At 40.4% G+C, this 57,671-nt stretch carries 45 protein-coding genes (1 of these 45 running past the window's edge); 21 read left to right on the top strand and 24 right to left on the bottom strand.

Going from position 1 to position 57,671, the window contains the following annotated elements:
- On the bottom strand, nucleotides 1-388 hold a 388-nt coding region (locus BGP78_RS16695), incomplete at its 3' end, for an ISAs1 family transposase (RefSeq protein WP_119862440.1).
- 909 nt (nucleotides 389-1,297) lie between these two features.
- Between BGP78_RS16695 and BGP78_RS16700 the strand changes: the two genes are divergently transcribed.
- The gene (locus BGP78_RS16700) at nucleotides 1,298-2,272 is read left to right on the top strand and encodes a transposase (protein ID WP_119862441.1); all 975 of its coding nucleotides are present in this window, start codon (nucleotides 1,298-1,300) and stop codon (nucleotides 2,270-2,272) included.
- 725 nt (nucleotides 2,273-2,997) lie between these two features.
- Here BGP78_RS16700 and BGP78_RS16705 read toward each other — a convergent pair.
- The 3 genes from BGP78_RS16705 to BGP78_RS16715 form a co-directional block, all read right to left on the bottom strand.
- A complete protein-coding gene (locus BGP78_RS16705) occupies nucleotides 2,998-3,681 on the bottom strand; it encodes a hypothetical protein (protein ID WP_119862442.1) in 684 nt (227 codons plus the stop codon).
- Between the two features lie 65 nt (nucleotides 3,682-3,746).
- A complete protein-coding gene (locus BGP78_RS16710) occupies nucleotides 3,747-4,808 on the bottom strand; it encodes a hypothetical protein (protein WP_119862443.1) in 1,062 nt (353 codons plus the stop codon).
- A gap of 251 nt (nucleotides 4,809-5,059) precedes the next feature.
- A complete protein-coding gene (locus BGP78_RS16715) occupies nucleotides 5,060-5,227 on the bottom strand; it encodes a DUF2986 domain-containing protein (protein WP_119862444.1) in 168 nt (55 codons plus the stop codon).
- A 266-nt stretch (nucleotides 5,228-5,493) separates the two neighbouring features.
- Here BGP78_RS16715 and BGP78_RS16720 point away from each other — a divergent pair, with 266 nt between their 5' ends.
- From BGP78_RS16720 to BGP78_RS16730, 3 genes are all read left to right on the top strand, one after another.
- Nucleotides 5,494-7,299 (top strand): S8 family serine peptidase, encoded by a 1,806-nt coding sequence (locus tag BGP78_RS16720; RefSeq protein ID WP_119862445.1) that lies wholly within the window; start codon nucleotides 5,494-5,496, stop codon nucleotides 7,297-7,299.
- Nucleotides 7,300-7,312: 13 nt separating this feature from the next.
- Nucleotides 7,313-7,738 (top strand): hypothetical protein, encoded by a 426-nt coding sequence (locus BGP78_RS16725; RefSeq protein ID WP_119862541.1) that lies wholly within the window; start codon nucleotides 7,313-7,315, stop codon nucleotides 7,736-7,738.
- A gap of 372 nt (nucleotides 7,739-8,110) precedes the next feature.
- Nucleotides 8,111-9,742, top strand: a complete 1,632-nt coding sequence (locus tag BGP78_RS16730) for a methyl-accepting chemotaxis protein (RefSeq protein WP_182912306.1) — start codon at nucleotides 8,111-8,113, stop codon at nucleotides 9,740-9,742.
- Nucleotides 9,743-9,852: 110 nt separating this feature from the next.
- Here the strand turns inward: BGP78_RS16730 and BGP78_RS16735 are convergent, their stop codons facing one another.
- The gene (locus tag BGP78_RS16735; RefSeq protein ID WP_119862447.1) at nucleotides 9,853-10,140 is read right to left on the bottom strand and encodes a hypothetical protein; all 288 of its coding nucleotides are present in this window, start codon (nucleotides 10,138-10,140) and stop codon (nucleotides 9,853-9,855) included.
- Between the two features lie 200 nt (nucleotides 10,141-10,340).
- Entirely contained in the window at nucleotides 10,341-10,700 is a 360-nt protein-coding gene (locus BGP78_RS16740) for a DMT family transporter (protein WP_259386357.1), read from the bottom strand.
- Here BGP78_RS16740 and BGP78_RS22695 point away from each other — a divergent pair.
- The 6 genes from BGP78_RS22695 to BGP78_RS22700 all read left to right on the top strand — a co-directional run bounded on the left by BGP78_RS22695 (nucleotide 10,666) and on the right by BGP78_RS22700 (nucleotide 17,588).
- Nucleotides 10,666-10,827 (top strand): hypothetical protein, encoded by a 162-nt coding sequence (locus BGP78_RS22695; protein WP_182912314.1) that lies wholly within the window; start codon nucleotides 10,666-10,668, stop codon nucleotides 10,825-10,827. The genes BGP78_RS16740 and BGP78_RS22695 overlap by 35 nt on opposite strands.
- Nucleotides 10,828-10,974: 147 nt before the next feature.
- The gene (locus BGP78_RS16745) at nucleotides 10,975-12,831 is read left to right on the top strand and encodes a DUF885 family protein (protein ID WP_119862448.1); all 1,857 of its coding nucleotides are present in this window, start codon (nucleotides 10,975-10,977) and stop codon (nucleotides 12,829-12,831) included.
- A 60-nt stretch (nucleotides 12,832-12,891) separates the two neighbouring features.
- Entirely contained in the window at nucleotides 12,892-14,382 is a 1,491-nt protein-coding gene (locus BGP78_RS16750; protein WP_119862449.1) for a dipeptidase, read from the top strand.
- Between the two features lie 230 nt (nucleotides 14,383-14,612).
- On the top strand, nucleotides 14,613-15,560 hold the full coding sequence (locus tag BGP78_RS16755; protein WP_119862450.1) for a heme-binding protein: 948 nt from the start codon (nucleotides 14,613-14,615) through the stop codon (nucleotides 15,558-15,560).
- A 297-nt stretch (nucleotides 15,561-15,857) separates the two neighbouring features.
- Nucleotides 15,858-16,814: a YhcG family protein gene (locus BGP78_RS16760; protein ID WP_404936054.1), complete on the top strand. Its 957-nt coding sequence runs from the start codon at nucleotides 15,858-15,860 to the stop codon at nucleotides 16,812-16,814.
- 600 nt (nucleotides 16,815-17,414) lie between these two features.
- Entirely contained in the window at nucleotides 17,415-17,588 is a 174-nt protein-coding gene (locus BGP78_RS22700) for a hypothetical protein (RefSeq protein WP_182912307.1), read from the top strand.
- A gap of 274 nt (nucleotides 17,589-17,862) precedes the next feature.
- On the opposite strand, the gene BGP78_RS16765 is transcribed toward BGP78_RS22700, so the two are convergent.
- Both BGP78_RS16765 and BGP78_RS16770 read right to left on the bottom strand, forming a co-directional pair.
- Nucleotides 17,863-20,439 (bottom strand): zinc-dependent metalloprotease, encoded by a 2,577-nt coding sequence (locus tag BGP78_RS16765; protein ID WP_119862452.1) that lies wholly within the window; start codon nucleotides 20,437-20,439, stop codon nucleotides 17,863-17,865.
- A 224-nt stretch (nucleotides 20,440-20,663) separates the two neighbouring features.
- Nucleotides 20,664-22,631: an FAD-dependent L-amino acid oxidase gene (locus BGP78_RS16770; RefSeq protein WP_119862453.1), complete on the bottom strand. Its 1,968-nt coding sequence runs from the start codon at nucleotides 22,629-22,631 to the stop codon at nucleotides 20,664-20,666.
- 413 nt (nucleotides 22,632-23,044) lie between these two features.
- Between BGP78_RS16770 and BGP78_RS16775 the strand changes: the two genes are divergently transcribed.
- A complete protein-coding gene (locus BGP78_RS16775) occupies nucleotides 23,045-23,827 on the top strand; it encodes a PhzF family phenazine biosynthesis protein (protein ID WP_119862454.1) in 783 nt (260 codons plus the stop codon).
- A 73-nt stretch (nucleotides 23,828-23,900) separates the two neighbouring features.
- Here BGP78_RS16775 and BGP78_RS16780 read toward each other — a convergent pair whose 3' ends face one another.
- The 5 genes from BGP78_RS16780 to BGP78_RS16800 all read right to left on the bottom strand — a co-directional run bounded on the left by BGP78_RS16780 (nucleotide 23,901) and on the right by BGP78_RS16800 (nucleotide 31,187).
- Complete coding sequence (locus BGP78_RS16780; RefSeq protein ID WP_119862455.1) at nucleotides 23,901-26,498, bottom strand: ExeM/NucH family extracellular endonuclease; 2,598 nt, start codon at nucleotides 26,496-26,498, stop codon at nucleotides 23,901-23,903.
- Nucleotides 26,499-27,150: 652 nt separating this feature from the next.
- Nucleotides 27,151-27,921 carry a putative porin gene (locus tag BGP78_RS16785; protein WP_119862456.1) on the bottom strand — a complete coding sequence of 257 codons (771 nt, stop codon included), beginning with the start codon at nucleotides 27,919-27,921 and terminating at the stop codon, nucleotides 27,151-27,153.
- Between the two features lie 482 nt (nucleotides 27,922-28,403).
- Entirely contained in the window at nucleotides 28,404-29,591 is a 1,188-nt protein-coding gene (locus tag BGP78_RS16790; RefSeq protein ID WP_119862457.1) for an aminotransferase class V-fold PLP-dependent enzyme, read from the bottom strand.
- A gap of 23 nt (nucleotides 29,592-29,614) precedes the next feature.
- Nucleotides 29,615-30,490 (bottom strand): tryptophan 2,3-dioxygenase, encoded by an 876-nt coding sequence (gene kynA, locus BGP78_RS16795; protein ID WP_119862458.1) that lies wholly within the window; start codon nucleotides 30,488-30,490, stop codon nucleotides 29,615-29,617.
- Between the two features lie 193 nt (nucleotides 30,491-30,683).
- Entirely contained in the window at nucleotides 30,684-31,187 is a 504-nt protein-coding gene (locus tag BGP78_RS16800) for a malate synthase (RefSeq protein WP_119862459.1), read from the bottom strand.
- A 168-nt stretch (nucleotides 31,188-31,355) separates the two neighbouring features.
- Here BGP78_RS16800 and BGP78_RS16805 point away from each other — a divergent pair, with 168 nt between their 5' ends.
- From BGP78_RS16805 to BGP78_RS16815, 3 genes are read left to right on the top strand one after another with little or no spacing between them, the layout of a single operon-like run.
- Nucleotides 31,356-32,852: a DUF3612 domain-containing protein gene (locus BGP78_RS16805; RefSeq protein WP_119862460.1), complete on the top strand. Its 1,497-nt coding sequence runs from the start codon at nucleotides 31,356-31,358 to the stop codon at nucleotides 32,850-32,852.
- Between the two features lie 54 nt (nucleotides 32,853-32,906).
- Nucleotides 32,907-33,392 (top strand): N-acetyltransferase, encoded by a 486-nt coding sequence (locus tag BGP78_RS16810; protein ID WP_119862461.1) that lies wholly within the window; start codon nucleotides 32,907-32,909, stop codon nucleotides 33,390-33,392.
- A gap of 49 nt (nucleotides 33,393-33,441) precedes the next feature.
- Nucleotides 33,442-34,134 carry an SDR family oxidoreductase gene (locus BGP78_RS16815; RefSeq protein WP_119862462.1) on the top strand — a complete coding sequence of 231 codons (693 nt, stop codon included), beginning with the start codon at nucleotides 33,442-33,444 and terminating at the stop codon, nucleotides 34,132-34,134.
- Nucleotides 34,135-34,195: 61 nt separating this feature from the next.
- Here the strand turns inward: BGP78_RS16815 and BGP78_RS16820 are convergent, their stop codons facing one another.
- Both BGP78_RS16820 and BGP78_RS16825 read right to left on the bottom strand, forming a co-directional pair.
- Nucleotides 34,196-34,828: a hypothetical protein gene (locus tag BGP78_RS16820; RefSeq protein ID WP_119862463.1), complete on the bottom strand. Its 633-nt coding sequence runs from the start codon at nucleotides 34,826-34,828 to the stop codon at nucleotides 34,196-34,198.
- 14 nt (nucleotides 34,829-34,842) lie between these two features.
- Nucleotides 34,843-36,258, bottom strand: a complete 1,416-nt coding sequence (locus tag BGP78_RS16825; protein ID WP_119862464.1) for a DUF1566 domain-containing protein — start codon at nucleotides 36,256-36,258, stop codon at nucleotides 34,843-34,845.
- A 260-nt stretch (nucleotides 36,259-36,518) separates the two neighbouring features.
- On the opposite strand from BGP78_RS16825, the gene BGP78_RS16830 reads away from it, so the two are divergent.
- From BGP78_RS16830 to BGP78_RS16840, 3 genes are read left to right on the top strand one after another with little or no spacing between them, the layout of a single operon-like run.
- On the top strand, nucleotides 36,519-37,250 hold the full coding sequence (locus BGP78_RS16830; RefSeq protein ID WP_119862465.1) for a DUF4956 domain-containing protein: 732 nt from the start codon (nucleotides 36,519-36,521) through the stop codon (nucleotides 37,248-37,250).
- 2 nt (nucleotides 37,251-37,252) lie between these two features.
- Nucleotides 37,253-39,886: a CotH kinase family protein gene (locus tag BGP78_RS16835; protein WP_119862466.1), complete on the top strand. Its 2,634-nt coding sequence runs from the start codon at nucleotides 37,253-37,255 to the stop codon at nucleotides 39,884-39,886.
- Nucleotides 39,883-40,566, top strand: a complete 684-nt coding sequence (locus BGP78_RS16840) for a polyphosphate polymerase domain-containing protein (protein ID WP_119862467.1) — start codon at nucleotides 39,883-39,885, stop codon at nucleotides 40,564-40,566. Before BGP78_RS16835 ends, BGP78_RS16840 begins: the two co-directional genes overlap by 4 nt.
- 187 nt (nucleotides 40,567-40,753) lie before the next feature.
- Here BGP78_RS16840 and BGP78_RS16845 read toward each other — a convergent pair whose 3' ends face one another.
- Entirely contained in the window at nucleotides 40,754-41,800 is a 1,047-nt protein-coding gene (locus BGP78_RS16845) for a hypothetical protein (protein ID WP_119862468.1), read from the bottom strand.
- Nucleotides 41,801-42,036: 236 nt separating this feature from the next.
- Here BGP78_RS16845 and BGP78_RS16850 point away from each other — a divergent pair, with 236 nt between their 5' ends.
- Entirely contained in the window at nucleotides 42,037-45,012 is a 2,976-nt protein-coding gene (locus tag BGP78_RS16850; protein ID WP_119862469.1) for a diguanylate cyclase domain-containing protein, read from the top strand.
- Here BGP78_RS16850 and BGP78_RS16855 read toward each other — a convergent pair.
- From BGP78_RS16855 to BGP78_RS16880, 6 genes are all read right to left on the bottom strand, one after another.
- Nucleotides 44,996-46,717, bottom strand: a complete 1,722-nt coding sequence (locus BGP78_RS16855) for a bifunctional diguanylate cyclase/phosphodiesterase (protein ID WP_119862470.1) — start codon at nucleotides 46,715-46,717, stop codon at nucleotides 44,996-44,998. The two genes, BGP78_RS16850 and BGP78_RS16855, sit on opposite strands and share 17 nt — an antisense overlap.
- A gap of 7 nt (nucleotides 46,718-46,724) precedes the next feature.
- The gene (locus tag BGP78_RS16860) at nucleotides 46,725-47,141 is read right to left on the bottom strand and encodes a response regulator (RefSeq protein ID WP_119862471.1); all 417 of its coding nucleotides are present in this window, start codon (nucleotides 47,139-47,141) and stop codon (nucleotides 46,725-46,727) included.
- The gene (locus tag BGP78_RS16865) at nucleotides 47,141-48,259 is read right to left on the bottom strand and encodes an ATP-binding protein (protein WP_119862472.1); all 1,119 of its coding nucleotides are present in this window, start codon (nucleotides 48,257-48,259) and stop codon (nucleotides 47,141-47,143) included. Before BGP78_RS16865 ends, BGP78_RS16860 begins: the two co-directional genes overlap by 1 nt.
- Nucleotides 48,260-48,512: 253 nt before the next feature.
- A complete protein-coding gene (locus BGP78_RS16870; protein ID WP_119862473.1) occupies nucleotides 48,513-48,920 on the bottom strand; it encodes a hypothetical protein in 408 nt (135 codons plus the stop codon).
- Between the two features lie 111 nt (nucleotides 48,921-49,031).
- Nucleotides 49,032-50,369, bottom strand: coding sequence for an FAD-binding oxidoreductase (locus BGP78_RS16875; RefSeq protein WP_119862474.1), 1,338 nt, complete (start codon nucleotides 50,367-50,369; stop codon nucleotides 49,032-49,034).
- A gap of 10 nt (nucleotides 50,370-50,379) precedes the next feature.
- Entirely contained in the window at nucleotides 50,380-50,937 is a 558-nt protein-coding gene (locus BGP78_RS16880) for a GNAT family N-acetyltransferase (RefSeq protein ID WP_119862475.1), read from the bottom strand.
- A 286-nt stretch (nucleotides 50,938-51,223) separates the two neighbouring features.
- Between BGP78_RS16880 and BGP78_RS16885 the strand changes: the two genes are divergently transcribed.
- Nucleotides 51,224-52,669: a chitinase gene (locus BGP78_RS16885; protein WP_119862476.1), complete on the top strand. Its 1,446-nt coding sequence runs from the start codon at nucleotides 51,224-51,226 to the stop codon at nucleotides 52,667-52,669.
- A gap of 73 nt (nucleotides 52,670-52,742) precedes the next feature.
- Here BGP78_RS16885 and BGP78_RS16890 read toward each other — a convergent pair whose 3' ends face one another.
- Entirely contained in the window at nucleotides 52,743-54,122 is a 1,380-nt protein-coding gene (locus BGP78_RS16890; protein WP_182912308.1) for a VCBS repeat-containing protein, read from the bottom strand.
- Nucleotides 54,123-54,307: 185 nt separating this feature from the next.
- Here BGP78_RS16890 and BGP78_RS16895 point away from each other — a divergent pair, with 185 nt between their 5' ends.
- Together BGP78_RS16895 and BGP78_RS16900 are read left to right on the top strand one after the other, a co-directional pair.
- Nucleotides 54,308-55,516 carry an RsmB/NOP family class I SAM-dependent RNA methyltransferase gene (locus BGP78_RS16895; protein ID WP_119862478.1) on the top strand — a complete coding sequence of 403 codons (1,209 nt, stop codon included), beginning with the start codon at nucleotides 54,308-54,310 and terminating at the stop codon, nucleotides 55,514-55,516.
- Nucleotides 55,517-55,923: 407 nt separating this feature from the next.
- Complete coding sequence (locus BGP78_RS16900; RefSeq protein WP_119862479.1) at nucleotides 55,924-56,814, top strand: DMT family transporter; 891 nt, start codon at nucleotides 55,924-55,926, stop codon at nucleotides 56,812-56,814.
- 121 nt (nucleotides 56,815-56,935) lie between these two features.
- On the opposite strand, the gene BGP78_RS16905 is transcribed toward BGP78_RS16900, so the two are convergent.
- Nucleotides 56,936-57,671, bottom strand: the 3' portion of a protein-coding gene (locus BGP78_RS16905; RefSeq protein WP_119862480.1) for a NupC/NupG family nucleoside CNT transporter. It continues 488 nt past the right edge of the window; 736 of the gene's 1,224 nt are visible here — the last part of the coding sequence; the start codon falls outside the window, past its right edge — the gene reads right to left on this strand; the stop codon is at nucleotides 56,936-56,938.

Below are 57,671 nucleotides of genomic sequence, written 5' to 3' on the forward strand. Positions count from 1 at the left end.
TGACCATATGAATAGTCGACTTTCTGTCAGATGGGTCATAAGAACGCCTCAGGGTTTTTCCATCAATGGCAATCACTTGGTTGTCAGTAAGTGTTTCGGTTTCTTTCATCCATTGTACAAAACACTTATGAAGTGCGTCAGGGTTAACACGACTGACAAGACGTGCAATGGTGTCATGAACTGGAATACCGTGTTTAAAAGGGGCATACTGACGCAGCCATTCGAGCTTGCAATGGCCAAAATCTTCAATGTCTTCCCAGCCTTCACAACCAGCAATGATAGCTGCTACGGTAAGAAACAAGACGTCGTGTAAAGGGTAAATTACTTTAATTTTTTGGCGTGGGTCTTCTATTAATTCAAAGTGTTTTGTCAAAACGTTCAGGCTCATAATGGGCGTTACTCAAAAATAGAGTATACGATCATGTTTGACCCATTAAAGCAAGACAGGTTGTGTTAATTGCTTAAAATACACTCATGATCTCACCCTGTGTTTTACACCTTAAACTTATCTAACTGTACCGACTGTTATGGTTAGACAAATCATTGGGAACATAGTAATTATAAGCTAGTACATTGAATAGATATTGTAAGTTTTAAGTACACTCAAAAAATGACGCTAAGTACTCTAATATATTTATCATTTTTTAATTAACTTCCAGACTGAATTTACATGCGTTTGTGAAAATTATCATCTTAGCGTTTCATTTTAGATGGTGAGGTTTGCTTAATGCATATAACCTATCTCACTTTGTGCCCCATAGCGCCACAGAATTTAATACCTAAAATCATATTAATCTAATGTCCGCTTTGGTACTTTTAATCAAATGAGAATTTCTGACTCTATAGGTTCCTGATGAAATTTAGAACAATTCTATTATCTAAAACAGGGCTGATTTTCATCGGTTCGAATGTTACTAGATAAGCCATGTCTAAGGTCTTCTTTCGTATCTTTGTTATCGTTATGGTCGCAAAGTGCAACGTCTGCTTTCTTCTTTAAGTTAAAAATAAAGACAACTGGCCGAATAACGGTTGATGGCACTCAACGGTCTGACAACGTTTGCAATGGACGCAATAATTAACGTCTTGCTGAGAAAATAAACCTGTAACCTTCGAATGACTGCTATGGTGGCTTTTGCGACTGTCAGGCTTAATAGTGCCTGAATTTTAACTGACACCCATTCAAAATTGACGGTTTTTCCTTCATTGCCGAATTTTAACTAACACCCATTCAAAATTGACGGTTTTTCCTTCATTGCCTATCTTTTAAATTCAGCTTAAAAGATAGGCGCTTTCTCTTATGGCCACGGCACGAAAAAGACAAGTGAGTTTAACTGATACCAAATACTACCATTGTATTTCACGGTGTGTTCGCCGTGCGTATTTGTGTGGTGAGGATAAGGTAACAGGGCAATCGTATGAACACAGAAGAGGCTGGATAGAAGACAAACTGCTGGAACTTGCCAAAGTATTTTGTATTGATGTGTGTGCGTATGCGGTGATGAGTAACCATACGCATATTGTGCTTTATGTAGATGATATAAAAGCTAAAAGACTGAGTGATAAAGCGATTATTATCAGATGGCATAAGCTATTTAAAGGCACCATACTGTCTCATAAGTACCTTCAGGATGAGCGTCTAGACTCAGCCCAACGATATTTTTTAAATAAAGACATTGAACAATTTAGAGAACGTTTAGCAAGTATCAGTTGGTTTATGCGGGTACTAAATGAAAGCATTGCCCGTAAAGCGAATAAAGAAGATAACTGTACAGGCAGGTTTTGGGAAGGCCGTTTTAAATCACAAGCCTTACTCGATGAAGCGGCACTGGCAGCCTGTATGGCGTATGTTGATTTAAACCCAATCAGAGCCAAAATGGCTGACACACCCGAAACCTCAGACTACACCAGTGTAAAAACTCGCTGTGAGTATGCCAAAGAGGGCAAACAGCCTAAACACTTGGCACGTTTTGCAGGTAGCCCCCGAAAGCACATGCCGAAAGGTTTACCGTTTGAATTAAAGTCCTACTTAGAACTTGTAGAGTTGACAGGCCGATGTATGCGGGCAGATAAGCGAGGCGCTATAAGCCTAATCAACTCACCAATTCTAGACAGACTCAACATCAGCCCAGAGAACTGGCAAAAACTCACCACCCAATTTACCAAAGTCTTCCATGGTGCTGTAGGTCGCCCTAAGAAGCTAGATAACTATTGCGCGAGCCTAGAAATTAAACGGCGGGCTAATTATAAGCAGTGTGAAAAATTACTGGCTTGACTGCTATACCATCAAGATAATTTCTATATAACCAATACACCATAGCTTGGTGAATTGGCGGTGCCTTTTGGATGCGTATTAGTTCAGTTTTTCCTATCTTTGAGCTTATAGCGCATGTAGTTTATTCGATTTTACTAACTAAACGATCTTTCAGGTTGAACGTGGCCTACCTATTGGCTACAGTTTTTTGAATGGGTGTCACTGTTCATCCCCCTGTGGGTCGGCCTAAAAAGCTTGATAATTATTGCGCGAGCCTAGAAATGAAACGGCGCGCTAATTACACGCAGTGTGAAAAGTTACTGGCCTAATGTTTATACCACCAAGATAATCTCTAGATACCCAATACATCATAGCGTGGCGGCTTAGCTGGCCTTATTGCTGCATATGAGTTTAGTTTCTCCTATCTTTGAGTTTATCGCACATGTAGTTTATTCGATTTTACTAACTAAACGATCTTTCAGGTTGAACGTGGCCTACCTATTGGCTTCAATTTTTTTTAATGGGTGTCACTGTTCATGTTGTATGACAGATTAAAAATTACAATGATATAGATGATCAGCGTTTTTTAAGTAAGGCCAGACTATCGGGGTGACTTTTAGTCGCCTCGAACCGTTTTTATAGTATCTACCGGCTTACATTTTAATTTTTAAATCAATAGTTGTGCAATAAAATGTTGCTCTGACATGTGTTTGGCTTAGCTGTCATTACCAGAGATTACTAAGGTGTTAAATGGCTTTGTTCATTAGGTATAAATAACTCTCTTTATTAATATATACATGGTTTTTTTTGAAAAGCCTTTTAAGCCAATTTGACTGAGTTTTGGGGTTGAAAATGGGTTGTGTACTGTCTAAGGAGAATAGCTGTATAGAGATAAGTGGCACACCCGCGATACATTCACAGATAAACACCATATAGGCAGATTTAAAATCAGCTCTGTTACCAGCCTCGACCATTCTTAAATTTTCATTGGTAAGACTATTGAACATAGCTGGTGCGAAAGAAAGCTCTTGATGTGGAATGTACTGCCCTAATAATTGATGAAAAAGCTTTTGATGGTTTGTGTGATGTAGGTTTTTAGCATCAATGGTTAATGCTAAATCTGATGTCTTTACAAAGTACCCCGTTTTATCGATCAATGTAGATAATGCATGGTAATTAAACAGACTGTATGGCGTGTTAGTTACGGGGTGTTTTGTGGTAGATAGTGTCTTCATCATCGCAGAAAATAGGCTGATCACTTGAGAAAAGGTTTGCACTACAGGCGTTGGCAATGGCTGTGTGGGATCATGATGGGTTGAAAATAAGATATGACCGGTTGCATTAAAGTAGATGTGGCGATGATTTTGGCCTGGGTCAGGGTTTTGCGCAGGAGCACTGCCATTATGATGAAATGATCTGAACCAGTCCAAAGTTGTGTGCTCCTTACTGAGTTGGCTCGGTAATATTTATACCAAGCCTGCCCGTTATTATGTATTTATGATGTGGCAATTGTATATATCTCAGCGCTTTGTGCTACTACACTGCCTGATTTATCAAGTACTTCTATGGTTGATGGCGTTGCTTGTGTACCTGAAACTGTGAAGTTAATAGAGTCTACTCCCCAATTTGCAGAGGTAATGACACCATTACCATCAATTTCGGCGAATCTTAAGGTGCCTTTTTCAGCAGGTAAGAACTGACCTTGAATTTGATAGGTCGTTCCGGTCGATAACGCACTACCAGACTCAATGGCTGCAAATGTTTTTGCATCGATAATATCGTTAATGGTTGGGGTTTGGGTTAGTAAGCCGCTCAACCAATTAATGAGCTCTAGGTAATCAGGGTCAGAATTTATTGAGTCTAAATCTCCAGCATATGATTTGATAAAGGAGGGAGTAACAAACATGTACGTATCTTTATGTAAGGTCCATGTAGTCGAGATAGATGACTCACTAAAACATGGCCCTAGCTTAAGCTGTTGCTTGTTTTGCTCACAATCAGCATATACCACAATGGCACTAACGATTGGCATGCCAAGTAGGTACTCACAAACAAAAACGATGTTACCCACTTTACTGTTTGAGTGGCTTGAGGAACCTGAAAGGTTCAAGCCTTCTTTACCTATCGAAGAGACCATCGCAGATGCAAAACTCATTTCCCCAGCTCCAGTTGCTAAACCGAGTAGTGATTCTAAAAGTTCTTTACTAAAATCGGCACCAAAGCTTTTTGTGTCATATTTTACATCTTCCTCTGTGACGTGAACAAATAACCCAGAGCCACTGATGATATTTTGGAGTGCTTCGTAATTATACAGAGAGTATGGCTTTTTGGTTGTTGGGTTTTTAGTTGTTGTAATTGCACGAGACATACCAGCAAAGAATACAGAGACTTCTGCAAACACTTTTTGCACCGATTCAGACAAGGGGGTATTGGCATCAACAGTACTAGACATCATGATGTTCCCTGTTTCATTAAAAACGTAATACTTCTTTGCTTCGATATTATTGGGATTTTTAACAGCGGGCTTTAGAGGTACAGTGTTCGTAGTGGTTGCCATAATCTTTCCTTTGTATAGAGGTCTATTGCTAGACAATGATGTATCGCCACACAGCGTAGTTAAAACCTTCAATATAGATTAAGAATAAATCGTTAGGAATTACACTACAGCCTGTCTTTGACGATGGGTTAGCTACAACGGCTAGTTTGTACGTTAATTAAAAAGTTAATAGTGAGCTTGATGAGTGTAGCGACAATAGTAAGGAAATGTAATTACGGCACATTACAGAAGGGGGGGAGCTGCGGCTGTGATCACTCAGCCAGCTCAGTCGAAAGGTTATCTTGTGTAGTGGTGTTGTCGACTTGCTCAGCTCTGTCTGCTTTAGACACGTAACGTGGTTTATTACTTTTATGTAATTTTGCATTTGCACGTTTATCTTTCTTTTTAAGCTTTTCGTAAATCTTCTTTTTACGGTTCATTAATGACTCCTCATGTTTAGATTGCGCATTGTATTGTGAATGAGTGAATAATGGAAATTATGACGAGATAATTTTTTATCACGTTCCTTTTTTACGCTTTTATGTGTGTTTTGTGTTTTTTTTGTAATTTATTTTTTACTTTAAGTTGCTGTAAATTCGAATAATTGCAAAAATCTATATGACAGCGGTGTCTTTTGGCTGTTGCTGAATTGTGATCACGGTGTTATGTTTAGTTCCCCTTTCGGGGCATAATTCTAGGGGAAATGATGATTTATAAAAAAAATATACTTGCAGCTGCTGTGCTTTCTGCAACATGTGCAGCTAATGCAAATACAGCACCAACACAAGAACTAACAAAAAAAGATCCACTGACATTTCAACAGTGGCATTTACAAAACACCGGTCAAACTGGCTTTTCTTTATCGGCAGGCCAAGTAGGTGAAGATCTTAATTTAGATTTTTCAGACCGTATGGGCATTAAAGGCCGTGGTATCACAGTATCAGTAATTGATACGGGCGTTGAGATTTCTCATCCTGATCTAGTCAACAACGTTGTACCGGGTTCTAAAAACCTAGTTGACGGCAGTGATTTCCCTACAGATAACCATGGTCATGGTACTGCGGTTGCTGGTTTGATTGCGGCTGAAGAAGGTAATGGCCTTGGTGGACGTGGTGTTGCGCCTTACGCAAATCTAGTTGGCTTTAATTATTTAGATGAGCAATCAGTAGCCTCATGGATGGTATCTCATGGTTTGAATGAAGATTTCCGTGCCCTTGACCGCTTTACAGACCCTCGCGTATTTAACCAAAGTTATGGTAGTACGCCATCAGCACCGATTAACGGTACTTTAGCAAACAACCCGCGCTTTGCGCTAGAAGAGCAAGTAATGCAAGACATTACACTCGATAGCCATTGGGGCCGCGGTGCGGTATATGTTAAATCTGCGGGTAATTCATTTAGAAATTACAATGGATATATTCAAGGTACACGCTTTTTAGTTTTACCTTATGAGAATGATCAGTTCTTTAATAACCAAGGACTGCCATTCCATGATGCGAATATTACCTTAGACAATACAACAAATTGGAATCTTGTCGTTTCAGCGCTTAATGCTGATGGTAAGTTGTCTTCATATTCTTCAGTTGGTGCAAACGTGTTCTTATCAGCGCCAGGTGGTGAGTATGGACAAGATAGACCTGCAATGGTTACTGTTGACTTAACGGGCTGTGATAAAGGTAGTAATATTACTGGTGCACACAAAAATGCGTTACATGGTGGTGCTGAACTAGACCCTAATTGTGACTATCGTGGCACAATGAATGGTACATCATCAGCTGCACCAAATGCATCGGGCGCAATTGCAACTGTGATGTCTGCAAACCCTGCGCTTGATGCTCGTACTGTGCGTCATATTCTAGCCTCAACGGCACGTAAAACTGACCCAACACATGCTGGTGTATCAATTAACTTTGAATCAGCAACTGGCGAACAAGTTAACTACGATGCAATCCCTGCATGGCAAACAAATGCAGCAGGGTATAACTTCCATAACTTTTATGGCTTAGGTGCATTTAACATTGATGATGCTGTATATAAAGCATTGTTTACAGGCGTTTCATTACCTGAGCTGCAAACAACTCAGTGGCAGTTACAAGAAGCGAATGTTGCCATCCCAGATGCAAGCCTAGCGGGTGCACAAAGCACAACTGTGGTTGAAGAAAACTTAACGATTGAAGCGGTTCAGTTGAAATTGAACGTTGACCATGAGCGTTTACGTGATATTGCAGTAGAGCTCACTTCACCATCAGGTACTCGTAGTGTGGTATTAAGCGCACGAACTGGTTTCTTAAATGGTACAGATGGTGGTTTTACCGATACTGTTATGCTTAGTCACCACTTCTATGGTGAACAATCTCAAGGTAACTGGACAATTAAAGTAATTGATACAGATAAAGGTACAAGTAGTACTTTAATCTATAACCAAAATATTGGTTTGTTCAGAACGAATACTGCTAACAATACCGTAGATGGCGTATTGAAAGATTGGTCTTTAAGAATTTATGGTCACTAAGAGGTAGATGCATATGAAACAACTATTAGTAATTGCTGCAATGACAGCATCTTCAGTGGCATTAGCAAACACTGCCGTGTCAAATGAAGAATTGGCTCAGCATTCTGTGCAAGATGTTAGTGTTCTACTAGCAGAAGGTGGCCAATTTGGCACTGTCAATGACGGTCAAAGTGTTGAGAAAGGTCAGATCATCGTAGGTGAAAATGGCTTAAGTGCTTACAAAGCAACGGGTGAAGTGATCATTGAGCTAGCGACATTTGCAGATGCAGATAAAGTGGCTGCAGCACATGGTCTGACGCTTAAACAAGCGTATAAATCATTCTATGTTGTGACGTCTTCACAGACGAACTTGACTGAAGTGGTAAATACACTGCGTCAACAAGGTACGGTTATTTCAGCTGACCTTGGCTTAATTGACTTAGGTACTAAGGTTAATTAATTCATTGATAATTAAAGGCTTAAGATATATATCTTAAGCCTTTTAATATTTTAGTTACTTTTTAATACGACAATACTATTTCTATTTATAGCTTTCCTTTCATTTTCTCGTTATTTCTTCAATTGCCCCCAATATGCTTACCAGTATGTTAATTAGTTTTTTATATACAATAATTTTAATGCTGTGTTGGTGAGTAAATATGCAAAAACTAATCGTAAAATAAACATGAATATGTAATTTTTGCGTTTTTATGTTTTGTTAATTTTTTGACTTCTTAATCTTTTATAATATTTTTCTTTTCTTTATTCTTTTTTTATATATGATCCCGCTCCTAAAAAATTTGAATTAGTAATTTGGAGTTGTGCGTTATTTATGAATATTAGGGATATGTCTATTGCAAAGCAGGTAGTAACCAGTTTTACACTTGTATTTATTGTGGTTGCTGTACTATGTGCATTAACGTTTTCTGGTGTAAGAAGCTTGAGCCTCGATGTTGAATCTATTGTAAAAACGAGTATTCCGTCACTTGAGTTGGTAAAAGAACTTCAGCTGGATTTAACGACCGCAAGAAAAGATGAATTTCTGATTGTCACGAATGTAAATCATCCTGACTTTAAACTTTGGATTAAAAACCTCCATGAGTTGAAGCGACAGATCGCAGGTAAAATTAATAGGTACGAACAATTACACACCTCACATGCTGAACAACAGGTATTTTTAGCATTTAAGCGTGCGTGGCGCAGTCACCAAAATGAAACTCAATCGTACAATAGCTTATTAAATCACCAAAAATTTGATCAAGCGACCACGCTCATACTGGAGAGTTTCGCGACTTATAGTTTGGCGATTTCTGAGTTAAATGACTTGGCAGAATTAACCAAAGAAAATGTAGAGTTAGCAGAAAGTTCAGCACTCAATACTTTATCTCATACCACAATGACCATAATTGTATGTTCAATTATTACACTACTTTTGGTGGTGATATGTTGTATTACATTAAATAATGTTATTCGCCGGCCTTTAGCGCAAGCTGTTGATTTGGCTCAAACAATAGCAAAAGGTGATTTACGAAGTGACGGCCAAACACGTCAATTTGGTAACAATGAATTTGAACGGTTGTTGTGTGCTTTAACGCAAATGCGTGATCAGCTAAATAGCTTAGTTAATGGTATTAATGACTCTGCAATTCAATTGACCACGGCGGTGGAAGAAGTGAGCATGGTATCAAAGCATAATGCCAGTGGCATGACTGCGCAGCAATCAGAATTAACCTCAGTAGCATCAGCTATGACACAAATGCAGGCTGCAGTTGCAGAGGTGGCTAACAATACTGAAGCGGGAGCTGAGTCCGCCAATTTAGCTAATACACAAGCCCGTCAAGGCAGCATGGCTCTGGCAGATAACATTACGCATATTATGACAGTGGCGGATGCTGTGGAAATGGCAGATAAATTAGTTAATGAACTTGAAAAAGATTCGCAAAATATCAATATGGTGGTAGATGTTATTCGAGAAATTGCTGAACAAACCAACTTATTGGCGTTAAATGCCGCGATTGAAGCAGCTCGTGCGGGTGAGCAGGGCCGAGGCTTTGCCGTTGTGGCCGATGAGGTACGTTCATTGGCTAAGCGTACTCAAGAATCTACAACACAAATTATTGAAATAGTGAATGAATTACAGTCTAAATCGAAAGAGGCTGGCAGTGCGACGCGCTTGTGTCAAGATGGCATTTCAAACTGTGTGACCCACACCAATAAAGCAAGCGAATTAATTGGCGACATTGAACAAGAAATAGATCGTATAGCGGGAATGAGTGGTCAAATAGCGACTGCCTGTAATCAACAAAGGGTTGTTTCTGAAGAGCTTAATAAGAATGTTGAAAATATTAACATGGCAGGTGCCGAAATGACGGAAGGAGCAGGGCAAACTTCAATCGCCTGTAATGAAATAAGCCAATTGGCGCATGACTTAAAAGGCAGTGTAGAGCAGTTTGAATTGCGTTAAATTTGTGCCTAAATAATTATTATATTCATATAAAACAATGTGTTTAGTGAATCTCCACTGAGCACATTGTCTTTTTATTCTCGGCGCCAGTGCTTTTAATTAGAGCTTAATTAAGCATTATCAATACTTATCCCTTCAGCTTCTAATACGGTTTTTGCATTAGCACGTTCTATGATTTTTAGTAATGTAGTTTGAATCGTTTCATCTTTTTTTGCATCCATATCACTTGAAAACGTTTGAGTTTGTGGTAGTGCGCCCGCTTCACTGATAAATTCCACGACGACTTTGTTAGCAAGTGCAGTTGATTGCCCATAATATGCGAGTGAAATTTGTGGATATCCTTGAAATCCATTTTTAACTTTTTTGGCAATACGTTTTGTTGATTTATCTAAATTCATCACTTTTACTCATAAAAATAAATATATAGAATTTAGTTTATAAACTCTAAAATATACATTGTGTTTAATTATAACGTTTAATGTACGCTATGTGAGTTAATCATTACAGGGTTTTATTTTAACGACTTATTGCCCGATACCGTATAAGAGCGTTTTCAGTGCGCTTATAGGGCATCATTTTGCCTCTAAGAAGTTGTTGGTCAGCTCTGCGCTTTATAGTTTGGGCTCAGTTGTGAAGGCAGACGTGGTTTTTTTACCACTAAATAGACTGCAAGTGCGGCACAGATAAAACCACAGATACCATATATATCAAATGTTTCGTCAAAAGCGACCCATGCTTGCAATGCAGTGACTGGGGGGACTAAATAAAAGACGGATGCTACCTTTTCAGACTCGCCTTCTTTGACCATATATAAAAGTAGTAGGATTGCTGCAACCGAGAGCACCAATACTAACCAAATGAGTGTGGCAATAAATTCAGTTGTCCACTGTACTTGCATCGTTTCAAATGAGAATGCCCAAGTTATGAATAAGGCACTCGCAGCGACGTATTGCACCATGGTACCGGCGACTGACCGACAGTTTGAGCACTGTATTCGCTTTAGTCTGGCTAATTTTCATGACACGATACTGTGGCGTGACGCCATCTCTGAATTAGCCGAAATAATTGCATTACAACTTAAATGATTGGTCATTAATCGCATAGTTTTGTATATTGCATACACTAAATGGTATTGCTAATCCAGCTTCCACTCATTGACTAAAACACAATATAATGACGGTGCTAAAAACAATAAAAATCTCAGTGCATTCGTTATCTTAAGGGCCTTATTTATGATCAAAAAAAGCTTACTATCACTGACTGTTATTGCCGTTCTCGCTGGTTGTTCGAGTGAACGCAATTCGTCACTATCCAGTAGTGGTTCTGAACAAGTCATAAGCCGTGCAACTGTTGATACCGTTGTAACGCAATACACGCGTGACTTCATTGGGCATCAACCTGGGCTTGCGACATCACTTAAACTGACAGATGAGCAATATGGGCGTTATTCTGATCGGTTGCCAAATTACTCTGTTGCCGGTATGCAAGCGTTACAAATTGATATGAATAAAGCGGCAGAACAGCTTAAACAGCTGCAAAGTGAAAATTTATCGCCAAGTGATAGATTACATGTGAGTGTTAATGAAGTTATAGCGCGCTACTATGCAGGGGATGCAAAGTTTAGTGGGGGTTATATTGATACTTGGGGTGGGCATTTACCTTACATTATAAATCAATTAGCAGGCCCTTTGGTTGAGACCCCAAATATTTTAAAAGAGCAGCATGGGATCAGTAACGCATCTCAGGCAACAGACTATATAAAGCGCCTTTCAGCGTTCGCTGTGTTAACCGATCAAGTAAGAGAGAAAGCGCTGGCGGATGCAGATAAAGGCATTATTTTACCTAAGCCACTATTTGCAAATACCTTTGGTTATTTGAATAACTTTATTGCGCCCACATCTGGTCAGCATCCATTGGTTACGTCGTTAGCTGTGAAGTTAGAAGGTGCACAAGGGATTGATGAACCTGCTAAGGCTGTATTGGTTAAAAAAGCACAGCGTATTGTGGAGCAAGAGATTTACCCTGCCTTTAGCCGTGTAATTAACACGATGAAAGAATTAGAAAACAAAGCTCCCACTGAGGTTGGTATTTGGGCACAACCTAATGGAGAGGAATTTTACCAGCATGAAATAACCTATCTGGCCGATTCGACGATGACCGCTGAACAAATACATGAGATTGGTCTTCAAGAGGTATCACGTATTACTCAGCGTATGGATGAGATTTTAAAAGAGAATGGTTATCGCGAAGGCTCTGTGAGTGAGCGAATGCAAAAGTTAAATGATGAACCACGCTTTTTATTCGCGGACTCGGATGAAGGCCGAGAAAAGTTACTGACTTTTTTACGGGGGGAGATTGCAACAATTAACGAAAAGGCCCCGAATTTGTTCTCTACCCTGCCACCACAAGAAGTAGAAGTAAAACGGATTCCAAAAGAAGTTGAAGCGGGAGCACCCGGTGGCTATTACTATGGTCCCTCATTAGATGGGAGCCGCCCTGGGGTATTTGCTATAAACCTAAAAGATATGAAAGCGGTGCCAAGTTTTGGTTTAAAAACGCTGACTTACCATGAAGCAGTGCCTGGTCATCATTTCCAAATTGCCTTAAATATGTTACAAACCGATATTGGCTTAATGCGTCAAAATGCCTCGTTTAATGCATATATAGAAGGGTGGGCGCTTTACTCTGAGTTAGTTGCGTATGAGATGGGAATGTATGAAAACGACCCGTTTGGTGATTTAGGGCGATTACAAGCTGAAGCATACCGCGCTGCGCGTTTGGTGGTAGATACCGGCCTTCATTATAAGAAATGGACGCGTCAGCAGGCAATCGAATACTTTGCGCAAGCGACGGGCTCTGCGATGAGTGATGTAACCTCTGCGATTGACCGTTATATCGCATGGCCAGGCCAAGCACTTGGCTATAAGCTCGGGATGCTAAAATTGGTTGAACTACGCAATATGGCACAAAATGCGTTAGGTGAGCAGTTTGATATAAAAGCGTTTCATGACGTCATCTTACTAAAAGGTGCACGGCCATTGGCCATTGTCGAAGCTGACGTGCAGCAGTGGATAAAGACGCAAAAATAGATAATCAATACGGTCATTGTTAACGGGGGCTTAGCCCCCATTTTTATTGAAGGGAACCAAGTGAAAATACTTTCTTTATGTGCGATATCGCTGATTGCGTGCAGTGTGCAGGCAACGTTACAAGACACCAGTAAAAGGGTTGCCGATTACGCAGTAGACACCTATCAACAGGCTCAGATCCATACCTTGTCGAATATGGTGTCGTTTCCAACCGTTAATGAGTCTGGCATTAACACGCCTGATAATCCGCATTTTATTGGCTTTAAACAATTATTAAAAATGAAAGCCGCAGAGCTGGGGTTAGACTACCAAGATTTGGGCTACACGGTATTAATTGGGCTCGGTCAGCAAGGTGAAAAAGTAACCGTTGTGACACATGGCGATGTGCAACCTGCAGATCCTAAAAAGTGGCAAAAGAGCCCGTATATCTTGGATATGACATCTGAACCTGGCAAGCTGATTGCGCGGGGGACTGAAGATGACAAAGGCCCAATTGCGACGGCGTTGTATGCGATGAAGGCAATAAAAGACCAAGGTCTTGTACTCGAAAACCGCATAGAGTTAATGATCTATTTAGCTGAAGAGTCTGATTGGGCACCTCTTAAAGCGTTTATGAAAACTTATGAACAGCCAAAGTATGCCATTACGATTGATGCCAGTTACCCTGTGGTGGTTGCAGAAAAAGGTTGGAGTTTAGTTGCACCGACCTTTGATGCATCTTCTGCGCAAACCGATATGTATGTATCACAGCTCAAAGGTGGGGCATTTAAAAGCCAAATTCCCGAAGATGCCAGTGTGATTGTACACAATGCCAGCAACGAAATAATGGCACAAATAAAAGCAAAAGCGGCTGAGCTAAGTACGGCTAAGTTCGAGTTTATACCTGTGGATGGTGGAGTGAAGGTACTCAGCAAGGGCGTCTCTGCTCACTCTTCAGAGCCTGCTTCTGGGGTTAATGCCATTACGCATTTGGCTGCGTTGTTTAGCGAGTTTAAGCTTGAAAAGAACAGTGATGGGCAAGCAATTACTTTTATTAACCAGTTAATTGGCTTGGACTTACATGGTAAGCAGTTTGGTGAGATTGCTTATAAGCATGACTTTATGGGGCCGATGACAGTGTCACCAACTGTGATAGAACGTAAAGGTACAGCCATTGAACTGGCGATTAATTTACGTCGACCCGTTGGCAAAGAGGCTGTTGAATTATCAGAGCAAATTAATACGGCGCTAACTCAGTGGCAAAAGCAACATGGTGTAACGCTTGCAAATATAGAAGTGTCATTGGGTGAACCTATGCTACTAGATAACGCACCGCATGCACAAAAGTTACTCGATATATTCAAGCACTATACGCGTGATGAAGAGGCGGGGTTTGTCTCTATTGGTGGCGGCACCAATGCTAAGTTATTTGATAACGCGGTCAGCTTTGGTCCATCTATGCCCGGCAAAAAATACACCGGTCATTCTGAGCATGAATATTTAACGATTGAACAGATCGAACTGAATTTGCGTATGTACACCGCGATGATGATTGAACTGGGTAATATGTAAGCGGCCGCTTAAGTAGTCGCTACGTTTTGATGCGTTTATATCAACAATGGCGAAGCTTTATACTGTGAAGCCCGTATCAATACATGCGGGCTTTGCTATTTTATGACTCAAAGTCATTCACACTGTAATTCACTGTAATACCAAAATGACACTTTACTTGCTAAAACCATAAAATGCATAGGGGTTTAATACACTATTGGCTATGTATTTTTAAGCAGCAGGAGCTAAGTATGTCAAATTCAGCAAGTGAACAACAACCGTCTCAAAGAGTACTCAAAAAAGCAACGGGATCAGAAGAAGCGTTAGGGCCTTTTACTCACCTTCCCGGCGTATGGAAAAATACCGGACAATTTAGTGGGCATGGGTGGAATATGATAGCCCTTCCTTTTCCGACTGGTGAACTTGATTATCGACTTCTAAATAATCAATATAATGAAACGCTTACCTTTCAATTAGTTGATAAAAACGTGCCAAATAGGGGCATGAATGGCGACCAAGAAGTAGAAACAATCGATTATGTGCAGCAGATAGAGCAAATTTCTGCTGCTGACTTTCCTGATTCAGGGCTTGCTGGCGGCGCAGGGCTTGCTATTCATCATGAACCTGGATTGTGGTTATACATGAAAAATCACACCAAAGATGACCTAAATATTGCCCGCCTTTCAAGTATTCCTCATGGGGATTCATTAATGGCTTTGGGGAAAAGCGCACAGAGCCAAACTGGGTTTGAAATACCGAAAGTAAGTGGTTTACCTATTGGTGTGGATCAAAACTTAGAAGCTAACCCTTATTTAAAACCTTACCTGCATTTTCACAATAACTTATTTGAAAATGTATTTGACCCAACGCAGCCCAATGAATTACTGAATAAAGCAATTTTACCTTTTTTTCAGCAAGGTAAAATCGCCAATGTAACGCAACTAAAAGTGGACTCAACATTAGCTTCTGGGGGAGTGAATAATATCCCTTTTGTGGTTCGCCAAGCCAATGCGGAGCAAGTTGAAGCGACGTTGTGGATATATGAATTAACAGAAAAACACCCCAATGGAGAGCCTAAGATGTTATTACAATACTCGCAAATTGTGATGCTGGATTTCTTTGAACGCAAGGGGGAGCAAGGCTTAATTCAATGGCCTCATGTTAGTATTAATACGCTTGAAAAACAGCCTACAAGTTAACCTATTAAGATTGAGGTTCTTTATATTTGTGTGTTTGTAAATATAAAGAACACGTTAGCTGTGAAGTGAGTGTGCGTAATCATTTAATAAACACACGGTGTGATAAATTATACGTGGCAAAACATCAGGCACTTCTCTTAGAGCAGAGCTGGCTCAAGATGATTTAAAACGTTAGACTTAATAGGCTTAAATATTTTCACTTAAGGCCTGAAATGACCATTAATATACAATCGGATTAGTTTTGTCTCTGATATTTCACAGCTTATTGCGCATGCAAAACAGCGAGCTGCGATCGCAGTGAATAATGAGTTGACGCTGTTATATTGGCATGTTGGGCAGCGAATTAATCAAGAAGTGCTCGGTGGGCAGCGGGCAGATTATGGTAAGCAGGTGGTGTCTAAATTATCCAAGTCCCTCACTGCGGAGTATGGCCGAGGTTGGAGCCAACGCAATTTACTACAGATGGTTAAATTTTATGATGTGTTTGCTGATTTATCAATTGTGCAGACACTGTCTGCACAATTGAGTTGGAGCCATTTTGTTATCTTAAGTAGCATTGATGAACCGCTAAAGCGGGATTTTTATACCACGATGGCAGTACAAGAGAGATGGTCGACTCGTACACTGGATGAACGCATTGGTGCTGTCATGTTTGAGCGCACCGCTATAGCCAAGAAGCCTGATGCAGCAATATCTGCAGAGTTAGCAGAATTAAGATCGTCAGGAGAATTTAATCAGGCCCTGGTTTTAAAAGATCCTTATATGTTGGACTTTTTAGAATTGAATGATCGGTATTTGGAAAAAGATCTAGAAGATGCGATTTTACGCGATATAGAGCAGTTTTTGCTAGAGCTGGGCTCAGGGTTTACCTTTATCGCACGACAAAAGCGCATTCAGATAGATAATGATGATTTTTATATTGATTTATTGTTTTATAACCGAAAGTTAAAGCGGTTAGTGGCGATCGATTTGAAGCTCGAAAAATTTAAGCACAGCCATAAAAGTCAAATGGAGCTGTATTTGAGCTGGCTCAATAAATATGAAGTAGAGGAAGATGAAAACCCCCCTTTAGGGATCATTCTGTGCACCAGTAAAAAGCAAGAGCAGATCGAACTACTAGGTTTAGACAAAGGCGATATTCATGTGGCGGAGTATTTGACCAACTTGGTATCTATGGAGCAGTTGGAACAGCGTCTCCATCATTCTATAGCCAAAGCAAAACAGCGTTTAGATTTACACCATAAAGATACATAGAAAACGCCAAACTTGTTGCTCTTATAAGAGCTATCAGCTTGTTTAAGATCGGGTAAACATACTATGATGGGTTTTCTATTAAGCGGACTGGGTATTTGGGCAAGCATGGATCCCAAACACCTCGTCCCTCGGTTTTGGGATGACGGCAGGGTGGGGTTAAGCTTTAGTGTAAGCTCATGCAGTTTCGTTGTTTTTGCTTTTGTATCTAAGTGAATTTTCCAATAGGGCCCAGCTTTACACGCGGCTATACTCTAAACTGATTCGTCGTCCTGAAAAGTGAGGCACGAGCTTGTTCAGGATCCAAAAGCCTTCACTCCCCCTTTTTGAGAGAAGCGGGGGTTAAGCCAAATATGGATCCCAAACACCTCGTTCTTCGGTTTTGGGATGACGGCGGGGTGGGTTTAAGCTTTAGTGTAAGCTCATGCAGTTTCGTTGTTTTGCCTTCGTATTTAAGTGCATCTTCCAGTGTGGCTCAGTTTGGCACGTGGCTATATTCTAAACTAATTCGTCGTCCTGAAAAGTGAGGCACGAGCTTGTTCAGGATCCAGTAAATGTAACCCTGTAACTTTTATAAAGAGCGACGCGAGTGTTAGGCTAAATATGGAGTCCAAACACCTCGTTCCTCGATTTTGGGATGACGGCGGGGTGGGCTTAAGCTTAAGTGCAAGCTCATATAGTTTCGTTGTTTTGCCTTCGTATTTAAGTGCATTTTCCAGTGTGGCTCAGTTTGGCACGTGGCTATATTCTAAACTAATTCGTCGTCCTGAAAAGTGAGGCACGAGCTTGTTCAGGATCCAGAAGCCTTCACACTCCCTTTTTGAGAGAAGCGGGGATTAAGCCAAATATGGATCCCAAACACCTAGCCCCTTGATTTTAGGGTGACGGCGGGGTGGGTTTAAATTTAAGCTCATCTTAATACATATGCATACTCACAAAATCATCTTCAACCGAATTGCTGCAATAATAAAAAACGGTGCTAAATAGCACCGTTTTGGTTGTTATATCTCCTTTCACTTAGCAGCGAAAGAGTTAACCCACAATGGCAGTTTTATGCTTTACCATTTGGATCGAGTGTTTTTGAAATCAAGTAAATAAGCTGCTCTTTATGTGCCGCACTAACGGTGTCACCTTTACGACGCTTAATCATATCTTTAATTTCTTTTAAGTTATAACGTGCTAATGCTTGAATGCTTTGTACACTTGCACCACGTTTGTCGTTGCTTGCCATCTTAATTAGACGATTCACGTATTCACGTTGCAGGTTACGTCTGAAACTATTAACGTCTTTTTTCGCATCAGCTTTGAAAATAGCATTGGTTAATTCAGTAAACACTTCATCTAATTTAAACTCATTACCATATAGTTCAGTATCAACAATACGCTTTAACACAACAGGGTGCAGTACGTGGTTTAGCACTGACTTTTGTGTGCGCAATGCCATATCGTGGAACTTTGGATCTTCTGTTTTTGAGTAGTTAAAGAAGAAACGACGTTGAATTTGTAAGTGCTGAGCCAGTTCTTGGTCAACAGAGAACGCATCTGGCGCAAAAACAAAATCGCTCAGTACTTGCATTGCACGTCTTTGCTCTTGCTCTGGTACCGGTGTGAATGGTGTTTGAGCATTTTCTTGGCCTGCAAATCCGCGGTCGACGTAAACGCCACCAATATAACGTGATACGACGCCTACATTGTTGTGGTACTCACGAGTTAGGACTGCATAATCTGTGACTAAACCTTGATAAGACTGACCTTCTACAACAGAGCGTTTTAGTAAGTCTGACACTAGGATATTCACCCTATCTAAGCGGTCATTGGCATAGCCAATCGCGTCACTCGATAAATCATAAATATTTACACGAGGGTCAATTGCTTTACCTGGTGCACGCATATCATCGGCATCATTACCAAAGGCATTTCCTGGTTCAGTTGAACGCGCTAAAATTTTATTTAAGCGTTGTTGCTCAGCTTTTGCGTCGTTAAGTGACTCAGAATAACCATATTCAATAACCCAATCGTCATAAGGGCCAGTCATGGTGGTGTAATATAAGCCTTGTTTTTTGCCATTAGGTGCAAAGTTGATCGCAGGGTACTCCATTACAGAGCCCGTTAATGGCAAGTTGTCACTTGGCATAATTGATTGCACTTTGTCTTTTGAATGCAATTGACTTGAGCGCATGTTGTGGTTTAAGCCTAGCGTATGACCTACTTCATGTAATACAAGGTAATGCAAGTACTCATCAATAAAACGAGATTTGTCTGCAGCGCTCGCCCCTGAGGCATTTAATGCTGCTTGACCAAATTGTGCAGATTCAACCAGTGCAGAATGATCATGATGATGCTGAGCTGTGTTTGTACTGTGTTCACCACTAAACACATCAAGTGCATTTAAACGACGTGTAAATCCAGCAAGTTCTAACATGATATCAGAACCTAAAATTTGGCCAGTTTTAGGGTTGGCAAAGCTAGGGCCATAACCAGAAAAGCGTACTTTTGGAGAAGATGTCCAACGTAATACATTGTAACGTAAATCACCGGCGTCCCAAGTGGCATCATCAGGTTGGGTTTTAACAACAATGGCATTTTTGAAGCCCGCTTTTTCAAAAGAAGGGTTCCAAGCTAGGGTTGCTTGTTTAATAATATCACGATATTCAACAGGGGTAGTATTTTCAATCCACCACACGATAGGCTCAACGGGCTCAGACAGTGCCGCACTTGGATCTTTCTTTTCTAAATGCCAGCGGTTAATAACATCACGATATGGTGTTGGATCTTGTAGTGCCGTCATATCGTATTTAGTTTGACCAAAATAACCGACGCGAGGGTCGTCAAAACGCGGTTTAAAGTTATTTTCAGGCATAGCCACTAGGCTGTGACGTATATGCAGGTTAATGCTGCGATCATCTGTAAACGCAAAATCAGCGGTACTTGGGCGTGAAACACTTGGTCTTATTGGTGCCGCACTATCGTACACATATTCAATACTTAAATCAGTATTTTGCGGGTAGTTGTGCAGTGCTAAGTATTTTGTTTTATCTTTACTTAGTTTACCTAAAGTACGGCGCTGACCTGGTTTTTGTTTTGGATTTTTTGATGGCTTAATTTGATCAAGCGCTTCAGTTAAAAAGATGCTTTTCGCATCGATGAGGATATCACCGTTCTTTTCATCTTGTGCTTTTATCTTAACGCTGGCGATAATTGGTCGGTTGATGTTAGCGTTTTTAGCACCACTTATTGCATTACTTGGATCGAAGTAAAAATGTGGGTTCTCTGCGCGGATCTCAATGCGGTCAAAAACACGGTTGAAAGTGTAAACAGAGCTGCCACGGTAACTGCCTCTAAAACCAAAGTCACCAGAGCCATCCATAATTTGAGAGAAATGAATGAATTCGCTGTTGAGTTGCGATTCATTTAATTTAAGTAGTACCGAACCTGACCTTTCATTCTGGAATAACGTAAAAAGACCATCGTGCTGAGTGTGGTTTTTAGTGATCTCTGCGATCGTTTTTTGTTTTTTTTCTTCCGCTTTTGTCGCATTTTTATCGGCAGCGGTGACGTGCGCACTATAAAGTGTTGTGCTCATACACGCAGCAATGCTTAACGCGAGAATTTTTTTATTGAATGTCATAATTATTCCTAACAGGTACAGTGTAAGAAATATAACTTTTTATGCACGTTAGAGGTAGTGATGTAAGGTGAATTTCATAAAAATACGGTGAATATGATTGTTTGAGTGGTAATTAAGCGTTATTTAACGTGATCTGCGATACACAATCTCTAAAGTATAGAGACTATGGTTACGCTTATAGACATCAATAAAGGCGACGGGTATGTCGCCTTTGCTGCATGAGTTTACGGTTTATCGAAATAAGTTAGATTAACACCAATAACGGTATTTTCATCAAAACGTTGTTCAACAGGAGCTTGATTAGCACTGAACTGATCATCAATAAATTGGTTGATAAGTTTTGCTGAGTTTTCTTCGTAAACGGCTTTAACCGCTGTGGATGGGCAGATGTGCGTGGTATTTTCATATACTTCACTCAGTGGGTCTAATCCAAACCCTTGCTTGAGGACGAGATCAGTTGAGCGTAGTGCACCTTCAACCCAGCCTTGATAGTCAGAAAAAGCTTCGCCACAGGTGAATAAATTAGGCAAAGGTTCAACTAGATCTTCCATGACTTGCCTATCGTCAGCACCCACAGCCCATTGATGTACGCCGTAACCGAAGTTTTGACTATCTGGTGTATCAGCGTTTACGCTGCCTTCCCAAATACGAGCGCTGGTTAAAATCGGTTCTGGTACGTAATGTGTGTTGAAAATGTCTTTAAAGAATTTTGTTGCTTGTTGCACTACTGCAACCGAGGCTGGATACATGTCGCTTGGCACGCTTTCGACAGACTGTTCTTGCTTTGGATTATGATAAAGTTCTCCTTTATTTTGTAACGCACTCCAAAAATTTATATTTAAATAATCACAGTATATGGTCAACGCTGCTGGGCGTTTGTACTTTTGGCTATTAATGGTATCGAGTTGATGTTGAATTGTTTGACTTGGGTTCGTATCGCGCTCTTCATACATAAGTGCTGCTGCCAGCTCATCATTAACCGCATAGAATGGATACACCGAACCGGTCGGCAAGTCAGCAAAATTAGGACCAAACTCTACCGCTGGGTGACCTGTGATCCCTTGGCCCCACCATGCATTATCATAATATAAGTTAACTTTCAGGAGCGGTTGATTTGAAGTCGTTTGCAGCGTGTTCCAAAGCTTATCACTCTCTCTTTTTTCCATACGATTAAAAGCATTTGATTTTACAAATAAACGCTCTAAGGCTAAGCGAGGTAAACCTAAAATGACTTTATCGGCATGTACTTGGCTGCGGTGCTCTTGGCCTTGTTCATCATAGTGAATATAGTGCAAAATATATTTGCCTGATGCTTCATCATGATCGATTTCTTCAATGCTGGTTTGTAAGTGAATACGCTCAGGACCAATTTGTTTTACAAGTGCGTTTGGTAAGGTGCTAAAACCATCTTTAAAGGTTCTAAATTGCACATCCGCAGGAAAGTCTTCGAGTAACTGATATGCCACGCCTGCATTCATCTTTGATAAAAAAGTGCCGTTAAAGCCCAGTACACGGTACAGCATTGTGATGCATTCTTGGCTGTAACCCATATCCGAAAATAAATCCCATAGCGTCCACTCATTTAGACCTTTATTTTGCCACTGACAATCGAGTCTAAATGATTGCCAAAACTCAGGGCCGCGAACCTCAGGGCGGGCATCAAAATGAGGGTTGGCTTGCAAAATACGATTAAACACCACATTGATGATGTCTTTTGGGTTAACGCCTTGCTCTGAGGGGGCTAGGTTGTATAAATGTGACCAAATTGCGTAGTTATCTTGTTGTGCGTCAGTAACTGAAAAGCTTTCCCCTCGAAAATAAAGGCGATTATTGCCATCACTGTTCATAGGAAAAGGCACGATTTGATCTTGTAAGTCGAGTGAAAGAAACAGTGCCATTAGGTCATCCATCCCTTCAAATAAGAAGCGCATGCCACCTTGCTCTTCTTTGACGGTGATAACCTCGGGTTCTCCTGCACCGGTGTGTGGATTTTTGAAATGGATTAAATCTGAATCTAATCGACCTCCGGTTCTATCTGAGCGTTCAAATATCGCAAAGTCTTGTATTTTTTGTTCTTTGTCTAAACGCCATGCGCTATATAAGCCAGACATGCCGGCACCAACAATGGCTACTTTTACTGATTTAGGGATCGCTTTTGACTTTATCTCGTAACCGAATTTACAGTGGGTCATGATAGTTCCTTATGGGGTTAGTAAGCGTTAATATCCAGCTGTATTTGCACCTTATTACCAATTGAATAAGTGTCGGTAACTAAAATCTGAATATTTTTATTTACTTTGTATTTACATTTTCAGGGCTTATAAACCTTAGCTCATACACAGCAAAAAAGTTATTACAGCACGTTACATTTAAGTTTCTTTTTTTATGATTTTTTTGATGGGTATTTTTAGAAAATAATGTGTTATTAATAATTTAGAGGTGTATTTAGCGTGATCTGTACCTTTGAACAAAAGGTCACTTACTATACACAAGGGGAAAACTAAGATGTACACAAAGAATACGGACCCGTTTTGTTGGGGTTTATGGGTAGGTATACACAATGTGTATAAATAAAAACATGATTTAAGAGAAATGAGGAGTTCAAATGAAGTTACCATTATACCAAGTTGATGCATTCGCGAGTAACCCATTTGAGGGTAACCCTGCTGCAGTTATTCCGTTAAATACCTGGTTGGAAGATGACTTACTACAAAAAATTGCTGAAGAAAATAATTTGTCGGAGACCGCCTTTTTTGTTCAGCATGAAGAGAATTTTCAGCTACGTTGGTTTACACCTATGGAAGAGGTTGATTTATGTGGCCATGCAACGCTTGCAGCAGCGCATGTATTGTTTATGCATTTGGGATATGCAAAGGCTCAGGTATGCTTTTTAACGCGCAGTGGTTCGCTATACGTGCGCAGAACACCGCAAGGCTATGCAATGGACTTTCCGGCAACAGAAATCGATGTGATAGAAGCACCAGAAGCTTTATTAAATGGCTTAGGAAATTGTAAACCAAGGGAAGTTCGGGCAGGGTTTGATTATGTTGTGGTACTCGAAAATGAAGCCGCGGTAAAAACGTTAGTGCCGGATTTTAGTGCTTGGCATAGTCTTGATAAACGGGGAGTTGTGGTCACTGCAAAGGGTGACAAGGTGGATTTTGTGAGCCGCTGCTTCTTCCCTAAGTTACGCGTAAACGAAGATCCAGTAACAGGTTCGGCACATTGCGAACTTGCACCTTTTTGGGCGCGTAAATTGGATAAAACTAAGCTTACGGGAATACAGCTTTCAGCGCGTACAGGGACGGTTGAGTGCCAAGTTGTTAATGAAAGGGTTGTATTGTGTGGTCAAGTTGCAGATTATCTCACTGCAGAGATATCTCTTTAACGATATGGCTTGATATTTAACCCACGGAGCTTTTCTATAGATATACAGTTTCGTGGGTTAATAAAAGGAAAACTTACTTCGTTGCTTTGTATTTCAAAGTAACATTCTTATAGGGGAATATACCGCGTATGCCAAAATGCCATGTGCCACTCTGTGCATTATTTAAGGTACATTGCTCGTTGCTTCCCCACAGATATGGACGACAATCAAAGCTCAAAAAATAGGGCTTTTGATTGTGACGAACATACAGATCAGCCTCACCTTGCCCTTCAATACTCACTTCAAGTGTTTTGTAGCCTTCAGGTAATTCAATAGAAAAGCGTTGCCACCATAACCAGCCATTGATATCAGTAAACTCACCTTCAATGATATCTTGGGTAGGTGTTGTATTAAGCTCAATTACAATTGGGTCGTGATCTGATGAACGATAAACATGTTCGGCATATAAACTTGCTTTGTGCTTATCTGACTTGTACTCAGTATTGTAATCCAGTGCAGCTGGCTCATCGGCATTAATATGCCAATCAGAGGTTGCAATGACTTTATTCATCATCGGTGTACTGGCAAAAGCATGGTCAAGGCTACCGATACGGCCTTTATACACATATGAGTAATCATCAGTGTTGCCATTTAATTGCTGCTTAATATTGGTATACCCTTGCTCTGTGAAAGTACGAATAGGGTCTTCTTGTCCATAGGCGTTAATATCGCCCAAAATCAGAGTGTCTGGGTCTGATATGCCGGTTGGTTCTGTCGCAATCCATGACGATAGCGCTTTTACAGCATTGATGCGGGTTAGGTTCCAGCAGCCTTGGCCGTCATTTTGATCTTGATCTAAGCCTTCAGCGCTGCCACAGCTACCCTTAGAGCGTAAATGTGTGATCACTACATTAAATACTTCTTGGCTTGAGAGTGATTCAAAAGTCTGCATGACGGGTGGCCGATTACCGTAGTCAAAAGGTACCGCTTCTGTGAACGAGGCTGTGCCAATTTCTTTCACTTTATTACTGCGATAGATAAGTGCAGACATGATGGCGTCACCGCCCACTTGCGTTGTATTTAAATTTACATAAGCATATTGATTGGTGCTGTCTTGCTCATTAAGTGCAGAAGTTAAGTCGGCCAATGCGCTGAGCTCGTCAAAGCCGTCATTTTCCATTTCTAAAATACCGATAATGTCTGCATCAAGTGCAAGCATGGCATTGACTGTTTTTGCCTTTTGGCGGTCAAACTCTTCTTGGTTGTCTGCGCCTCGGGGTGTAGGGAACCCACCGCCTTGGCCATCACCATTGAAGTAATTAAGTACATTGAAGCTTGCAATACGTAAGTCACCACGCTCTGTTACCTGAGGGGTTTCAGTACGAGGGTTTTGCTGTGTGAAATTAGGTTGCTGTGTTGGGTGAACACGATACTGACTATAACCAAAGCCAATTACACCTTGAATGTTGTTGACCTTGTCACCGAGCCTTAACGTGTTATATGCGTCAAGTTCTGGGATTGGATAGGGGATCACGTCAGGGTTTTGCGTTGTAATACTGTCGTCTAGTGTGAGCTCTTTTTGTTTATTTTGTGCTTCTAACGTATTGGCAGCTTCACCCGGTAAAGCAAGTTGAGTTGATTGATATAACCGCTCACTGGCCAATTTAATTTCACCATAGCGCTTTAAGCCATAGGTGTCATTGACGACTAACTCATTGGTTACATTAACCAGCATGCTTTCATAGGCTTCGAGGCTCGGTAAAACGGGCATTGTGATATCTGTAGTTATTACGGGTGCTGTGCCACAGTTAAGGATGCCGTTGATTGATGCAAGCTGAGTTTGCCCATACTGTTCTTGCACGATACCTGATACTTTAATGATATCTCCTGCGGCCACAGAGGTATCAGCGTATGATATGAATATGCCTTCAGAGGTAAGCGGATCATTGTCGTATTGAGTAGGCTCTTCTTGTAGGAAAAAGCCTTTAAGTTGCTCATTGCCTTGTAAGCTGAGGGTAACAATACCTTGGATCTCTACGTATTCTCCCACCATTGGGCTTTCTTGATCAGCGCCTTGAACACGATTTATTAAGGTGTTGTTGTCGTTACAAACGAGTGTGGGTGGCTCAGGTGGTTGTTCACTGTTATGCAGCCCAATATTAGAGAAGTCATCTTTTGCTAATGCGCTCCACTGTTCAGAAGGAACAAAAGTATCAGTATCGTTAGTATCGCCTTCTATTATTGTATTAATACGTAATAGTGAGCTATCTTTTGTGCTTACTCCTGAGTCAGACCAACTACTGCCCGGGTCAACTCCTTTTTGTCCTAAACTGTCTATAACATTATTACCTTGGCTCAAAACAACGGCATCATCACCGTTATACCAGCTGCCGCCTGATAATAATTGTGCTTTATCTGCAAGTTCAGCGGTAGCACTTGAATGTGCAACCACGAAGGTACTTTTTGGTGCTATAGTACCCTCTAGGTCAATTGTTCTGCCAGCCGTCGTTTTACCATTAAAGTAATATGACAGGGTGTGCCCAGCTAAGTTGATTGGCTCAGCATCAGTGTTATACAGCTCAATAGCCTTGTTATTACTGCTTCCTTCTACGTACTCAGAAATAATGAGTTGTGCTTGCGTTGGCAAGCAGATCGCTGAAATCAGCGATGCCAAAACTGCTTTTTTAAACATCTTATTATAGTTCCCGTGATTGATTTATTATTTTGAATATAAAATTTTACTGATATATTCTACTTTATTTTTGTTTCTAAAATGTGTCAATTGTTTTTGTTTTGTTGTATTTGGGTTTTTTTTTAGGTTCTTTTAGGTTTTTTGATCTTTTGTTTTGGGTGCTTGAGTTTGTAGTTTGGCAAGGATTAGGAGTGGTGAAGTGTCTTCATAAGTGAGACATTACACCGTATTTATTACACATGGTCAAAATTTAGAGTTTTATGTTGAAATATTATTCGCTGAGAGATCTTGTCTGTTGATTAACAAGCTAAATAACCTCAGCTCTAGATAAGCGAATTTGCCCAATAAAGCTATTTTTCTCACTCTCGGCGTTGCTTTCATTTGTAATAGCCCGTTATTACTGCATAAAAGCGCCTTGATATTTAGCGAAATATCATCATTGGATTGTAGTTAAGTTTGTTTTCAAAACATTTTCTATTTCGAGACCCTTATCCAAACCTGAGGTTAAATAAACTTAGATGGTGAGGAGCCAATATGCGCATTGACATGCTCATTTGACTGGGTGATAGAGTAGACAGTAAGGAAATGATAGCGACGATATGGAGAGGTTGCCCGTGGTATAAACATACACCACAGGATTTCGGTCCTTTATTTAGAACTGTGCTGTAAAGCTTGCTGCAATAATATCTGAGCTGCCGTAACCTTTTGTATAGTTAGCTTTCAGGTAGTACGTATTATTAAAAAAGTACTTGGCTTGAATAGACTCATAACTCCCTGTTTTCCCAACACCCAGTGCTACATTTCGGGTGAAGTAGTAATCAGCAAATATCGATGTCGTCGAATGCTGATCGTTTTCAGAATGGCCAACATCTAAGGCAAAAAAAGTATCGTTATTTAAGTGAGTAAAGTATCGGCTTGTAATTCCCCAAGTATCAAACCCATCATCTGTCATAGCAGTGAAACCTAGATAATCACTCTCATTAATTTGGTGGTTGTATTGCGCTTTGAATGAAGTTTCGTCTGAGCCATATTTAAGTTGATGACGTGAAATAGACACTTTTAAAGCGTCATTGTACAAATAACCAAATCCGATGGCTCTGTTGTCGAGTTCCCCTAAATCTGGTGCAGAAATGGTACCAAACCAATTGCCATAAAACCCTTCAGCAGATACACCTGTCATTGAATCAGAGCCAGAATCAACATAACTTAATGCAATATTTGTATCAGTATCTAGGTAACTAAAATCATCCCAAACACCCGAGTGTTGTTGTGGGGCGAAGTAATAATGGCTCGATAATGATTGACTGTTTTGAGCATGTTCGTGGTCTGTGTAACTGACGTTATTAAACCATTGTTTGGTTTCTGATGCTGCTACGTGAGTGCATGAGATGGCTAAAAGAGATAAAGATATTAGTGTACGCATAACTTTCCTTGTATTTTTAACAAAAAAGAGGCCTGATTATATATCAGCGTCAATTTGAATTCAGCTTAAGTTCGATATAATCATGGGCAAAGTTCTTATTAAATCTGTAAGGGCTTCACCAGCTGAGCTGTTGTTCAACAACAGCTCAGTTCCCATAATATCTTGGCTTGTGCATTAACTGCCAAGTGCGATTTTAGCATGATGCTTTCTCGCATGTTATTTATCATTAATGAGGTAATGTTCAAATTATGGGGTGATACTTTTATTTCTCTTTGATGCTAGTGTGCGAAGTATTGTTACATTTGCAGATAACAATGAGTGAGGAGTTATGGATTCAAGTCAGAAATGTATTATCTCTAACGCATTTAGGTGTGTTATTTACAATGTACCAACATTTAGATGAAGTTCTCCTTATGTTATCGACGTATATCGTAAATTCAAAAACACGTTCAAGACATACGTCGCGGTTGACTGCTTTTTAGTCATGTCATACTGAGGCTGATTTTATCCATGATGGTAATTGCTTGGGTTAATTGAGCAAAGCTGACGTAGGGGGCTGGCCCCAAACGTAACTGTTGACCACGGCTATCACATTGTACTCCGTGTGTGTTGAGTTGTGTGGCCCATTGATTCGCATTTTTTGTGGTTAAGGCTAAAAACCCTGCGTTGCGCGCAATCGAGTGGGCAGAAAAGGTAAAGTGCTGGCTGAGTTTTGGCTGTGACTTAATGCCATCACTCAGAAAAGCGATTTGTTGCTGGCTTATTTCTCGTAATTTCTCGGGCGTTAGGCGTTGAGACTTGAAAAAATCAAAGACGGCAGCGGCGCGATAGTGGCTAACAGGATCATAGGTTGATCCTGAAAAAGCACTGCTACCTTTGGCATACTTTACTTCTCCTGGTGCTTGTTCAAGTACATTAAACTCGGCAAACCAGCCGGTAATGATAGGGCTACCTTGATAGTTTTCTGGAATTCTTAACATGCAATTTCCCTCACCTGCTTGGCAGTATTTGTATCCGCCCGACATGATGAATGCATGTTCTAATTGCTTGTCTTTTATATTAAAAGGGATGACATTTAATGCATGGTAGGCATCGACTAAGCAGGGGACTCCCTTCGAATATGCATGGTGTGCTACATGTCCTATATCCTCGAATATCTCGCTAGTGCCATAAAATACGGCGGAAACCATCACTGCGTCTGTGTTTGCGTCAACTGCCTCTATGAGCCGCTGTGCTAAAGTGTGGGTTGGGTGTACTGGGAGTGTTTGAATATCGATATTAAGATCTTTTAAACGATTGAGCTGACGGCGCATAGAGTGGAATTCACCATCTGTGGTGACAATACGAATAGGTTTTTTGTTAGGAGATTTAAAGCAGTCTAAATCAGATAAAAACCGCAATATAAGCTCATGGGTTGACGAGCCTAGGGTGATTTGCGCGCCGGGTTCACCAAGTAATGATTCATAAAAGGCTTTAACTCTTTCCGCTTTTTGAAATGCAAATTGCCACTTGTCGTCAATATGCTCAGCGGCGTGTTGATAGCATTCTAATATGCCTTGCTTTGCTACGTCAGGCCAAGCTTGATGTGAATGGCCTGATAGTAATAGCCGCTCATGCACTTTAAAATCTTGATAGTATGGTTGTAATTGGCGGGCAAGTTCTGTTGTCATTATTCTACTCCATTAAAGGCGTGTTATAATTGAGTACGTAGATCAAAGAGTTCAGGGAAGAAGCTAATATCAAGTGCTTTTTTTAGGAAGCTCACCCCTGAAGAACCACCTGTTCCTATTTTGTTTCCGATAATTCGCTGTACAGTATACATATGTTTAAAGCGCCATTGCTGAAAGCTGTCTTCAATATCGACCAGTTTTTCTGCCAGTTCATACAGGTGAAAATAGTGTTCTGCATTTTGATATACCGTGAGCCAAGCTTGTAAAACACTGTCATTATGCTGATAAGGTTGGCTGAAATCTCGGTGTATAACACTGTCGTCTATAGGTAGGCCATGTGATTTTAAAGCGAGTAAGGCTTCATCATATAAACTGGGTTGGTTCAGTATCGTATCTAGTTCTTGATGAACCGATGGATCATTTTCATGGACTTTGAGTAATTGGGCATTTTTATTACCCAGTAAAAACTCGATTTTTCGGTAGCCATATGATTGAAACCCAGATGAGTGACCTAGCGTATCGCGAAACTTTAAGTAATCTACAGGAGTCAATGTAGATAAAATCCCCCAGGATTGAGTGAGTTGTCCAAGAATTTGCTTTACCCGTGAAATCACTTTAAAAGCGTGGCCAAAATCGCCATTTTTAATATTGCTAATGGCCTCTGTAAGCTCATGTCCTGCGAGCTTTATCCATAACTCACTGGCTTGATGAATGACAATAAATAACATTTCGTCATGTTGGTCTGACAGAGGGTGTTGGGCTGAAAGTACTTTCTCAAGATTTAAATAGTCGCCATAGGACATATCGTCTTTAAAATCAGTATGAATACTTTCTTCTACATCCCTATGGTTACTTATGGACGCTGATTGGTTGGGCTTACTGCTATAGGGACAACTCATAACGATTCCTGTTTTATTGGTGATGTTAATTCTTATTTGGAATAATATTTTATTATTAACCATACCAAGCTATTGGGAGAACAACAAAGAGGAAGTTAAGTGTTAGCGGCTGCTTTTTTGCACATAGCCATGTTTAATGGCGCTATGATTATTTAATGACAAGGCCATGAGGTTAACATGGCCAATACGTGAATTAGTAAGTATTAAGTTGGTAGTCACTGCCATCTTTGGCGGTATATTGCTTTACACCGGATGTGTCACATAAAGCGTGTTGTACACCGCTTAAAAAGCTCATCCATAAACGTTTAAGCTGAGGTTGGGCATGGGCATTGTCTAATGCACTTAGTTGCGTTTCAATCTGAATATCATCGATATGAGCACTGTCACATTTACCTGTTTTTCCACAACGGTTAAATGCTAATTCAATATGTAGCCCGTCTGATTTCTTTAGCAAAATAGCCGTTGGATCATCTTTGTGCCCACATAATGCGACAAATTGACTTGGTTGTTGCAGGCCGCAATGGCTTCCATCAGGGAAGAAGGCCATGAGGTGGTTATAGTAAACAACGTAATGTGTGGTATTTAAGTGCGAGCCATTATCTAATGGGCATTGTTCATCTAAAAAGCGTTTTGCAAGGTCAAGCTTTTGCTCTGTGAGCGAGGGTTGGTCAAGGTCTGAACGGGTTAGTGCTGTCATGGTATTTCCTCATTCTGTTCGTTGTGATAATAAAGTCTATTTGTGAGAGTACAAAACGAGTGTAGGTGAAAAAATTATAAAATTTCACAAAAAGAATTTTACAGTGTAAATTTCACAAAAAATGCTATGGTTAATTTGTATTCACTGTGACTCAAGTAGCATGATCTGATGAAAAAAGACCAAAGTTTGATACGAAAATCCCATTTTACGGGCACTAAAATACGAAACCTTAGAAAGCGTAATCATTTGACCCTAGAAGATTTATCAGCACGATGTATTCGTGTAGACGCGCAATCAGCACCTTCAGTGTCCTATTTGTCTATGATTGAACGCGGAAAAAGAACGCCGAGCATGGATATGCTAGACAATTTGGCTGAGGTCTTTCAAAAGCCATTAGAATGGTTTTTAGATAATGAGCCCGAGCCAGACACTATCACACCATTAAAAGGGAACCATGGCGGAATAGAAGGCATGGCACTAGAACCCAACTTTCTATTTTCTAACGATATATTACAAATAGCTATTCCTGAAATGTTGTCACAAACGGGGATCAGTGGTCGTCAATTTGCCCAGCTATTGATCCGCGCATATCAAGAGCATCATCAAAATCACTTTCCTGATTTAGAACGGGCTGCTGAGGAGGTAGGGCAGAAAAACCTTTATTTGACCAGCGATGATTTGATGGGGATTGCCCATGACAAGGGATTAGTAATTAAGTGGTTTGATCAAACTGATATACCAGAGTTTGCTAGCAATAGCGCATCACCAAAAGCACTTATCACGTCTTATTTTTCAGCGCCTAATATTGTGAACTTAAATCGAGTTTTGCAACAACGTCACAGTCGTTTGAAATATGATTTAGCCGTGCATATTGGCCATGCTGTATTGCATAATTTAGAAGGGCTACAGTGTATTTTACAAATTGGCGGGCATGACACGGATGCGATCCGAGAAGCAAGTACGCCAAGTGCGCAAGATACATTGAATGCATGGCGGGATTTTGAATCAAGCTTTTTTGCTGGTGCTTTACTGTGTCCTAAGGCGCCTTTTCGGCAGCTTTTAGACCGAACTGGATACGATATAAAGGTACATGCACAGCTCGGTATATCTGCCTCTGTCGCAATGAGAAGAATGACGGTGGTGTCGTCTTATCCACATTGGCATTATTTTGATGCTTACAAACCAGGCAAGTTAAAAGCAGTATATCGAGGTAATGGGATCCCATTACCTTGGGGAAATATGCGCAGTGTTGAAGATCCTTGTCAGCATTGGGCTGTATTTCGTAAATTTTCGGATATCAGCGGGGAAAGTAGTGCTCAACTTTCCATATTAACGGTTGGCGGTGAGGCGAGGTTGTATTGCTGTGAATCTGTTCAAGTTGATGACTTGGCTGGTAATGCGCATATATTGTGTGCGGGGATTGATTTAAACCCTGCTATTTTAGCGCAAGGCGGAGATCCGCAAATAATGGTGTCGCAACTGAAGAAATTATGCATAAAGCATGGTGGCTCCAGTGTCATCCCTCGCTCGCTCAGGGCGCAGTTACTTAGTGTTGCACGCATTTTAAATATCAATTGGATTGAACGAGGTATGGACAATGAGGTGCGTGTGATCTGTACTCGGGGTAACGAATGTCCGAGATCGCCGAGTTGTTACAATATCTAGCTTGAAACAGAGTACCCATTATAGTAACTTTGTTTTTTAGTGTGAGGAGCGTGAATGAAGAGCAAAATACAAAAGTTAACCTCATCTAGCGTAGGTGTGGTTGAGATTTTTGCCGAAATTGATGAGTTGATGAATGGCTTATACCCAGCTGAACTCAATGTTTTATTACCAGCAATAGAAGTGGATAGAGATAATGTGGGATTTTATGGGATCTATCTAGAGGATAACTTAGCTGCATGTGGCGCCGTGATATTTAATCAAGACAGTGATGGGCCATATGGTGAATTGAAGCGCATCTATGTTAAGCCGAATTTCCGTGGATTAGGGCTATCAAAAGCAATATTGAGTCATTTATTAGCCGTAGTTACTGAGCGAGGGTTGAATAAAGTGATGTTAGAAACGGGTGCACAACAACATGAAGCCATTGCATTGTATCGCCACTTTGGTTTTTATGAACGCGAAAGTTACGGAACTTATCAGCCAGATCCTGAGTCTGTATTTATGCAATTATATGTCGCGGATAAATTAACCGAGATCTGATCTGCTGACAGTATCGTAAATTGTCCACATTTTTAAGGAGTATAAGCGTGTGAAGACTTTATTGATCACCGGCGCAAATCGTGGCGTTGGGCTTGCTTTAACTAAAGTATATTTAAAAGCTGGCTGGCAAGTGTTAGCAACATGTAGAGTGCCAAGTCAAGCTGACGAGTTGCAATCTCTGACATTACGTTATCGCTCATTAACGATTTTTGCGTTAGATGTAACTGATTATACTCAAGTAAACCAATTAGCGACGCAGCTTAATGGGCAGGTGGTTGATGTTTTACTTAATAATGCAGGTTTATACGGGCCAAAAGGGTATAAATTTGGAGAATGCGATGAAACTGCTTGGAGAGCTGTTTTTGAGACCAATGTGATCGCACCAATAAAGTTAGCGGAAGCGTTTATTACCCATATTGAAGCAAGTGAGCTAAAAACGATTGCGGCTATTTCTTCTCGGGTGGGAAGTCAAACAGAAAACACCAAAGGTGGAGGCTATCTCTATCGTAGCTCTAAAGCGGCGCTTAACTCATCGATTAAAAGTTTATCTAATGACTTATTGCCTCAAGGGATAAAAACGGTGTCGTTACATCCTGGGTGGGTGAAAACAACGATGGGAGGCCCTAACGCTTTGATTGATGCTCAAGAATCTGCAGAAGGCTTAAAGCAGGTGATAGATAATTTGCAAGATGCTCAAAGTGGTGGGTTCTACAGTTATAAAGGTGAGGAAATCGCGTGGTAGCGACACCTCGAATGTAAAAAAGGTGCCGAAAAAAGGATTTTACATCGCTAAAGTGGTGTGGTTAAAACTTAACCAGCGTTACTTGCAGGTCAATTGAGTTGTCAAAACCCATCTCATTAAAGTAATGGCTATATGCAATTTGTAAGCTAAAACGTGCACTGAATTTGTACTTTATGAATGGTTTAACATACGCTGAGTTTTCAAATTGATACAGCTCCTGTTCTTGGCATTGTTCACAGCGGAATATTGTACGGGTTAGATCGTTGTATCTATATCCTCCCAATATGCCAATTTGCAGCTGGTTTTGATAAAGAAAAGGATAGAATATTCCACCTTCAGCATAAATGGCTTTACCAAAAATGCTTGATTCTTTGCTCGAAAGCTCACCAGTAAATTCGTTACGAACTGACTCAGAGAAGGGGAGTTTGTCTTCTATATAAATAAAATCTATGCCCACAGCAAAAGACATATACGAGTTGTATTGACCGCTGTAAAAAGCCCCAAGACTTGCACCAAAGTCCTCTAGAAATAAATTCTGCGCCGGCTTATTAGTTTGATTATTCACGTTAAGGTAACTGGTTTTTACACCTATATGGTATTTATAAAAATCTAGGTCGTTGGCGCGTACTTTCGTGTATGTAAGTAACATACTGATTAAAGCAAGGTTAAGTAATACTTTTATTGTGCATCTCATAAATGATCAGTCCTTTACTGAAAGTGACAATCTCGTACTAAATGTACTGCGTGCTTTTCGGTTCTTGTACCGTAAAAAATAATGCTGTTTTGGTATTGATAGTGATACGATTTATCTGTTTCTTTACTATGTGGCGTTGCGCTCCAAACTTGTGTCATAGGCACATTTGGAAACGCAAATGGATTCAAAGCAGGCTCTTCACATTGGTTTTCGATGGTACGTTGTAACTCTTTTAAATTTGGCAGCCGCCAAGGCTTTTGAGCTTGCTCGCTTCTCTCTTGTGCATGTTCGAGGGCTTCTTGCCATGTGTATAAGCTTGCTTCTCCTTCGGTGCAATTTTCACCGTTTTTTCCTGCCACACATGCTTGCCAAATCAATCCTGTAAATGTATCGAGTACACTGCCAGTATTATCCCTTTTAAATCGCGCAATCGGTGCGGTCGCATCAACTATGCGATTACAGCGTTGTTTCGGAGCAACTTCATTTCTTAGCTCACTGTTTATTTCCAAGTCATTCTCTGCAGGGAGCTGACTGACAAAAGCATTGCCTCTGACCAGTCTTATCATTTGTTTATTGGTACTGACCCCTCCCGCAGCAGTACCAAAATTAAAGTTAACCGCCCAAATGCTGTTTGTATCATCGGTGTCTATGGTATCTGTCCAGTAATTTCCTACTTTAGTGTGTGGAAAGGCGGTTAAATCAATCGCGGGTTGAGCCGCGCTATAATCAACTAAATCTTGTAATTCTATTTTAGAAGGCAACCGCCAATCGGTAAAACCGCAGAGTGCTTGCGCATTAATGAGCGTGAGATACTTGTGCGTATCACAGCCGTCTTCAATATTACAGACCCCTAAATTCTCACTAGAATAGTCGAGAAAACGAGGGTTTGCATAACTGTAGGTTTGGTCGGCGGCGTTAGCTAGTCCACTCGATTGTGGTGCTTTTACCTCCCAAATGAGTCCCGTGTGATTGTCTTGAATACATTGCCACGTTTGCGCGTCATTCGGCAGTAGTGCGCCACTATTCGATATTTTAGAGTAATCAAAGCCTGCATTACCAAACCCTGCTTTTTCTAGTGTTCCTCCTAGGGCCTGCTGATCTCGGCCTATCTGGCAATCCTGTATAAAGGGAGCTTGTTGATTACAAGCCGATAAGTTTTCGGTTGGGTAGTCGGCGCTATAGTGTATGCCAGTGTCGTTACCTTTGAGAATAATGTCATCGCAGCTACAGGGACCATTACATAAAGGAATGGTGGGTAGTGTAACCATGATTGGGTCATCAATAGGGTCATCAATAGGATCACTAGGCGACTCATTATCTTGGGAGTCATCAGGGCTATAATTACAGCCAGTGAGCGTAGTAATAAAACAGAGGTAAATAAACTTTTTTCGATGCCTTTTAGTGTACATAGCCGCTGTAGATATTTTCATACTTTCCTTTATTTCAGACGGTAATAGGTGTTTATTATTTTTATATTTGCAATATTTAAATGCGATTATTTATTTTATATTAGACACAGACTTTTATTTGAGCAAAGTTGGGCTTGTTTAAATAAATATTCACATGGATTTTTTTGCAGTTCGCTGTCTTCATTCTATGCTTATGACAAGCTGTCAGTTTTGTATTAAGTGGTAAAACTAGGCGTGGTAGTACCTAAAATAATTTTAAATACAAAATAAAGGAAATGTTTATGGAGTCAGTAGATCCCCTGTTAATTGCATTTTTACCCAAAGATATTCGTTCAATGTTTTTCCCGTATGCGAGTGTTCAATTGGGGGCTTTGCTGCTTAATTTAATACTTGGGTTTGTACTTGCATCAGTGATTGGTTATCACTTTCGTAAATATTCTTCTGCATTTTGTAATAGGCAAGACTTTTCTCGTTTGTTTCCGTTGTTGATGTTAACCGTGATCTTGATTATTACAGTCGTGAAAGCTTCTCTTGCACTTGCGCTAGGACTGGTCGGTGCATTATCGATTGTGCGTTTTAGGACACCCATTAAAGAACCAGAAGAGTTGATTTACTTGTTCTTAAATATAGGCATTGCGGTGGCATTAGGAGCCGGTCAAACATTAGCGGCGATCGTTGCGTGTTCAGTCACATTGGTATTGGTCACATTGGTTAAAAAGCGCCATGCCAAATCGTTTGAAGAGCATGGCTTATTTTTATCTTTGAGTTACGTAAAAACAGATGAAAATACTCAATCAGATATTTCTTTAAACTCATTAAAATCGACGCTTGAGCGACATTCAGTTCGAATGGAAATGCGGCGATATGACACCGATGATGTGCGTTTTGATGCGACATTCTTTATTTCAATTAAAGGGGCTCAAGACGTTGACCAGCTTGTGAATGAACTTAAGTCACACTATTCAGGCATTAATATTTCGTTGTTAGAGCAGCATAACATAACAGGTGTGTAGCCATGCGTTTAGATTCGATACAAGCGCAGACATCAAAAGCTGAAAAGTTGGCTTTGATAGGGGCCATATGCATTATCGCTATGTTATTACTGCCCTCTGTCAATATGGTAAAAACGTTACTGATCCAAAGTGGTTTTGTGTCTTTGCATCAAAGTGGGCAAGCCAAAGCAGCCCAGTTAGCCAGTGATATTATAGAAGCACCGGTAAATTGGGCCTTAGCTGAAACCGATATTCCAGTGATTAAACTGGATATAAAATATCAAGATTGGCTGTTGTTAGAGCAAGACCGCAATACGGCTTTAAAAAAGGGGCAAATTCAAGATCAAAGAGCACAAGTGTCTGGTAATGTATTTTTTGAAAATCAGAAATTTAAAGCCAGTGTTAGGTTACAAGGAGATATGCTTGATCATGTTGCATCACACAACCGCTGGTCGCTAAGAGTAGAATTGAAGCAAAAGCAGGCTTTATTTTCAGCAAGACGCTTTTCTTTGTTGAGCTCTAACGTGAGAATTCACCAAGGCCCCATGTTATTTGCGCAAACAATGCGCCTCGCTGGGTTTGATATTATTTCGCCGACATACAAGCCTGTGCGGGTTATTTTAAATGGTCAAGATTGGGGCCTAATGATGTTTGAGCAAGCCTTTAGTCAAGATATGCTTGCAACAAACAACCGCACTGAAGGCATGATTGTTAGGTTAGACTTATATCAACAAACCGCTTCTGAAACTCAGCAATTACAGCGAGTATTAAAACCAAGGGTAATACAGCGCAATACGATATTAAAAAATGAAAGCCTAAGTAAGCAACGACAAATTGCATTAGCCTTAGTGAACGATTTTATAGACGATAAACGTATCGCGAGCGATGTATTTGACGCACAAAGACTAGGGCAATATTTAGCTACCGCGGATGTTTGGGGAGCATGGCATGCACTCACATGGAATAATTGGCGTTGGTACTACAATCCACATACAGCTAAGTTGGAACCTATTCAAAGTGATGTTGCGGTTACTCCAGCTGAACACCATTGGCTTATGCAGCCACCTTCACAAAGCTTTTTGATCAGTAAGAAAATGCTTGAAGATCCGATTGTGAAACGGGCATATGATGCTGCCATGTCAAAATTAGCAGCGCAATTTAATAGTGGCACGCTGCTGAGTAAACTAGATGAGTATCAAGCTGATTTTATGCAGCAGTTACATATGAGCGCGCCATTAGTAAATGCATTTGATCTTGACCTATTAAAAACTCAAGTACAGTGTATTGTGCAAGGCTACTTAGACACACCGTGCCAGAATATTAGGCCCATGGACCCTCAATTGCATCGGCACATGAGCAGTATGGTGGCTCAACAGAGTTGGGATCTTGTCAGTGAGCTAAAGCACACTGAACAGGCATCAGAATTTACAATACGCAATCCAGGTTCTCAGCCCCTTGAAATAAAAGGACTTACGGGAGTTAATTCATTTGAATTACAGTTTCCGTTAGAGGATATTAATGCCCAAATGCCATTCAAACTTGCACAAAACGCTGAAATTTCTCTTGTGCTGCCCAAAGAGTTAACGCAGGTGAAGGTAACAGCTGGTGTGACTGGGCAAAAGAAAGCACAATTTACCTTTATCAAGGATGTTCAACCATTAAGTTTTATTCCACGCCCTAACCCAGCTGCCGATGTTCAACGTTACCCCTTTATTGAAGTAAGTGAAAATACTTGGAAAATACGCAGCGGAAAATGGGAAATAGGAGATTACATTGTCACGCCTGCTGATATAAACCTGATAATTGATGCGGGCACACACTTGCGGTTTACTCAAGGTGCGGGAATGATGGTCTTTGGTAAAGTAACATTCCAAGGGAGCGAGCAGGCACCAATTGTGATCACACGTTCAGAGGGGGTGCCATATTGGGCTGGGATCACCGTATTTAATCACACTAACCAAACTAAATCTTTTGTAAAGCATGTGCAACTGAGTCATGCGAGTAGCCCCAAATTGGGTCTATGGCAGCCAAGGGGATCGGCTTACTTTATTGGTGGGAAGGTCAATATTGAAGGGTTAAGTATTAGCGATAATTACTCTGAAGATGCATTAAATATTATAAATAGCGATGTAAATATCACTCAGTTATCTATTCGAAATGCGCTTTCTGATGCATTTGATTGTGATTTCTGCACTGGAGAAGTCGCTGATTCAAGGTTTAATGATGTTGGCGCCCGCTCTGGTGGAGATGGAATTGATGTGAGTGGATCAAAGCTAAAGATCAGTCGAACACAATTTACCAATATACGTGATAAGGCAATTTCTGCTGGTGAACGTAGTCATTTATCGGTATACGATAGTCAGTTTAAGAAAATTAATTTTGCTCTGGTTGCCAAAGACGACTCTCGTATTGACGGGAGTCGCTTAGCCGTTGAGGAAGTAAATCATTATGCCCTAATGAGTTACAGTAAAAAGCCATATTTTGGACCTGGAAGCATGTCAGTCTCAGAATTTACGTGTTCGGATACTGGGTGTGGCCAAAAGGTCGTAACACAAATAGGCAGTGACTTATTAGTCAATGGAAAGCAAATAACACCACAGCCTTTGAGCGTAAAGGGATTGTATCAAACAGTAATGAAATCGGATAAGCCAAAATGACGCAGCCTAGTAGACGTTTTGAGGTAAAAATACCTATTCCGTTAAATCGCTTACACACTGTACAAGCATGGTTAAATACTCATTCGCTGGGTTTTGAAAAGCGCTACCCAGATAGATTCGTTAATAGTTTATATTTGGATGATGCACATTTAGAGCGCTACGAAGAGAACTTAAGTGGTATTAGTTTTCGTAAGAAGGTACGTATTCGTTGGTATGATGATTTAGCAGATGTTAATAATGCGAAGCTTGAATTTAAGCACCGAGAAGCAGGAAAAGGGTTCAAGGTCACTTTTGGATTAGATTTTGATTTCAGCAAGAATAGAACGCAGTGGCCAAGTATTTTACGTGATGCCTATCGTTCATTACCCCACCGAGGTCAGATATTATGGGGCAATGAACAAATGCCGGTGTTGATTTGTCGGTATCAAAGGCAATATTTTGAGTCTACATGTCGGCGAATAAGAGCCACATTTGATCAAGATATGCATGTGTATGATCAACGTTATCACGCTAAACTAAACCTGCATAAACAGGTTTCTCTTGGCGCATATGTGCTGCTTGAACTTAAAACTGATGAGCAATATGAACCTGATTTAGCTGCATTAATCGCGACATGCCCACTGAGACCTTCTCGACATTCAAAGTACGTCAATGGCATTCGAATGCTGACGTGGTATTAATATCAATAAGCTTCTACGACCTGATGATAGAGCTTTATGCTAACCAGTGAACGCTGGGAAGTCCAAAAGTCCGCTATTTTCTGTGTCAAGTGACACTGCCATCAGTGCTGGGCTACCTAAAATGGGAGAAAAAACACACAGCGATAAAGCCTAGACGATATTTTCTTATTAAATAACCAAACATCAATTATGAGGTAAAGCGATAAAGGTAAGCGTATTCAGTTAAAAGTTGAGAGAATATTACAATATCTGTATTGATCGTGATTGATTTAATATTTGGGGTTTGTATCGGGGCGACTTGAAGTTGTTTTATGGTTTGTATGCTTTGCTTACCATCAGTGGTGTACGTTGCATAGTCGTTTGTCTGGTTTGTTAGCTGAGTAAATGCTTGGTACACATTACTCACAGTGGGTGCAAGAGGGGAGTCGAGTGTGCTTAAAGTGATCCTCGTATTATTAAGTTGTTCGTTCCAATGTTGTAGCTCATAAAGCGTTGTTTTTATCATCGGCTTCATCATTGGTATTACGATACGGCTATCAAACAACGTGAGGTTTTCTGTTGTTGTAACATATAAAGTTTCAAGCCTTGTGGTGCTTGAAATTGAAAAATCTGATAGTTGCTTTTTTAGCAAAGCAGCAACGGCACTTTCGAGCTCCCTGGTTTGGCGCTTTGTACTTTTAATAAAGTTCAGTATTTTAATACTGCTATATTTTCTTTTTTCTATGTTGCTAGTGAGCTTCTTAATTTTGTCGTGGTGATTGATTAAGTTACTGTAGGTTTCATTAAGTGTTAGAGTGTTCCATTGAGATGCATGAATTGCCAATATGGTTTCAAGGGGATTCAACGTGAGATATTCATTATAACGATGGATTTCAGTTATTAAGGATAGTAGTTCTGTGTGGTCTTTTAGGTTTTTTAGCTGTGTATTGACTTGTTTGTAGTTATACTGTTTTTTGATTTCATGTAAAATAATATACGCGTCGATAAGCTCGTTTTTTGATAACAAAGTTTGGGCTTGCTGCAGCTTAGATAGGTTTTTTTTAACTTGGCTAAACGCTTCATTCCAGTTTTTTGGTGCATGACCTGCTAATATTTTAAGTGCGTCGTATTGCGCTATTAAATCGTGTTTTTGTATGGCATCTTCTAGCCTTACTTCTTGTTGCTGAATATGACTAGGCTGACAAGCGCTTAAAATTAAGAAAAAAGCAAATGTAATTAGTATTTTTTTTGTCATTATGAGTTCCTTTAATACATACTTTAAATTAGCAAAGAAAGCGCAGTAGAAGCAAGTCTGTATAGTGAAGAAGTAAGTCTACTTTATAAATAAGTTTATGATATTGTAAAGATTTTACTTGCTGCTAGTGATGCTTTAAACTAGCCTAGTAATTGTATCCTAATGACTAAGTGTGAGTTATTATAAATCATGCTTAAGATATTATATTTGATCACACAAGCACGGAGCGGCAGAATGTGAATAGTAAAGCAGTCATAAAACAATGGACTTATCAATTCCCTATTCTTAACTCAATTATTATATATAGTTTATTTGGTGGACTGTCGATCTATTTGTCTACGCGTACTCCAGGCCTTGATATTTGGTATGCGAGTATGGCGTTCGGGTTATTGTTATCGCAACACAGCTATCTTCATTGGAGTAAGTATTGCGTTGCTATTTTGGGTGCTAATATACTGCTTTATTTGAATGTTGCCCCACTATCATTGCACTTAGTGACATCCTCTGTTGTGCATGTGTTTGAGGCTATAATCATCGCTGTTTTAATGAAACAGGCGACATCAAAAAAATCAAATCACCAGAGTATATTTGCTTTTACTGTTGTGTTATTTAATGTGTTGTTATTACCTGCTTTGCTTGGTGCAATTGTTAAAGCCGTTCTCGGTCTTAATTTTACTACCCAGGCTTTACTCACTGTACTTACTGGAACATTTTTAAGCAGTATCGTTGGGGCTATCTCCGTTTTTCCGATAGGTTATTATTTGTATACGAGTAAACAATCTGATTGGGTTAAACACGACGTAAGCATTACCGGTGTTATAGCGCTTATAGCATTTACAGCAGTGGTTAATATTTTTGCATTGATATATATGCCTTACCCGTATGCTTACACCTCACTGGCACTGGTTTTATCTACCTTATTTATGCCCTTTTCAGGCGTTGCATTGAATATATTAATCAATAGCATTGTGAGTGTGTTGTTTGTATCTTTTGGCATCGTCACTCTCATGCCAGGGAAACAGTCAGAGCTGCTTTTTTTATTACCTATGTTGTTCACTTATTTAACACCTATCTTGCTTGCAATTACAATAAACAAATATAAATTAGCCCATAACAAATTTACTTCTGCGAATGACACCATTCAGCGTATGTACGATTATACGCCGGTTGCAATGCTATCTATTGATAATAAAGGCATAATTAACGCTGTCAGCGAGCAGTGGTTAAGTTTGTTAGGATACCCAAGAGAGGCTGTAGTGGGTCGCAGAGCCATTGACTTTCTTACACCTGCTTCGCGAGATTATGCGACTAATTATGTTTTGCCTGAATTTTTTAAATTAGGAAAGGTCGAGCGGATCCGCTATCAAATGCATCATTATGATGGCCATATTATTGACGTAGAGTTAACCAGTGTGATGGAGCCAGAATCTTTGCGCCGAGGGAAATACTTTAACTCTTTAGCGGTCATTAAAGATGTTACAACAGAGATCACATTAACCAAAAGGTTGGCGCAAGAACGGGAGCTATTAGAAACAACACTTATGTCAATTGGTGATGGGGTTGTGGCGACTGATGTGAATGGGTTGACGCGCTTTGTGAACCCCATCGCAGAAAGTTTACTTGGGGTTCGCGCGAGTGAAGCGTTAAATAAACCCGCAGAGCATTATATTCATCTGATTGATAGACACGACTCTACACGCCTTCCTTGCCCTATTAGGCAAGTACTCGATAGCAGAGAAATGTATACCTTTGAACAAGACGCCATATTGGTTAGCAAGTCAGGTGTGCAGTACAGCATTCAAGATAAAACAACACCTATTGTGACTTCTAAAGGAGAACTTCAAGGTGTCGTTATGGTATTTCAAGATGTTACTGAGTTGGTTGCCAGTAATGATCGCATGGCCTATCTAGCTCAGCATGATGCGCTGACAGGGCTACCAAATAGAACATTAGCGCTAGATCGCCTGTATCAAGCTTGTAGCAAGCACGCTAGGGTACCGCAAAAATTTGCTGTTGCATTTGTTGATGTGGACAATTTCAAACACATAAATGATTCGTTTGGACATGATTGTGGTGATGTTGTGTTACAAACTTTGGGTAAAAAGCTCAATACTATTTTAAGATCCAGCGATACGGCTGCGAGGCTTGGGGGAGATGAGTTCCTATTATTATTACATGATGTAACAGATAGACAGGCAATTTCTCAAATTTATGAGAAGTTAAACAAAGCGGTTAGTGCGCCTATCATTGTAAATAAACAGAGTGTGTCGGTATCTATTAGTATTGGGGTATGTGTGTTTCCTGATGATGGTATTGAGCCCGATGTGCTACTTAAACGTGCCGATGAAGCAATGTATCAGGCTAAATCTCATGGCCGAAATCGTTTAAGTTTTTATAGTCAAACGACAATAAAAAATGCCTTAGAGCATGTGCAATTGACCGAGTTATTAAGTGAAAATAACTTATATAGTCAAGATATGTTCGCTATCACGCCTTTGATTAGAGCTGTTGATCATAATATTCAGGGTGTGGTTATTGAATATGACTGTTCTAGAGTCATGCCAGAATTTAAAGGCGTTGATGTTTTCGCCTTAGCTCGACAACAGGCGGTTTTTGCGCAAATTAGCAAGCAGTGGTTTGAAGGGGTAACTCATATTTTATCCAGATTACCAATTCACGGTGTGAGGGATATCGTTGTTCGTATCCATGATGAGCAGGTACTCAGTGATGAATTTTATCATGGGGTAAAATTGAGTATAGAAGAGCTAAACATACACCCAAGTAAACTGGTATTGAGCTTTCAAGAGTCTGTATTATGTCATGGTAGCAAACCAGTTGTTGATGCCATAAGCCGACTGAAAGCACTTGGCCTTCGCTTGGATGTGAGTGAATTCGGAGTACATAGTATCTCGTTAGATTTTTTAAATGTGTTACCGTTAGATTCAGTGACTATTGGGCGAGGGTTAACATCGCAAATGGAGGCTGAGCAGCACAATGAGACTTTGACTTATTCATTGGTTAAGCTAGCGAAAAGCTTAAAGTTAACCTGCTGTGCTATGACAGTATCCACGTCATACCAAGCCACTTTATTAGAGGCGATGGGCTGTGATCATTTACTTGGAGATTACTTTTATAAAACAATGGATATTGAACAGCTTAATGTACTTGTAGACACACCACAAAATGTAATGTTAGTTAGCTCAAATCAGTAGGTAGGCCAGTTAGTTCTTGAATGAGCATAAATAAACGACAGTGAGAAGTGGGTTTTGCAAAGTAATACCCTTGTATGCGTTCGATATCGAGTTCTGAACATATGGCAACTTGTTGGGCCGACTCAACACCTTCCGCTACAACGGCAATTCTCAGCTGGTGTAGCATACTGCTGAGTCCTTTTAGAATATGGTAATACCTTGGGAGTACGTGCACTTTGTCTAACAGTGATTTATCGAGTTTGACAATATCTATGGGGAAGGTGAGTAGGTGTGAAATTGATGAGTAGCCTGTGCCAAAGTCATCTAGGGCAATTAGGCAATTTAATGTTTTAATGGCATTTACGCTATCACGCACCAAATCGTCTGAACCGAGTAACGCTGTTTCAGTTAGCTCAAAAACAATATTCTCTCCTTTTGCCTGATACTTTTCTAATGCTTTTTGTATAAAAGTGGGTAGAGTTGGATCTCTCAATTGCAGTGGCGATAAGTTGATGGCCATCTTAATCGTATAACCTAGTTTGTTACTAATGACTGTTTGCTGGTAAATGGCGGTATCAATGATCCAGCGTCCTAAACTGTCTATTAGGCGTGACTCTTCGGCAATATTCATAAACTCTTGTGGATTAGTGTTTAGTTTGGCAGTAGGCCAGCGAATGAGTGCTTCACACGATACAACGTGGCGGCTTTGCGTATCAACGATAGGCTGATAATACATTTCTAGTTCTTGATGTTCACAAGCATGGCGCAAATCTACCTCAATACGGTATTTACGTTGAAAATCTTTCTCCATGTTGTCTTCAAATAAGCAGGCTTTATTTTTACCCAATTGTTTTGCTCGGTACATGGCAATATCTGCGTACCGCATTAAATCTTCAACAGTTTGTCCATTTAATGGATGAAGTGCAATACCAATACTGCCAGTGACGTGAATACAACGTTCTTCAATAATAACTGGTTGATTGACAAGAGTCAGGATCCTTTGTGCATGGCGCTCTATGTATAAAGGAGAATTGAAAGAAGTGAGTATAAAGGCGAATTCATCCCCGCCTATACGTGCAACGAGATCATTTTGCTGAAGCACGCTTTTAAATCGCAGTGCAATCTCTTGTAATAAGACGTTACCAATATCGTGGCCAAAGCTGTCATTAATATTTTTGAAATTATCTAAATCGAGCTGTAAAACTGCTAAATTTGCCTTATATGTTCTATTCGCAATGATTGCGCGCTGCAGTGCTTCACCAAAATAATAGCGGTTATATAACCCAGTTAAATGATCATTCTCTGCCAACTCTTTCACTTTCTGATAACTTTCAATGAGCTTACTTTCTAATTCAAAGCGTTTTTGAGCTTGCATTAATGCGCGCTTTAATTGACCCGCGTTAATTTCTGATTTGAGTAAGAAGTCTTGTGCTCCAGCATCAATACTTTTGAGAATAATAGACTCTGAGTGCTCATTACTGATCATGACTACCGCCATTTTATTTATCCAAGAGCGGCGTTTTAATTCTAATAGCATTTCAATGCCATTCATTTTAGGCATCATATAGTCAAGTAATATAACGTCAAAGCTATCGTGTTCGATGAGGTAAAGTGCTTGTTCAGCGGTATTCACGACGGTGAGAGATTCACTATTGTTTGTTGAGTTGAGTGAGCGCTGAATAGACTTGCTGTCTACAATGTCATCGTCGATTAAAAGTATATTCATAATACGGCTAACCTTTAGGTAATTGTAGAATGCGCCAATACCCATCTAAGACATCAACCACATCCAAAAACTGATCGCTCACGCGGTCTTTAAGAAAGTAGCCAGCAACATGCTTCTTATAGCTCTTAACAATGTCTTGTTCATTATCGGAGGTGGTTAGTACAAATATTACTATGTCATTTAGCATGTCATCATTACGGATAGTATTTAAAAACTCTAGGCCACTCATACGCGGCATTTGTAAATCGAGTAATACAATAAATGGTTTGGCTATGGTCTCTTCCCGAATTAGTTCTAACGCATGCACTCCATCAATTGCTCGTGTGATCTTGTTTAATATTTTGCGCTTTTTAAAGCTTCTCACAATACTCATGAAATCAATATCATCATCTTCGACGAGCAATACATTCAAGTCATGGTTCATTATTTAATCCTTTTGAATGGAGGCTGTTGAGCTGGTACCGATGGCCAAGTCACTAAAAATGAGGTGCCATTAGGTTGGTCAATTAATGTAATGTCCCCTGCGTAATGGTTTGCAATTTTTTTACAAATCGCCAACCCAATCCCAGATCCTTCTTGCTGATCTCTTGGTTTTAGCGTTTGAAACATTTCAAAAACTTTTGAGCTGTACTGAGGGTCTATACCAGGCCCATCATCGGTGACTTTGATAAAGTAAAAGCCTTTTTGCTCTTCTATTGTTACGTCAATGTTCCCGTGGTCAAGGTGGTGATGCTTGATGGCATTTGCTAATAAATTGCGTAACACGATAGCGATTGCATCTTTTTGTAATGACACGGTTAATTCACAACACGATAGGTTAAATTCTTTGTCTATACATATCATGTCAAATTGTTCGAGTACGAGGTCTTTGAAAGAAAACTCTTCTTTTTCATGCGGGGTTTGGTTTACGCGAGAGTAAGTGAGCATGTCATTGAGCAACTGTGTCATCCGGTTAATACGGCTTTTGATCAGTTCAAAGTTTTCAATTGCACCCGCTGGTAACTCATCTCGATAATCTTCATCAATCCATGATACGAGTTTTGAGATAGCCGTTAAGGGGGCTTTGAGGTCGTGTGAGGCCATATAAGCAAACTGATCAAGGTCATCATTAGACTTTCTCAGTTTTTCAATTAACTCTTCTCGTTCGGTAACATCTGTCGCTATGCCGAGTATATAGGTACGTCCATCAATGGCTTCAAAGCGCTTTTTACGGGTGAGTAGCGTTCTTATTCTGTGATCAGGAAATGTGATTGTTTCTACAGTTTCACTATATCCTTGATCGAATGCGATTTTGTCCATCGCCAAAAATAGCTCAGCTTCGTCTGGTTGATAGTCTTCTACGGTGGTGAAACCAATGACTTTATGTCTGACATTGACGGGGTACATTGACAGAAAAGCTGAGTTGGCTTTTACGATTTTAAAATTTTCATCTTTGACGAATGCATAATCGGGCATGTTTTCAAAAAGTAAATCATTAAACTCAGCTTGATCGTAAGCCGATATATTAAACTCAGCGATGCCTGATTGCTTTTTTTTATCCATATCTCAATTCCTTAGAGCACTATGAGCATAAAGCGTTTGAATAGTATTTACACCACTTAGGTATAGTCTGTTTTTACTAAAATTGAAAACAAAGAAGCGATAATCTCAGGTTATTTAGTAACTGCATTGTTTGCAGTTAATTCTTTTTGAGCTTGAGTATCTTTTGTTTTTCAAAAGGGGGAGCACAGGTCGTAAGGTATAGTGATAAAGGTAAATCATGGCGAGAAGGCCTCGCCATCTTTAAGTTAACTTTTTATTGGCACTTTATCGTAGCATAAAGTTGATAACACTGATTCTTACTGCCAGTGCTCTTGTACGTCCAGCTTTTACCATACCAGTCGTAATTAGCATATGAAGACTCATCTTCACCGCATTTTATTGTACTGCCTGAAATTTCTTGATTATGGCCACGTTCTTCACAGAACTGATTACCATTGGTAGAGCCCACAAAAAAAGACTGTAGACGACCATTAACCCATACTTTTGGACCATAGTATGTGGTTGAACTTGCAGAAAAAACACCATCTTTGTCGAATAGCTCAACTTCAGCTTTGTCGAAGCTAACAGTATCTACTGCTGAGTTTAGAGTAATGATGTCTGATTGTGCTGCAACGCTTGCAGTTGAAAGTACAGCGAGTAGGCTAAGTGCTAATGTTTTCATATTCATGTCCTTTTAATGTTATTAGAGTTCCCATTCATTAGAACGTGAATATGTGTACCTTTTAGTTACAATTTATTTAATTTAAATTAATGTTGAGTCTGTACAGTATGGTTATAGTTTGTCGAGTACAGTCGCATATTGATAATAGGCAAGTTGCCCTAAACGCCTAAACTTTGGCAATGGAACATATGGTAGAGGGGTATTATAAAGAGGTAAATTAGGGATCTTTTGCCCTGCAATCTGTTGGGCGAGGCGAAAGGCTGCTTGCGCGCTAAAGCTTACTCCCGCGCCACAATACCCTAGTATATATCCAATGTTGTTATCAAAATTGACATGTGGCATATCGTCTAACGTTGCCGCGATATAGCCATTCCAATAATGATCATGTGGTATTCCATCTAAGCATGGAAAGCAATCGGTTAGTCCCTTTTTAAGACCGTTTAAGAACTTTGGGTGTTGCTGTTGGGATGCGAACACCGCGCCTCGTCCACCAAATAATAGTCGTTTGTCAGGGAGCAAACGATAGTAATACTTTAAGGTGCGTGTATCCATGGTGATTTGGTGGGTCTTGAGTCCAGTTAAACCCAATTCGAGTTGGGTTAAAGGTCGAGTGACCATAATACTACTCAATATTGGAATGTAACGATTGTTAATGAGCGGGTGGAGCATTTTGTTATTGTAGGCATTTCCGGCAAAGACAATATTGTTCGCACGAATGGACACAGACGTATCGTTAATGATCAACTCGTGGCCACTATCTGTAGAGTGTAAGGCGCGCACTAAGCTATTTTCAAATAATGTCACGCCTGTTTGAAGCATAATATGACGATAACCCAATAACAGTTTTAATGGATTTACGCCAAACCCATCAGGCAGTCGCATTGCACCATGAGCTTGAGCATGGTTCATGAATTGTACTTTTAACTGCGGTGCAGATAAGAATGTCGCATTATCACCAAACCGAGTCAAAAATTCGGTTTGCTCTTTGAGGCGCGTCAGTGCACCTGGAGTATGGGCGACTTTTAAATAGCCATTTTCTTGGCGTTCACATGCAATCGAGTGTTCAGTAATTAAATTACTTACGCGCTCGACAGCATCACTGAACTCAGAATACACGCCTTTGGCGGCCGACATTCCCCATTTTTTAACCATCGTTGGATAGCTAAGTCGACCTGCACCTTTCAAAACAAAACCAGCATTGCGTGCGCTTGCCCCAAAGCCGACCTGATTTGCCTCTAAAACGCAGCAATGAATATTATAATGAGATGCGAGATAATATGCGGTGAGTAACCCGCTAAAGCCGCCGCCAATTATTGCGACTTCAAAGGTTTGTGATGAGGTCGGAGGAGATTTTGGGCTGGGTAAAGGGGATGTACTTGCCCAGTAACTAGGCGCATAAGGTTGAGCTTGGCAATGGGGATGGGTAAGTGGATCGTAGTGTTTTCTCATCCGTAAGCGCCTAAAACATAAGCGCCATTTCTGCGGCTTGGCATTGGCATTTATTGCCGCATAGAGTACAAATGTAACCGTCATTAATACAGTTTTCTAACCATCGTTCATCATGTATTTTAATTAATTCACCGCCAGCTTTGGTAAAGTATTTAACGGCGCCGTTGCCCGGGCTTTGTTTCCATAAGTGTGCGACACCAGCTAAGGCCCCTTGTTGTCGTAATGCGTTGATCGATGCTTGCAATAGCTTAGGGCCTATGCCTTGACCTTGTGCACTAGGTTCAATAGCAATACATTTAAAATAGGCCATTTGGGAGGGAAGAACGGGCCACTGTGAAGGCGTACACCATTTATCAATAGGCCATTGTTGTGCGGCATAACTTGTTCTAAAACCAAGTAAGTTGTTTTCGTCATCCAGGGCTACAAAGCAGGCGTTAATATTGTGTTTTGTGCCTTTCTTACACATTTTCTCTAACAGTGCTGCGTCTAAATAATTTTCACCATGAACCAAATTGGCTAATGTGACCACGCGATCATAATGTTCACGTTCTAATGGGGTAATCGTCATAAATGGATCTCCATAGACATTATATTTTAACCATACCGATAATTTGATAATAAATCTTTAATATTTTTGTGATATTAAGGTTAATTTTACCTTTTTTTATTTTACTAAATTAATCAATGCATTAGAAAGGAATTTCATGTTGTATGGGCTTTAACATTAGCATTTTTTAAGTAGCTCAATCATTTTGGCTTATTGACAGCGATGTCATTGTGTTAATAATGTAAATTGCTTGTGCTTTTCTCGAATCAGGTACAAGCCAATACAACATGACACAAAGGAAATAAAAATGCATAAATTAATCTTAACGGCGGTTGCTGTAAATATTGCGCTGGCCACCAGTGCCTCTGCAATGATCATTCAACCCGACCCTCAAAATCCGACCGGATACATCGTATCAGGGACTGAGTTAACCGCAGCTGAAAACAGACTAACGCTCGATCCAATGTACGACGTATGGGCGAAAGCGCTAGAGACAAGAGACAATGCGATTGTAGAGGCCATTGTCCCTAACGCAGCGGCAAATCCTGTGAACGTAAAGCGTGTAGAGCGGGTTTTTCCTCAAGCACAGTGGGATTTTTTAACCGGTATGGCCGCACCCGAATATACCTATACGCGTTTTTTAAGAGCCATAGGTAAATTCCCCGCATTTTGTGGTGATTATACTGATGGCCGCAATGCTGATGAAATTTGTGAAAAATCAATTGTCACTGCGTTTGCGCATTTTGCGCAAGAAACTGGCGGTCATATTGCAAAAGATAATATTTCAGATAATCCTCAGCAACTAGAGGAATGGCAGCAAGCACTGGTTCATGTAAGAGAAATGGGCTGGTCTGAAGGTCAACCAGGTTACACAACAGGGTGTGGTCAAAACGATTGGCAGAATCGCCGATGGCCATGCGCTGCTGGCCAAGGTTATTTTGGCCGAGGTGCAAAGCAATTGTCGTATCACTTTAACTATGGTGCATTTTCGGAAGTGATGTTCAATGGTGATGCAACTGTGTTATTGAATAACCCAGGCCTTGTTGCTGATTCATGGTTGAACTTAGCATCGGCTATTTGGTTCTTCTTAACGCCACAGGCGCCAAAACCAGCTATGTTGCATGTTATTGATAGAACGTGGGTACCGTCACAAAGAGAAACTGCAGCTGGGATTGGTTATGGTTTTGGTACAACCATCAATGTTATTAATGGCGGCATAGAGTGCGGTGAACAGAATAAGAATAAAGGGCAGCCAGTAAATCGTATCCGTTACTGGGAAGGGTTATCAAGCTACTACAATATCCCAATTGAAGCCGATGAAGAAAACACATGCTGGCAACAAACGCCTTATGGTGGTTTGAACTTAGACGGTGCAACTGACGTGTTATTTACCAACTGGGACGGAAATTGGAAATATCATGCTGATAGACCTGGTGGTTTTTCTTTTGAGTGTGAATTGGTTGGCTATCAAACCGCATATTCAGCGCTCGAAGCGGGTGATTATGAAAAATGTGTCACTAACTTTTATGGTTCACACCTGAGCTGGCCTGAAGTGCGCGTAGTACCACATATTGATCCGCCTGTGGATGTTCCTCCTGTCGGTGGCGTGGCTGCTTGGAATAGTACCAAAGTTTATTTAAAAGGTGATCAGGTAAGTTATAACAAGGCCATTTATGAAGCGAAGTGGTGGACGCAAGGTAATGCACCAAAGCAAGGTTCAGGCCCGTGGAAGTTTATTAAAGCTTTGCCATAATTAGCGAATAATTTGAATTATAAAATAAGCCGATAGGGCAATATCGGCTTATTATTAAAACTGATAAATAGGATCAGTTTATTAAGGTTTGCACGGTACTATTTCCTTCATCATCAGTGAATTTCAATACAAAATCGTCTTTTCCATCTGCATTGATATCAACCAATAGAATGTCGTTGCTATTTTTTGGTAAGCGATGTTTTATTTTGGTACGCTTTTTACTCAGTAATGTGTTTTCCTGACCATGGTAAATACTTAAGGTTTTACGAGAGTTGCGAAGTACAATGTCATGTTTACCATCGCCATTTACATCCCCCATAAAAAAAGACATAACTCTGTCATTGCCGTTCATATTGATCTCCATTTCGACTTCTCTTTCAAGGGTGGGCTTGGCTGGGTAATATTCATTGCTTTGCTTATAAAATCCGACGTCAATATCAATGTCTGTACTTCCACCACTTAAAGCCATAGCGGCGATCGTGGCAAATCCAAAGTCGGCTTCAAACCTCTGTAATTCCATTTTTCCGTCGCCATCAAAGTCATAATCGAATCTGAGCTGACCGGTACCATTGGTGGCTGGTAAAAATGATTTTTCTAGGTGGAATTGACCCATCGCCTTGCCTGGATAAAGTGCATAACTGGTCTCTACTTTTATGGCATCCATACCCTTTGTGCGAGGCGCTTGGCGTGTTATTAAATCAACAAACCCATCGTTGTTGATGTCTTTTAGTGCATAGATGCGCCGCTTACCACCATCTTCAAGCTGCCCTAATTTAACGGGCAAGTTCAATGGTGTAAGTTCTGCATCATAGCCTTCTTTGCGAGCATAAAGTACTTGGGCTTGGTAACGGGTATGAAACAATAAATCCAACATACCATCTTGGTTCAGGTCAATGACTTGAGGTTTTGGATTGAGTTCAATTTCAACTTCTAGTTGACTGCCTTTAAAGTAACCTGAAAGGTCTGATTGCTTAGCGAAAGTGTGCGGTGTAAATTGCCCCGTCTTAGATTGAACATAGAGCGTTGCATCGCTGATCCCTGGCAGCATAATATCACTCAGTCCATCGTTATTTGCATCTAACACAAATTCGATTTTATTAAAGTTTCTCATTTTTAAATGCGTAAAAAGCGACGATGTTGAAATTAAAGGTGTGTGGTGTTCTTTATGGCTGCTGAACACCCCTTTAGGGGTTAATACCCATGCCTGTGGTGTTGAATAATTAGCAGATGTCGCATAATCAAATCCAATGGCATCTTTAGGCATCGATAGCTCATAGCTGGTCTGATGTTTTACGTCGACGACAGCCAGCTTCTTTAATTCATTATCAAATGCATAAAAAATCTCTGACTGAGTGCTAACTAACGGCTTTGGCGTCTTTATTGCGATGGGTTGAGAAGCAAGCGATGTAAAGCTTGATAGTACCAATGCTGTAGTAAATAGAAATTGTGTCATGATCCTCACCAGTAAAACCATTGTTATTATTATTGCGTAAGTATTGGTTAAAAAATAATGACGAACAATTCAATTCTTGTAAGAAACTGTTACAAGCACGAAAAAATGACGTTTAACAACGCTCGCTGTCAATCCTAAAAAAAGTTACAATTACCGTTGTTTGTTATTTTAATTAAGGGTTTTCTGTGCACGTTGAACGTCAATCTGTAGAAGCGATTGTTACTACTTTAATGCAAGTCTTTTCACAGCAACAATACGCAGATAAAGTGATAGAGCATACGCTTGCAGAGTATCCATATTGGGACTTAAAGCGCAAAGAGCGTTACGTTACAGGTGTTTACAATGTGCTGCGATTTCATCGCAAATTAGAGACGGCTTTGGGCAATATGCGTAGTCGTGATGCACAGACATATGCATGGCAACTTTGGGGCGCTATGACGTTACTGCTTGGTGAAGAGCCTATGCCAAGTTGGTCTGAGTTTGAAGGTTTATCACTGGAAGCGTTAAATAGTAATTTATCAATGGCCAGTGATGCACAAAAGCTGTCTTATCCCGATTGGTTATGGGAGAGAGGGTTCAATGAACTCGCTGATAAGTGGCCTAATGTGGCACATGCGCTTAATCAGCCTGCAAAAACTTACTTACGAACGAATACGTTAAAAACTGACGTTGCAACATTACAAAAATCCTTAAAAAGATTAAATATTGAAACACAGAAAATTGCAGATAGTGAAGGTCTTGAGGTAACACAATATGGCCCTCTATTTAAAAGCGATGCATTTCAAAATGGCTGGTTTGAAATGCAAGATGCAGGTTCGCAAAAAGTGGCCACATTATTAGATGTAAAACCCGGACAACGTGTTGTTGATGCATGCGCGGGTGCTGGTGGAAAAAGCCTTCATATCGCTGCGCTAATGCAAAATAAGGGTTATGTGTTGTCGATGGATATCCACCAACATAAGCTAGATACATTGAAAAAGCGCGCTAAACGAGCGGGTATTCATACCTTAGAAACCCGTATGATTAAAAATAGCAAAACAGTTAAGCGCTTAAAAGACAAATTTGATCGTGTTTTATTGGATGTGCCTTGCTCTGGTACTGGTGTTTTAAGGCGTAACCCAGATGCTAAATGGCATTTAAATAATGAGAGTATTGATAATCTGGTTGTGTTGCAGGCCGAAATATTACAGCGCTACAGCCAGATGTGTAAACCTGGTGGCCGCTTAGTATATGCAACTTGCTCCGTGTTACCGAGTGAGAATGAACAGCAGGTAAAACAGTTTTTGGCTGAAAATGAACACTTTAAACTGCTAGAAGCGCACAGTTTATTACCGGGTTATACCTCTGACTATGACGGATTTTACATTGCGGTACTTGAGCGTTTACCCGTTTAACTGAACAGTGCTTTCTCGTGGTTAATAACCATTCACTATCGTAGTAGAGCCTACATTATAATAAGCTGCTATTTATAATAGCGGCTTTTTATCTCTTTTTTGACTGAGGGTGGGTTAATATCCACAGTGCAGACTCAACTCACTCAACTCACTCAACTCCCTCAACTCCCTCAACTTTCTCAATTACAGAGCACAGTAGATCCCGGCTCATACGCATCGGCGCATTCAATAGCAGCTCATGAGTAATATTAACTGCTTATGAAGTATGCTTTCAGTCGTTAAGTGTCATCAAATATATCAGTTGCAAGTATTTATTTGTGTGTGTTTTGATAGTTACTTCCAGTTATGGCGTGAACTAAGTTAGTACCCATGACAAAGTGGGTACCACGTGATTTTTGGAGTTTTCCATGAAAAGTATTCTTGGCTTATTATTGTTGGCAGCAATTTGGGGGGGATCATTTTTATTTATACGCATATTGGTGACAGATCTCGGACCAATTTTATTGATGGAGTTACGCGTTTTGCTCGGAGCGCTATTTCTGTGTGTTGTTGGGGGTCTCTTAAAACAGCAGCCGCAGCTGTGGTATTACAAAAAACATTATTTGACTTTGGGCTGCTTTAATTCAGCATTGCCTTTTTTATTATTCGCTTATGCAGCTCAAACATTAAATGCATCATTGTTAGCTATTTTAAATTCAACAGCCCCATTTTGGGGGGTACTGATCGGTGCCATTTACTTTAAAGACAAAATGGGTAAGGTAAGAATACTAGGGTGCTTATTGGGTTTGTTAGGTGTGATCACACTTGTCTGGGCTGATATCGATGTGTCAACGGGGTATTCGGCTGGTGCCATATGTGCCACACTTGGTGCGACGTTGAGTTATGCGATTGCTTCACATTACACCAAATTAGCGCCTGACTGTGGTACTTTAAACAATGCTCAAGGCAGTCTATGGGGCTCAGTGATACTCATTTTTCCGTTGCTGTTATTATATCCATATGATGTAACCTTCAACGCAGATACCTTATGGTCAGTACTATTACTCGGTGTCGTGTGTACTGGTGCGGCTTATATTTTGTATTTTAAATTGATAGCGACAATGGGCGCACAATCAGCGTTATCGGTGACATTCTTGATCCCATTATTTGGTATGTTATGGGGATATTTAGTGCTTGAAGAAACGTTGACTTACTATACGGCTGTTGGAGGTCTATTAATATTGCTGGGTGTTGGGTTTGTGACAGGCGTGTTCAGTAGAATGTGGCACAGTATGGTCGTAAAATGTGTAAGTACATAAAACGATAAAAGGGCCTTACGGCCCTTTGGTGAAGTATCGTTCAAGTTAGTGTGATAGCCTTAACCCCTTAAGGCTATCAACCAATTGTTTTGCAACTGTGTCAGTTTGTCTCGTTAAGTTTCTAAGCTAGCGAGAGGAAAAACCCTGCAATTGCGGCGCTCATTAGGTTAGCCATTGACCCTGCTAAAACCGCCCTGAGCCCTAAGCGTGCGATATCCTTTCTTCGACTCGGCGCCATACCGCCAAGTCCGCCTAGTAAGATAGCAATCGATGATAAGTTAGCAAATCCACATAACGCGAATGTGACAATCGCTTGTGTATGTTCACTTAACGTATCTCGATAATTCATAAAATCTAGGTAAGCAACAAATTCGTTAACTACCAATTTTTGGCCGATGAAGCTACCTGCAGTAACTGCTTCGTGCCAAGGTACACCGATTAGCCAAGCAACTGGCGCAAAGATGTAACCCAAAATCTCTTGTAATGTCAGTGTTGGGTGGTCAAATAGCCCACCAATATTGCCTAACAGGCCATTTAATAGAGCAATCAATGCGACGAATGCGAGTAACATTGCACCAACATTCAGGGCAAGGTGCATCCCGCTTGATGCGCCGCCAGCAGCTGCATCAATAACATTGACTGGCTTTTCATCGTTTGCACTGACATCAGCTAAGTTTTCTTTGGGAGTTTCAGTCTCTGGCACAATCATTTTTGCCATTAAGAAACCACCCGGTGCCGCCATAAAGCTTGCCGCAATCAAGTATTTTAGCTCAACCCCTATTGCTACGTAGCCTGCCATAACTGATCCTGCTACGGTTGCTAAGCCACCAACCATCACTGCAAACAATTCCGACTTC

Origin of the sequence: Pseudoalteromonas sp. MSK9-3 (assembly GCF_003590335.1) — a bacterium.
Lineage (GTDB): Bacteria > Pseudomonadota > Gammaproteobacteria > Enterobacterales > Alteromonadaceae > Pseudoalteromonas.

Excerpts from the sequence above, each read along its gene's own strand:
- BGP78_RS16830 (WP_119862465.1), top strand. The coding sequence starts at position 36,519 with ATGGAGTCAGTAGATCCCCTGTTAATTGCATTTTTACCCAAAGATATT.
- BGP78_RS16855 (WP_119862470.1), bottom strand. The coding sequence starts at position 46,717 with ATGAATATACTTTTAATCGACGATGACATTGTAGACAGCAAGTCTATT.
- BGP78_RS16785 (WP_119862456.1), bottom strand. The coding sequence starts at position 27,921 with ATGCGTACACTAATATCTTTATCTCTTTTAGCCATCTCATGCACTCAC.
- BGP78_RS16710 (WP_119862443.1), bottom strand. The coding sequence starts at position 4,808 with ATGGCAACCACTACGAACACTGTACCTCTAAAGCCCGCTGTTAAAAAT.
- BGP78_RS22695 (WP_182912314.1), top strand. The coding sequence starts at position 10,666 with ATGAATAAGGCACTCGCAGCGACGTATTGCACCATGGTACCGGCGACT.
- BGP78_RS22700 (WP_182912307.1), top strand. The coding sequence starts at position 17,415 with ATGGAGTCCAAACACCTCGTTCCTCGATTTTGGGATGACGGCGGGGTG.
- kynA (WP_119862458.1), bottom strand. The coding sequence starts at position 30,490 with ATGAGTTGTCCCTATAGCAGTAAGCCCAACCAATCAGCGTCCATAAGT.
- BGP78_RS16800 (WP_119862459.1), bottom strand. The coding sequence starts at position 31,187 with ATGACAGCACTAACCCGTTCAGACCTTGACCAACCCTCGCTCACAGAG.
- BGP78_RS16880 (WP_119862475.1), bottom strand. The coding sequence starts at position 50,937 with ATGACGATTACCCCATTAGAACGTGAACATTATGATCGCGTGGTCACA.
- BGP78_RS16840 (WP_119862467.1), top strand. The coding sequence starts at position 39,883 with ATGACGCAGCCTAGTAGACGTTTTGAGGTAAAAATACCTATTCCGTTA.
- BGP78_RS16765 (WP_119862452.1), bottom strand. The coding sequence starts at position 20,439 with ATGACATTCAATAAAAAAATTCTCGCGTTAAGCATTGCTGCGTGTATG.
- BGP78_RS16740 (WP_259386357.1), bottom strand. The coding sequence starts at position 10,700 with ATGGTGCAATACGTCGCTGCGAGTGCCTTATTCATAACTTGGGCATTC.
- BGP78_RS16700 (WP_119862441.1), top strand. The coding sequence starts at position 1,298 with ATGGCCACGGCACGAAAAAGACAAGTGAGTTTAACTGATACCAAATAC.
- BGP78_RS16755 (WP_119862450.1), top strand. The coding sequence starts at position 14,613 with ATGTCAAATTCAGCAAGTGAACAACAACCGTCTCAAAGAGTACTCAAA.
- BGP78_RS16770 (WP_119862453.1), bottom strand. The coding sequence starts at position 22,631 with ATGACCCACTGTAAATTCGGTTACGAGATAAAGTCAAAAGCGATCCCT.
- BGP78_RS16780 (WP_119862455.1), bottom strand. The coding sequence starts at position 26,498 with ATGTTTAAAAAAGCAGTTTTGGCATCGCTGATTTCAGCGATCTGCTTG.
- BGP78_RS16820 (WP_119862463.1), bottom strand. The coding sequence starts at position 34,828 with ATGAGATGCACAATAAAAGTATTACTTAACCTTGCTTTAATCAGTATG.
- BGP78_RS16810 (WP_119862461.1), top strand. The coding sequence starts at position 32,907 with ATGAAGAGCAAAATACAAAAGTTAACCTCATCTAGCGTAGGTGTGGTT.
- BGP78_RS16825 (WP_119862464.1), bottom strand. The coding sequence starts at position 36,258 with ATGAAAATATCTACAGCGGCTATGTACACTAAAAGGCATCGAAAAAAG.
- BGP78_RS16845 (WP_119862468.1), bottom strand. The coding sequence starts at position 41,800 with ATGACAAAAAAAATACTAATTACATTTGCTTTTTTCTTAATTTTAAGC.
- BGP78_RS16790 (WP_119862457.1), bottom strand. The coding sequence starts at position 29,591 with ATGACAACAGAACTTGCCCGCCAATTACAACCATACTATCAAGATTTT.
- BGP78_RS16835 (WP_119862466.1), top strand. The coding sequence starts at position 37,253 with ATGCGTTTAGATTCGATACAAGCGCAGACATCAAAAGCTGAAAAGTTG.
- BGP78_RS16715 (WP_119862444.1), bottom strand. The coding sequence starts at position 5,227 with ATGAACCGTAAAAAGAAGATTTACGAAAAGCTTAAAAAGAAAGATAAA.
- BGP78_RS16865 (WP_119862472.1), bottom strand. The coding sequence starts at position 48,259 with ATGGATAAAAAAAAGCAATCAGGCATCGCTGAGTTTAATATATCGGCT.
- BGP78_RS16745 (WP_119862448.1), top strand. The coding sequence starts at position 10,975 with ATGATCAAAAAAAGCTTACTATCACTGACTGTTATTGCCGTTCTCGCT.
- BGP78_RS16735 (WP_119862447.1), bottom strand. The coding sequence starts at position 10,140 with ATGAATTTAGATAAATCAACAAAACGTATTGCCAAAAAAGTTAAAAAT.
- BGP78_RS16805 (WP_119862460.1), top strand. The coding sequence starts at position 31,356 with ATGAAAAAAGACCAAAGTTTGATACGAAAATCCCATTTTACGGGCACT.
- BGP78_RS16720 (WP_119862445.1), top strand. The coding sequence starts at position 5,494 with ATGATTTATAAAAAAAATATACTTGCAGCTGCTGTGCTTTCTGCAACA.
- BGP78_RS16775 (WP_119862454.1), top strand. The coding sequence starts at position 23,045 with ATGAAGTTACCATTATACCAAGTTGATGCATTCGCGAGTAACCCATTT.
- BGP78_RS16860 (WP_119862471.1), bottom strand. The coding sequence starts at position 47,141 with ATGAACCATGACTTGAATGTATTGCTCGTCGAAGATGATGATATTGAT.
- BGP78_RS16885 (WP_119862476.1), top strand. The coding sequence starts at position 51,224 with ATGCATAAATTAATCTTAACGGCGGTTGCTGTAAATATTGCGCTGGCC.
- BGP78_RS16870 (WP_119862473.1), bottom strand. The coding sequence starts at position 48,920 with ATGAAAACATTAGCACTTAGCCTACTCGCTGTACTTTCAACTGCAAGC.
- BGP78_RS16725 (WP_119862541.1), top strand. The coding sequence starts at position 7,313 with ATGAAACAACTATTAGTAATTGCTGCAATGACAGCATCTTCAGTGGCA.
- BGP78_RS16730 (WP_182912306.1), top strand. The coding sequence starts at position 8,111 with ATGAATATTAGGGATATGTCTATTGCAAAGCAGGTAGTAACCAGTTTT.
- BGP78_RS16875 (WP_119862474.1), bottom strand. The coding sequence starts at position 50,369 with ATGAGAAAACACTACGATCCACTTACCCATCCCCATTGCCAAGCTCAA.
- BGP78_RS16900 (WP_119862479.1), top strand. The coding sequence starts at position 55,924 with ATGAAAAGTATTCTTGGCTTATTATTGTTGGCAGCAATTTGGGGGGGA.
- BGP78_RS16890 (WP_182912308.1), bottom strand. The coding sequence starts at position 54,122 with ATGACACAATTTCTATTTACTACAGCATTGGTACTATCAAGCTTTACA.